General features: G+C 72.6%; 43 protein-coding genes, 1 tRNA gene and 2 pseudogenes (2 of these 46 cut by a window edge). 30 read left to right on the top strand and 16 right to left on the bottom strand.

Going from position 1 to position 57671, the window contains the following annotated elements:
* The 3 genes from KF840_19770 to KF840_19760 form a co-directional block, all read right to left on the bottom strand.
* Nucleotides 1-309: the 5' end (the start) of a class I SAM-dependent methyltransferase gene (locus KF840_19770; GenBank protein ID MBX3027144.1), read on the bottom strand. 612 nt of this gene lie to the left of the window's left edge; only the first 309 of its 921 coding nucleotides appear in the window; it begins with the start codon at nt 307-309; its stop codon lies beyond the left edge, outside the window.
* The gene (locus tag KF840_19765; protein MBX3027143.1) at nt 300-4010 is read right to left on the bottom strand and encodes a DUF2791 family P-loop domain-containing protein; all 3711 of its coding nucleotides are present in this window, start codon (nt 4008-4010) and stop codon (nt 300-302) included. Before KF840_19765 ends, KF840_19770 begins: the two co-directional genes overlap by 10 nt.
* A 290-nt stretch (nt 4011-4300) precedes the next feature.
* Nucleotides 4301-4855, bottom strand: a complete 555-nt coding sequence (locus KF840_19760; GenBank protein MBX3027142.1) for an NAD(P)H-dependent oxidoreductase — start codon at nt 4853-4855, stop codon at nt 4301-4303.
* A gap of 122 nt (nt 4856-4977) precedes the next feature.
* Between KF840_19760 and KF840_19755 the strand changes: the two genes are divergently transcribed.
* The 3 genes from KF840_19755 (at nt 4978) to KF840_19745 (ending at nt 7900) form a co-directional block, all read left to right on the top strand.
* A complete protein-coding gene (locus KF840_19755; GenBank protein ID MBX3027141.1) occupies nt 4978-7155 on the top strand; it encodes a hypothetical protein in 2178 nt (725 codons plus the stop codon).
* Nucleotides 7156-7220: 65 nt separating this feature from the next.
* Nucleotides 7221-7472 (top strand): hypothetical protein, encoded by a 252-nt coding sequence (locus tag KF840_19750; protein ID MBX3027140.1) that lies wholly within the window; start codon nt 7221-7223, stop codon nt 7470-7472.
* On the top strand, nt 7469-7900 hold the full coding sequence (locus KF840_19745; protein ID MBX3027139.1) for a PIN domain-containing protein: 432 nt from the start codon (nt 7469-7471) through the stop codon (nt 7898-7900). Before KF840_19750 ends, KF840_19745 begins: the two co-directional genes overlap by 4 nt.
* A gap of 87 nt (nt 7901-7987) precedes the next feature.
* Here KF840_19745 and KF840_19740 read toward each other — a convergent pair.
* Nucleotides 7988-9349: pseudogene (locus tag KF840_19740) on the bottom strand (alpha-L-fucosidase).
* Nucleotides 9350-9838: 489 nt separating this feature from the next.
* On the opposite strand from KF840_19740, the gene KF840_19735 reads away from it, so the two are divergent.
* Nucleotides 9839-11560 carry a neutral/alkaline non-lysosomal ceramidase N-terminal domain-containing protein gene (locus KF840_19735; GenBank protein ID MBX3027138.1) on the top strand — a complete coding sequence of 574 codons (1722 nt, stop codon included), beginning with the start codon at nt 9839-9841 and terminating at the stop codon, nt 11558-11560.
* A gap of 39 nt (nt 11561-11599) precedes the next feature.
* Here the strand turns inward: KF840_19735 and KF840_19730 are convergent, their stop codons facing one another.
* Together KF840_19730 and KF840_19725 are read right to left on the bottom strand one after the other, a co-directional pair.
* Nucleotides 11600-12610: a hypothetical protein gene (locus KF840_19730; protein ID MBX3027137.1), complete on the bottom strand. Its 1011-nt coding sequence runs from the start codon at nt 12608-12610 to the stop codon at nt 11600-11602.
* Nucleotides 12607-13557, bottom strand: coding sequence for a hypothetical protein (locus tag KF840_19725; protein ID MBX3027136.1), 951 nt, complete (start codon nt 13555-13557; stop codon nt 12607-12609). The genes KF840_19730 and KF840_19725 overlap by 4 nt, the downstream gene beginning before the upstream one ends.
* A 224-nt stretch (nt 13558-13781) precedes the next feature.
* Here KF840_19725 and KF840_19720 point away from each other — a divergent pair, with 224 nt between their 5' ends.
* Nucleotides 13782-14303: a hypothetical protein gene (locus KF840_19720; protein MBX3027135.1), complete on the top strand. Its 522-nt coding sequence runs from the start codon at nt 13782-13784 to the stop codon at nt 14301-14303.
* Nucleotides 14304-14395: 92 nt separating this feature from the next.
* Complete coding sequence (locus tag KF840_19715; GenBank protein MBX3027134.1) at nt 14396-15559, top strand: cation:proton antiporter; 1164 nt, start codon at nt 14396-14398, stop codon at nt 15557-15559.
* A gap of 51 nt (nt 15560-15610) precedes the next feature.
* Here KF840_19715 and KF840_19710 read toward each other — a convergent pair whose 3' ends face one another.
* The gene (locus tag KF840_19710; protein MBX3027133.1) at nt 15611-16030 is read right to left on the bottom strand and encodes a GFA family protein; all 420 of its coding nucleotides are present in this window, start codon (nt 16028-16030) and stop codon (nt 15611-15613) included.
* Between the two features lie 105 nt (nt 16031-16135).
* A complete protein-coding gene (locus tag KF840_19705) occupies nt 16136-17323 on the bottom strand; it encodes a cytochrome P450 (protein ID MBX3027132.1) in 1188 nt (395 codons plus the stop codon).
* A gap of 273 nt (nt 17324-17596) precedes the next feature.
* Between KF840_19705 and KF840_19700 the strand changes: the two genes are divergently transcribed.
* The 3 genes from KF840_19700 to KF840_19690 all read left to right on the top strand — a co-directional run bounded on the left by KF840_19700 (nt 17597) and on the right by KF840_19690 (nt 20152).
* Nucleotides 17597-18565, top strand: coding sequence for a WYL domain-containing protein (locus KF840_19700; GenBank protein ID MBX3027131.1), 969 nt, complete (start codon nt 17597-17599; stop codon nt 18563-18565).
* A gap of 458 nt (nt 18566-19023) precedes the next feature.
* Complete coding sequence (locus KF840_19695; protein MBX3027130.1) at nt 19024-19548, top strand: BON domain-containing protein; 525 nt, start codon at nt 19024-19026, stop codon at nt 19546-19548.
* A 346-nt stretch (nt 19549-19894) separates the two neighbouring features.
* Nucleotides 19895-20152 carry a hypothetical protein gene (locus KF840_19690; protein ID MBX3027129.1) on the top strand — a complete coding sequence of 86 codons (258 nt, stop codon included), beginning with the start codon at nt 19895-19897 and terminating at the stop codon, nt 20150-20152.
* Here the strand turns inward: KF840_19690 and KF840_19685 are convergent.
* Nucleotides 20149-21158: pseudogene (locus tag KF840_19685) on the bottom strand (IS630 family transposase). The gene KF840_19690 and the pseudogene KF840_19685 overlap by 4 nt on opposite strands.
* A 108-nt stretch (nt 21159-21266) precedes the next feature.
* Between KF840_19685 and KF840_19680 the strand changes: the two are divergent.
* Complete coding sequence (locus tag KF840_19680; protein ID MBX3027128.1) at nt 21267-21674, top strand: type II toxin-antitoxin system VapC family toxin; 408 nt, start codon at nt 21267-21269, stop codon at nt 21672-21674.
* A gap of 242 nt (nt 21675-21916) precedes the next feature.
* Here the strand turns inward: KF840_19680 and KF840_19675 are convergent.
* Nucleotides 21917-22000, bottom strand: a tRNA-Leu gene (locus tag KF840_19675).
* Nucleotides 22001-22144: 144 nt separating this feature from the next.
* Here KF840_19675 and KF840_19670 point away from each other — a divergent pair.
* Nucleotides 22145-24016, top strand: coding sequence for a right-handed parallel beta-helix repeat-containing protein (locus tag KF840_19670; GenBank protein MBX3027127.1), 1872 nt, complete (start codon nt 22145-22147; stop codon nt 24014-24016).
* A 45-nt stretch (nt 24017-24061) separates the two neighbouring features.
* Here KF840_19670 and KF840_19665 read toward each other — a convergent pair whose 3' ends face one another.
* Together KF840_19665 and KF840_19660 are read right to left on the bottom strand one after the other, a co-directional pair.
* Nucleotides 24062-24520, bottom strand: coding sequence for a hypothetical protein (locus tag KF840_19665; GenBank protein ID MBX3027126.1), 459 nt, complete (start codon nt 24518-24520; stop codon nt 24062-24064).
* 141 nt (nt 24521-24661) lie between these two features.
* Nucleotides 24662-29092, bottom strand: coding sequence for a hypothetical protein (locus tag KF840_19660; protein ID MBX3027125.1), 4431 nt, complete (start codon nt 29090-29092; stop codon nt 24662-24664).
* 157 nt (nt 29093-29249) lie between these two features.
* Between KF840_19660 and KF840_19655 the strand changes: the two genes are divergently transcribed.
* From KF840_19655 to KF840_19635, 5 genes are all read left to right on the top strand, one after another.
* Nucleotides 29250-30335 (top strand): dihydrodipicolinate reductase, encoded by a 1086-nt coding sequence (locus KF840_19655; GenBank protein ID MBX3027124.1) that lies wholly within the window; start codon nt 29250-29252, stop codon nt 30333-30335.
* Complete coding sequence (locus KF840_19650; protein MBX3027123.1) at nt 30332-31123, top strand: glucose 1-dehydrogenase; 792 nt, start codon at nt 30332-30334, stop codon at nt 31121-31123. The genes KF840_19655 and KF840_19650 overlap by 4 nt, the downstream gene beginning before the upstream one ends.
* Nucleotides 31124-31223: 100 nt before the next feature.
* On the top strand, nt 31224-33893 hold the full coding sequence (locus KF840_19645) for a valine--tRNA ligase (protein MBX3027122.1): 2670 nt from the start codon (nt 31224-31226) through the stop codon (nt 33891-33893).
* Between the two features lie 32 nt (nt 33894-33925).
* The gene (nadC, locus tag KF840_19640) at nt 33926-34768 is read left to right on the top strand and encodes a carboxylating nicotinate-nucleotide diphosphorylase (protein MBX3027121.1); all 843 of its coding nucleotides are present in this window, start codon (nt 33926-33928) and stop codon (nt 34766-34768) included.
* Nucleotides 34769-34806: 38 nt separating this feature from the next.
* Nucleotides 34807-35607 (top strand): biotin--[acetyl-CoA-carboxylase] ligase, encoded by an 801-nt coding sequence (locus KF840_19635; protein MBX3027120.1) that lies wholly within the window; start codon nt 34807-34809, stop codon nt 35605-35607.
* A gap of 43 nt (nt 35608-35650) precedes the next feature.
* On the opposite strand, the gene KF840_19630 is transcribed toward KF840_19635, so the two are convergent.
* The gene (locus tag KF840_19630; protein ID MBX3027119.1) at nt 35651-37441 is read right to left on the bottom strand and encodes a metallophosphoesterase family protein; all 1791 of its coding nucleotides are present in this window, start codon (nt 37439-37441) and stop codon (nt 35651-35653) included.
* Complete coding sequence (locus KF840_19625) at nt 37405-38277, bottom strand: tetratricopeptide repeat protein (protein ID MBX3027118.1); 873 nt, start codon at nt 38275-38277, stop codon at nt 37405-37407. Before KF840_19625 ends, KF840_19630 begins: the two co-directional genes overlap by 37 nt.
* 116 nt (nt 38278-38393) lie before the next feature.
* Here KF840_19625 and KF840_19620 point away from each other — a divergent pair, with 116 nt between their 5' ends.
* The 5 genes from KF840_19620 to KF840_19600 all read left to right on the top strand — a co-directional run bounded on the left by KF840_19620 (nt 38394) and on the right by KF840_19600 (nt 43504).
* The gene (locus KF840_19620) at nt 38394-39149 is read left to right on the top strand and encodes a type III pantothenate kinase (protein MBX3027117.1); all 756 of its coding nucleotides are present in this window, start codon (nt 38394-38396) and stop codon (nt 39147-39149) included.
* A gap of 81 nt (nt 39150-39230) precedes the next feature.
* The gene (locus KF840_19615) at nt 39231-39998 is read left to right on the top strand and encodes a type III pantothenate kinase (GenBank protein ID MBX3027116.1); all 768 of its coding nucleotides are present in this window, start codon (nt 39231-39233) and stop codon (nt 39996-39998) included.
* A gap of 97 nt (nt 39999-40095) precedes the next feature.
* Nucleotides 40096-42177 (top strand): elongation factor G, encoded by a 2082-nt coding sequence (locus KF840_19610; protein MBX3027115.1) that lies wholly within the window; start codon nt 40096-40098, stop codon nt 42175-42177.
* Between the two features lie 279 nt (nt 42178-42456).
* Nucleotides 42457-42999 carry a hypothetical protein gene (locus KF840_19605; protein ID MBX3027114.1) on the top strand — a complete coding sequence of 181 codons (543 nt, stop codon included), beginning with the start codon at nt 42457-42459 and terminating at the stop codon, nt 42997-42999.
* Nucleotides 43000-43036: 37 nt separating this feature from the next.
* Nucleotides 43037-43504 carry a hypothetical protein gene (locus KF840_19600; GenBank protein ID MBX3027113.1) on the top strand — a complete coding sequence of 156 codons (468 nt, stop codon included), beginning with the start codon at nt 43037-43039 and terminating at the stop codon, nt 43502-43504.
* 35 nt (nt 43505-43539) lie between these two features.
* Here the strand turns inward: KF840_19600 and KF840_19595 are convergent, their stop codons facing one another.
* A complete protein-coding gene (locus KF840_19595) occupies nt 43540-44049 on the bottom strand; it encodes a hypothetical protein (protein MBX3027112.1) in 510 nt (169 codons plus the stop codon).
* Between the two features lie 212 nt (nt 44050-44261).
* Between KF840_19595 and icd the strand changes: the two genes are divergently transcribed.
* From icd to KF840_19575, 4 genes are all read left to right on the top strand, one after another.
* Nucleotides 44262-45641 carry an NADP-dependent isocitrate dehydrogenase gene (icd, locus tag KF840_19590; GenBank protein ID MBX3027111.1) on the top strand — a complete coding sequence of 460 codons (1380 nt, stop codon included), beginning with the start codon at nt 44262-44264 and terminating at the stop codon, nt 45639-45641.
* 150 nt (nt 45642-45791) lie between these two features.
* A complete protein-coding gene (locus KF840_19585) occupies nt 45792-47651 on the top strand; it encodes an FAD-binding protein (protein MBX3027110.1) in 1860 nt (619 codons plus the stop codon).
* A gap of 43 nt (nt 47652-47694) precedes the next feature.
* Nucleotides 47695-49038 carry a glycosyltransferase gene (locus tag KF840_19580; protein MBX3027109.1) on the top strand — a complete coding sequence of 448 codons (1344 nt, stop codon included), beginning with the start codon at nt 47695-47697 and terminating at the stop codon, nt 49036-49038.
* Nucleotides 49035-50345: a flippase gene (locus KF840_19575; protein MBX3027108.1), complete on the top strand. Its 1311-nt coding sequence runs from the start codon at nt 49035-49037 to the stop codon at nt 50343-50345. The genes KF840_19580 and KF840_19575 overlap by 4 nt, the downstream gene beginning before the upstream one ends.
* A gap of 58 nt (nt 50346-50403) precedes the next feature.
* On the opposite strand, the gene KF840_19570 is transcribed toward KF840_19575, so the two are convergent.
* Complete coding sequence (locus KF840_19570) at nt 50404-51582, bottom strand: NnrS family protein (GenBank protein MBX3027107.1); 1179 nt, start codon at nt 51580-51582, stop codon at nt 50404-50406.
* 99 nt (nt 51583-51681) lie between these two features.
* Here KF840_19570 and KF840_19565 point away from each other — a divergent pair, with 99 nt between their 5' ends.
* The 5 genes from KF840_19565 to KF840_19545 form a co-directional block, all read left to right on the top strand.
* Nucleotides 51682-52974, top strand: coding sequence for a hypothetical protein (locus tag KF840_19565; protein MBX3027106.1), 1293 nt, complete (start codon nt 51682-51684; stop codon nt 52972-52974).
* Nucleotides 52974-54158 carry an FAD-binding protein gene (locus KF840_19560; GenBank protein MBX3027105.1) on the top strand — a complete coding sequence of 395 codons (1185 nt, stop codon included), beginning with the start codon at nt 52974-52976 and terminating at the stop codon, nt 54156-54158. The genes KF840_19565 and KF840_19560 overlap by 1 nt, the downstream gene beginning before the upstream one ends.
* A gap of 56 nt (nt 54159-54214) precedes the next feature.
* Entirely contained in the window at nt 54215-55729 is a 1515-nt protein-coding gene (locus KF840_19555; protein ID MBX3027104.1) for an argininosuccinate lyase, read from the top strand.
* A gap of 125 nt (nt 55730-55854) precedes the next feature.
* Nucleotides 55855-56619: a phosphosulfolactate synthase gene (locus tag KF840_19550; GenBank protein ID MBX3027103.1), complete on the top strand. Its 765-nt coding sequence runs from the start codon at nt 55855-55857 to the stop codon at nt 56617-56619.
* A gap of 226 nt (nt 56620-56845) precedes the next feature.
* A protein-coding gene (locus tag KF840_19545) for a hypothetical protein (protein ID MBX3027102.1) crosses the window boundary here: on the top strand, nt 56846-57671 show its 5' portion. The gene runs 278 nt beyond the window's last position; only the first 826 of its 1104 coding nucleotides appear in the window; it begins with the start codon at nt 56846-56848; its stop codon lies beyond the right edge, outside the window.

Below are 57671 nucleotides of genomic sequence, written 5' to 3'. Positions count from 1 at the left end.
CTCGAGGCGGCGCAGGTAGTTCTGGCGATCGATGGCTTCCCACTGCAACACCGGCAGGAGGAAGCGCACCGCCGGGTCGTGGAGCGCGCCGAACCAGTCGTAGGCGACGCGCATGATGCGGTCGAGACCGCGCACCTGCGCCGGATCGACCAGATGGGGCAGGCCGTCCCGGACCGGCCAGCGATGGCCGCGCGCGCACCCCAGGGCGCCGTTCCACGCCGCGCCGTCGCGCGTCTCGCCGCGGTAGCGCAGACCGCCGTGGCAGTCCGGACAGCGCAGCACCGCCAGCGCCTCCGTTCTCACGCCCATCCTCCAGTCGTGTCCGGCGGCGCGCCCGCCAGCGCCTGTCGCGTCCATTCCAGCTCGATGCGGCACTGGATGCGGGCGAAGATCTCCCGCGCCTGCTCGAGATGGGGCCGCCGCGCCGGATCGCCGACCGCCTCGCGCCGGCCGATCTCGAAGTGCGCCCGCGCCTCCTCGTAGGGCGTGCCGAGCTCGGCGGCGACGCCGAGCGTCCGCCGCCACAGACGCTGGGCGCGGCCCTGACGCCCCTGGAGGAAGGCCTCGACGCCGCTCCACAGGGCGGCGTGCGAGCGCCCGAGCGGAAAGCGGCGCGCGAACCGGCGCAGGCACAGGGTGGCCTGGCGCGCCTCGCGGAGCACGACGGCGCGGCTCTCGCCGAGCCGCGCCAGATCGCACTCGAGCGCGGTGAGGAAGACCTCCGCCGTGGCGGCGGTGCCGTGTTGCACCCAGTAGCCGAGCGGCTGCGTGGCGAGCAGGTGGGCGAGGGCGCCGCGGGCCGAGTCGAGGGCGCCGGCGGGATCGCCGCCGCGCAGCCGCGCCAGCCCGCGCATGCCCATGCCCCAGATGGTGTCGGTGGTGGTGGTGCGCTCGTCCAGCTTGGCGAGCCCTTCCTCGTAGTACGGCAGCGCCTCGAGCGGGCGGCCGAGGCGGGTCAGCATGTCGCCCATGCCGAGCAGTCCCCAGCACTCGGCCTGGCGGTTGCCGCTGCGGCGGCTGAGCGACAGCGACCGTTGCTTGGCGGCGATGCCGCGCTCGTACTCCCCGACGTAGAGATAGTGGGCGCTGAGCTGCGACTGTGTCTCCTCGAGCAGGCGGATGTCGCCGACCTGCTCGGCGAGCGTCGCCGCCTCGAGCAGCGAGGCGTGCGATTCCGGCCAGCGGCAGGTGCCGAGCGCGATCACCGCGGTGCGCGACAGCGCCAGGGCGATGTCGCGGGTCGTGCCGCTCGCCTGCGTGATGTCGAGCGCGCGCTGGCGCCAGGTCGCAGCCAGGCGCGGCAGCGGCAGCGTCTCCGCCAGAACGGCGAGCAGGATGTATGCCTGCGCCAGCGCTGGCGAGGGTCCGACGGGCTCGCAGCGGTTGACGATGCGCAGCAGCAGCCAGAGGATCGGCAGCGGGTCGAGGGCGTAGAAGTACGCCTCGGTCAGCCGGTGCTCGACCGGGGCGATGACGCTGGCGACCTCGCGGCTGGCGACGGGCGATGGGCGCCCGCGCAGCCAGGCGCGCTGTAGCGCGCGGATGAGCGCCTCGCGCAGCGCGCCGGTGATCCAGCCGATGCGGCGCGGCGGTGTCGGCTGGCCGATCCGCGCCAGGGTGCGCTCGGAGTGGGCGCGGCACAGCGCCAGGTTGCCGAGACGGAAGTGCGATTCGCTGAGCGCCGCGTCGAGACGGGCCAGGCGGAAGGCATGGCTCGTCGGGTCGACGCCGGCGTTGCGATCCCACCGCGGCCAGGGCGCGCGGCGGGGCGGCGCCGCCACCTCCGCCGGCCCCTGCAGCAGCTCGAGGGCGCGATCGAAGTAGGCGACCGCCTCCTGGCAGGCGGCGTTCTCGAGCGCCAGGAAGCCGGCGCGCTCGGAGAAGTGGGCTTCCTTCTCCTCGCTGCCGGCCTGGCGCCAGTGGTGGGCGAGCGCGGTGACGTACTCGGTGCGCCCGGCGTGGACGCTCTCGATGGCGCGCGCGACGCGGCCGTGCAGCGCCCGTCGGGTCGTCGGGTCGAGATCCTCGAGGAGCAGCTCGCGCAGCTTGTCGTGGGCGAATCGCCACGTCCCCGCGTGCGCCTCCAGCACGGCGCCCATGGCGCATTCCGTGGTCCACGTCGCGAGGTCGAGGGTCGGGTGGAGGAAGGCGAGGAGCGCGAGGTCGATCGCGCGGTCGATGACCGCCGCGGTCCGCAGTGGCTCGAGCGCGCTCGGCGGCAGCCGCGTCAGGCGGCGGCGGATGGCGCGCTGGATGCCGCCGCCGACGACCCGCCGCGGCACGCCGAAGTCGCCGATCTCGGCGAGGTGCCCGGCGCTCTCGGCGAGCGTCCGCAGGACCTCGACGATGAACAGCGGAATGCCCTCGGATTCGCGCTGCACCAGCGCGATCACCTCGCGCGTGCCGCCGCGCGGGCCGATCACCAACTCGCAGAGCGCCGCGACCTCGTCCGGCGCCAGGCGCGGCAGCGTGAGCGCGTGCGCGCCGCGCACCGCCTGCCCCAGGTGCGGCGCCTCGTCGAGGCGGTAGGTGCCGAGCAGGAGCAGCGGCAGGCCTTCGGCGGCCCGCGTCAGCCAGCTCAGCATCTGCAGACTCTCGCTGCCCGCCCAGTGCAGGTCGTCGAGGATGACGACCACCGGCACCGCGGCGGCGGTGAAGAGCTCCTCGACCGCGATCATCAGCCGCGACTGCGCCGCCGACGCGTCGACCATCGGCGCGTCGGCCACCTCGCTCCCGACCAGCGCGGCGATGGCCGGCGCGACCGGCTTCAGCACCGCCGCCTGCGCCGGCGTCACCGGCGCGTGCAGCAGCAGGTTGGTGATCACGTCGCGCCACGGGTGATACGGGCTGCCGCCCTGGCTGACCACCTGGCCGCGCAGGACGACGAAGCCGCGCGCCAGCGCCTGGATGCGGATCTCCTCGAGCAGCCGGGACTTGCCGACGCCGCTCTCGCCGCCGATCAGCCAGGTGCCGCCGTGGCCGTTGGCGGCGCTGGCCAGGGCGGTGCTCAGCGTCGTCAGCTCGTCGGCGCGGCCGACGAACGGGGCGGCCTGCAGAAAGCTCTCGCGCGTCGCCATGGTCTCGATCGGCAACGGCTGGCCGAGCGCCAGCTCGAGATCGCGGATCACCTGTTCGGCGCCGCGGTACCGGGCCGCCGGATCCTTGGCGAGCAGGCGCGCCATGACGGCGGTGAACCGCTCGTCGAGATCGTCGGTGGGGCGCGGCAGCGGCGTGTGCAGGGCATCGGCGTAGAGTGCCGCCGCCGTCGACTCGTCGAACGGATAACGGCCGGTGAACAGCTCGTAGGCGATGAGTCCGAGCGCGTAGAGATCGCTCTGCTCGGAGGCGGTGCCGCCCTGCATCACCTCCGGCGCCATGTACGCCGGCGTCCCGACCAGCATCGCGTCCTCGCTGTCGAGCAACGTGCGGTGCGCGGAGAGGCCGAAGTCGAGCAGCTTCACCTGGTCGCGCACCACGAGCAGGTTGTCGGGTTTGAGGTCGCGATGGATGATGCCGTGGCGATGCAGGTAGACCAGTGCCCGCAACGCCTGCGCGATCAGCTCGGCCTGGATCGCCGGCGGCCGCCCGCGCCCGGCGGCGATGATGCTGCGGGCGTTCTCCTCCAGATCCATGGTGAAGTAGGGATGGCCGTCGGCATCGAAGCCGTAGTCGAGAACGCTGATGATGTTGGGATGGCGGAGCGACGCCAGGAGCCGGAACTCCTGCGCCAGCGCGAGGCGGCAGTCGATGCCGAGGGTGCTCGAGGCGCGGACGTGGGTCGCCTTGAGTCGCTTGAGCGTCGCGACGCGGCCGGTGAGGCGGTCGAGGACGCGGAAGACCTCGCCCATGCCCCCGCTGCCGAGCTCGTTCAGCACCTGGTAGCGGCCGCCGATGAGAACGGCGTGCGGCGGCATGCCGCGGGTCGGCGCGGTGGCAGGCGGGACGACGCCGGGCGCCGGTCGGGCGATGTTCACGGGCATCCCCGCCGTCGGCACCCCCTCCGCAGCCATCGCACGTGTTTCACTTCTCCGGGGGTCGCGGATGCCATCTCGTGGTGCGATACGCTCGGCTCGCTCGGGCCGGCACGGCGGGCGGCGGCGGGGGGACCCCACCGCCCCCCATCGGTGCGGCGTTCGTATCGGAGGTCGCCGACGCCGTCAACGATTCCTCCACCCGGTCACGCGCTCCGGCGGAGGCGCGCGCGGCGCCGTGGCGTCGCGAAGGCGCGGCCCGCCGGCCGCCGCCGCGATCGATCGCGCCGGGCAGGGGGCAGGGCCCGGCGGGCCCGTGCCCGGCGCGCCTACGCCACGTGCCGCTTCACGAAGGCGACGTAGCGGTCCATCCAGCCCTGCAGGAACTTCCGGCTCCCCGGGCTGGCGATGCCGCCGGCGGCGTCGAAGAAGTCGTCCTTCACCTGGATGAACGCCTCGGGCTGTCCCAGCGTCGGCACGTCGAGATAGGCGAGCACGTTGCGCAGGTGCTGTTGCGCCAGCGCCGTGCCGGTCGAGCCAATGGATGCGCCGAGCACCCCCGCCGGCTTGCCGGCCCAGGCATTCTGGCCGTACGGCCGCGAGGCGTGGTCGAGGGCGTTCTTCAGCACCCCCGGCATCGACCGGTTGTACTCCGGCGTCGCGAACAGCAGGGCCTGCGCGGCCGCGATCTCGCTCTTCAGGCGCCGCACCGCCGGATGCGGGTCGGCGTCGTCGTCCTGGTTGTAGAGCGGCAGATCGTCGATCCGCAGGGGCGCGAACGCGAGCTCGGCGGGCGCGAGTTGCTGCACGGCGTTGGCGAGGCGGCGGTTGTAGGAATCGCGGCGCAGGCTGCCGACGACGACGGCGATGCGGTACTGGCTCATGCTCGACCTCCGTGGTTCCTCGCGGTCCGGTCTTGGTGCCGACACCGTACCGCCCGGCCCGGCGCCGCGCCAGCCGCTCGGCGGGGTTGGCGATAGACGGCGCGGCGCGGTATCGCGGGGACATGACCCGTACCCGCACCGCAATGGCGTTGGTCCTTCTCGGCTGGTTGCTCGGCGCCGCGCCGCCGGCGCGGGCGCAGGTGCTCTGCGCCGGCGATTGCGGCGGCGATGGCCCGGTGACCATCGACGAGCTGATGCGCATGGTCGACATCGCGCTCGGCGCGGCGCCGCTCGCCGCCTGCGCCGCCGCCGACGCCGATCACGACGGCACGGTGCGGGTGGACGAGATCCTCGCCGCGGTGCACGTCGCCCTGCTCGGATGCCCGGCGCTGGCCATCGATCAGGCCAGCGAGGCGCGCTGCGATCCGTTGCTGCCGGCGTGCATGCTGCCGCTGCCCAGCGACTACTTCACCGTCGCGGCCGCCACCCCGACCGGCCGCCGGCTGGCGCTGGCCGCCGAATCGCTCCCCGTCAACGTCGCCGGCAGCCACGTCGATCCGACCGACCAGAACCGCGGCGACGGCTGGAGCCCGGGGTCGCCGATCCTGGTGCAACTCGACGGCCTCGACGCGCAGCGCAGCCAGCTTCCCAGCCTGGTCGACGCCGCCCGCTCGCTCGCCGCCGATTCGCCGATCGTGCTGCTCGACGCCACCACCGGAGAGCGGCATCCGTTCTGGGCCGAGCTCGACGCCATCGCCGACCCGGGCGAGACGCCGCTGCTGCTGCTGCACCCGAGCGTCAACTTCGCCGACGGCCACCGCATCGTCGTCGCCCTGCGCGGGCTGGTCGACGCCGACGGCCAGGCGCTGCCGCCGCCGCCGCCGTTCGTCGCCTATCGCGACGGCATCCGCACCACCGACGCCCTGTTCGAGGCGCGCCGCCCGGCGATGGAGCGCGTCTTCGCCGCGCTCGCCGCCGCCGGCGTCGACCGCGCGCCGCTGCAACTGGCGTGGGACTTCACCGTCGCCAGCACCGAGAGCCTGACCGGCCGCCTGCTGGCGATGCGCGACGATGCCTTCGCCGCGCTCGGCGCGGACGCGCCGGCGTTCACCGTCGACAGCGTCGTCGACGATCCGAACCCCTTCGTGCGCCGGCGCATCGCCGGCACGTTCGCGCTGCCGCTGTATCTCACCAACGGCGGACAACCCGGCGGCCGCCTCGTGCTCGACGCCCGCGGACGGCCACAGCGCCAGCCCGGCACGTTCACCGCCCGCTATCTCTGCAACCTGCCGCCGGCGTCGGCGGACAGCCCGGCGCGCATGGCGCTCTACGGCCACGGCCTGCTGGGCAGCCGCAGCGAGGTCAACGGCAGCCTGACCCGCAAGATGTCGGCGAACCACAACATCGCCTACTGCGCCACCGACTGGTACGGCATGGCCGAGGAGGACGTCGTCGCCGCCGTCACCGCGCTCGGCGATCTCTCCCAGTTCCCGCCCATTCCCGACCGCCTGCAGCAGGGGCTGCTCGCCTTCCTCTACCTCGGACGGCTGATGAAGCACCCGGCCGGGTTCAGCGCCCACGACGCCTTCCGCTTCGACGGCCAGCCGGCCCTGAAGACCGATGAGCTGTACTTCGACGGCAACAGCCAGGGCGCGATCCTCGGCGGCGCGCTCACCGCGGTGGCCCAGGACTTCACCCGCGCGGTGCTCGGCGAGGCCGGCATGAACTACGCCGTGCTGCTCGACCGCAGCGTCGACTTCGACGACTACCTCAATCTCATCCTGCGCCCGAACTACCCCCGCCGCTACGATCGCGTCATCGGCATCATGGTGGCGCAGCTCCTCTGGGACCGCGGCGAGACCAACGGCTACGCCAATCACGTCACCGCCGATCCGCTGCCCGGCACGCCGGCGCACGAGGTCCTGCTGCTCGGCGCGGTCGGCGACCACCAGGTGAGCGAGTACAGCCTGCGCGTCGAGGCCGCGACCATGGGCGCCGCGGCGCACGTGCCGATCGCCAACCCCGGCCGCGTCGTCGAGAGCGATCCGGGCTGGCTGCTGACGCCGATCGACGCCTACCCGTTCTCGGGATCGGCGTACGTCCTCTGGGACACCGGCTCGCCGCCGTCGCCGCTCGGCAATACGCCGCCGCGCGAGGGGCACGACCCGCACGACGACACGCCGAACATTCCCGAGGTCCAGGAGCTGAAGAGCCAGTTCTGGCATCCGGGCGGCGCCATCGCGGACGTCTGCAACGGTCAGGCCTGCACCGCGCCGGTGCCGCCGGAGAACGCCGACTGAGGCGCCGATCCCCGCCGGCGAGCCGCCGCTCGACATCAACGCATCACGATAGTATGGGCTGATGCATGCGGACCACGCTGACCCTGGAGGAGGACGTCGCGCGCGAGATCGCCAAGCTGCAGAAGGCGCGCGACGAGTCGTTCAAGGACACGGTCAACGCGCTGCTGCGCGCCGGCCTGGCGAGCGTGCAGGCCAGGCGGACGGGCGGCGCCCGCCGCTATCGCACCGAGCCGGTGTCGCTCGGGGCGCCCCGCCTGCCCAACATCGACGACCTCTCCGAGGTGCTGGCCTTCGCCGAAGGCGACGAGCACCGATGATCCTGGTCGACGCGAACCTGCTGCTGTACGCGACGGTGTCCGACTTCGAGCAGCACGCGGCGGCGCGCGCCTGGCTCGACGATCGCCTCAACGCGCCGACCCGCGTCGGCCTGCCGTGGCCGAGCGTGCTGGCCTTTCTGCGGATCATCACCAATCCGCGCATCTTCCCGCGGCCGCTGGCGATGACCGCGGCCTGGCGACGGGTGGTCGCCTGGCTCGACCTGCCGACGGTGTGGGTGCCGGAGCCGACGGAGCGGCATCGCGAGATTCTCGATTCGCTGCTCGGCGGCGCGGCGAGCGCGTCGAAGCTGGTGGCCGACGCGCACCTGGCCGCCATCGCCGTCGGCCACGGCCTGGTGCTCTGCAGCACCGACGGCGACTTCGCCCGCTTCGCGGCGCTGCGCTGGGAGAACCCGCTCGCCGCCTGAGGCGGTGGCGCCGCGCGCGTCGCGGCGTCGGTCCGCGTTGCGTCGGCGCGCGCAGTCGCCGCGGCGGGCGTGTCCCGGGCGGCGCGGTCAGCGGCTCGCCGGCGGCGCGGCGAGCTCGATCGCCAGGGCGTGCGCGAGGCCGTCGGCCGGCAGGGCGGGGAGGGTGACGCGCAGGCCGGCGGCGGTCGACGCGAACGGGAGCGCGGCGCCGTCGGCGAGCAGGCGCACGGCGCTGGCGGCGGCGTCGAAGCCGTCGATCGTGAGATCGCCCTCGGATGGTGTGCCGAGCAGGATGGCGTAGACGATGCCGCGCGTCGGGTCGGCGGTGAAGCGCACCGCGATCCCGGCGTCGGTGGTGGCGGCGTGGCGCAGCCAGGGGCGGGTGCCGTAGATGGCGGCGCCGTTGGCGGCGAGCCAATGGCCGAGGGTCGCCAGGATGCGCTGCTGCGGCGCCGGGATCGAGCCATCGGCGCGCGGGCCGACGTTGAGCAGCAGGTTGCCGTTCTTCGCGACGACGTCGACGAGCAGGTAGACGAACTTCTCCGGCGGGCCGTAGTCGGCGTCGGTCTCGTTGCTGTTGTAGCCGAAGCCGCGGCTCATGCCGCGCACCGCCTCCCACTTGTCGGGCGAGATGGCGTCGTCGACGCTGAATTCCGCGGTGCGGACGTCGTGGTGCGCCGGCACCCCTGCGGCGGCCCAGCGGTCGTTGACGACGCCGTCCGGCACGGCGGCGTAGTAGTCGCGGAAGAGCTGCGCCGTGTCCTCGGTCGGCGGCGCGGCGATGTCGTTCCACAGGACCGCGGGCTGGTAGCGGCGGATGAGCTCGCGCCAGTGCGCGTCGACGTAACCGGCGTATGCCGGGTCCTGCGGGGTGAGGCGCAGGGCGTCGGCGATGGTGGCGAAGGGCGGCGGCGTCCAGGTCCAGTCGATGCCGCCCGAGTAGTAGAGCCCCATCTTCAGGCAGCGGCCGCGGACCGCGTCGGTGAGCTCGCCGACGACGTCGCGCGGCGCCTGCCAGCCGCCGCCGTAGACCGGGTTGGCGATCGCGCTCGGCCACAGCGTGTAGCCGTCGTGGTGCTTGGTGACGAGCACCACGTAGCGCGCGCCGGCCTCCTGGAAGAGGCGCGCCCAGGTGTTCGGCCGCCACTGCGCCAGTTGGGCCGCGAAGAGCGGCGCGAAGCCCTCGTACGGGAAGTCGGCGCCCCAGGTGTCGCGATGGTGCTGCCAGGTGGCGCTGCCCGGGATGGCGAACGAATTGCGGTACCACTCGCTGTACGGGTTGTGGGTGAGGAACGCCTCGACACCCTGCAGCGAGTAGAAATAGTTGGGGTCGGTCGGGTCGGTGAAGATCTTCTCGGGATCGAGCGTCCGCTCGGCCCACGCCGGGACCGCGAACGGTCCCCAGTGGATCATGATCCCCAGCTTGGCGTCCGCGTACCAGTCCGGCAGTGGGCGCTGCTCGAGGTCGGCGGGCACTGCGACCGGCGGCGTCGCCGGCGCGCTGGCGACGCCGCAGCCCTGCAGCGCGACCGCGACCCCGGCCACCAACTCGTCGGCGGTGACGCTGCCGTCGCCGTTCCGGTCGGCGGTGGCGCAGGCGTCGACCGGTGCCGTGCCGAGCGCCACGCTCACCGCTTTGAGCAACTCGTCGACCGTGACGCGGCCGTCGTCATCGCAGTCGGCGGTGCAGCCCGCGACGCAGTCCTGGCCGCGCGCCGGCGCGGCCAGAGGCCCGGCCAGCAGCGTGGCGAGCAGGACGACCGACCCCAAGCCGACGACGCGCATCATCACGGCAGCAGTCCAGTCGGAATCGCCGGCAAAGGCAAGGGGAAGACGGCATCTCGTTGCGCGCGGCCCGCGGGTCGTTCCCCGGCCGGTTGGCTACAGCCCGGCCGGCAAAGGCGCTAAGGGGGGCACGCAGGGGAGGGTGAGCAGCGCATGCAGCACGCAGGGTGGGGGCGCGCGGAGATCCGGGTCGAGCCGCGCGGCTACGCGATGTTCGGCTACGGCCTGTGGCGCCATCGGGCGCGCGGTCGGCAGACGCCCCTGTATGCGCGCGCCCTGTGCGTCGGCGACGGCGCGCGGCGGCTGGTCCTCTGCTGCGCCGACCTCGGCTCGATCAGCCACGCGGTGCGCAGCGGCGTCCGCGATGCGCTGCGCCAGCGCCTCGGCGCCGACTTCGACGAGGACCGCCTGGTCGTCGCCTGCACCCACACCCATTCCGGGCCCGGCGGCTGCTCGCACGAGGCGTTGTACAACGTCGCCACCCCGGGCTTCGTGACGCCGGACTACGACGCCGTGGTGCAGGCGATCACGGACGCCGTCGTCGCCGCCTGGCAGCGGGTCGCGCCGGCCGAGCTGCGGCTCTACCGCGCCGCCTTCGACCCGCGGGTGCCGGTGGCGTGGAACCGCTCGCTGCGCGCGTACAATCGCAATCCCGACGTCGTGCGGCGCGGCGAGTTGGAGCGCCACCTGGCGCTCGACCGGGCGATGACCGTGATCGCCTGCCACCGCGACGGCCGGGTGCAGGCGCTGCTCTCGCTCTTCGGCGTGCACGCCACCTGCGTCGGCAACGCGCTCGACCGCTTCGACGGCGACAACAAGGGCTATGCCGCGGCCCATGCCGAGCAGGCGCTGCGCGCCGCGGGCGCCGCGGATCCGGTCGCGATCTTCGCCCAGGCCACCGCCGGCGACGTCTCGCCGTACTACCACGGTCCCGGCGACCGGCGGCGCCGCCAGCGGATCCGCGGCGCCGCCGAGTACGCGTATGCCGAGCGCAACGGCCGGGCGCAGAGCGAGCGCGCGCTCAGCATGCTGGCCGAGCAGGCGGGCATGCCCCTGGAAGGACCCCTCGACGCCATCCTCAGCTACGTCGACTTCACCGCCGTGACCGCCGAGCCGCGCTTCGCCAACGGCCAGCCGGATGCGCAGACGAGCGAGCCGTGTCATGGCGTCAGCTTCTTCGAAGGCACGCCGGTCGACGGCCGCGGCATGCACCCGCTGCTCGGCGTGCTGGCGCGGGTGATCGCCGCCACCCTCAAGCGCCGGCGACTGGCCCGCCTCGAGCAGTTGCCGGCGGCCGATCGCGACTACTACCGCCGCCTCTATGCCGCGCAGGGCGTGAAGGCCATCGTGCTCGAAGCCGGGCGCAAGGAGATCCTCGGCCGGCCCCTCGCCAGGTTGGCGATGCCCGACGTCACCGACCCCAGCATCGCCGAGCTGAAGCGCCAGGCGCGCATCGGCGCGATCGCCGCCAGTCCGCTGGTGCCGACCGTGCTGCCGCTGCAGATCCTGCGCCTCGGTCCGCTGGCGATCGTCTGCTGCCCGGGCGAGTTCACCACCACCGCCGGGGCGCGGCTGACCGGAACGGTCGCGGAGGAGCTGCGGTCGGCCGGCGTCGCCGAGGTGCTGTTCTGCAGCTACGCCAACGACTACATGGGCTACGTCACCACCTACGAGGAGTACCAGGCGCAGTGCTACGAGGGCGGCCACACCATCTTCGGCCAGTGGACGCTGGCGGCGTTCCAGACGCGCCTGATGGCGCTCGCCCGCGAGCTGACGAAGCCGGAGGACGCGCGCCGGCACGATCGCGCGACGCGGCCGCCGCCGGTGCCCCCCGAGGAGCTGGCGAAGCGCCGCGATCTGCCGGTGCCGCGCTGACGCCCGCCGCGCGGTCGGTATCCGCTGGCTGAGCCCGGGTCACCGGCGCGCCGCGCGGCGGCGCGCCAGCAGCAGCGCGGCGCCGCAGAGCGCGAGCAGCGCGGCGCCGTTCGCGTCGCCGGCCGGGCCGACGGCGCAGCCATCACCGGAGCCCGCGCCGCCCGCGGCCGTCGGCTGCGGCGTGCGCGTCGGCGCTCCGCCCACCCCTCTCGGGGTGTTGGTCGGCGTCGGCGATGGCGACGTCGCCGCCGCCGACCAGCGGCAGAGCAGGGCGCCGGCGGCAACCGGCCCGCCGTCGTTGGTGCGGCAGGACCAGCTCGCGCAGCGCTTGTGCAGCGGGTCGCAGCCGAAGTGGGCCGGCGGCGTGCTGCCGGGGATGATCGGACAGTCGTCGGTGGTCTCGCACGTCGGGGACAGCGCCGCGCCGGCGAACCGCGCGCCGGCGTCGATCTCGCTCTTGCAGATCTGCTGCTGCACCGCGTAGCCGTAGCTCTCCGGCAGCGCGCTGCAGAGCGGGATCGGCCCCGAGTCGGTGATGGGGACGGTGGTGCCGCCGGGCGCGAAGATGACGCGGTAGACGCGGGCGTCGCTGGCGTAGGTCTGGGGATCGTTCGGCCAGGTGTAGCCGCCGGGGAACACCTCGTGCACGGTGTCGTCGCCGATGCAGGCGGTGGCATCGCCGGTCACGTCGGCGCAGTGGCCGAACGGTGGTTGGGCGCTCTTGTTCTGCGGCGTGTACGGATGGGTGCAGACGGTGGGCGGGCAGGTCTCGTTCTTGAGGTAGGCGCGGCAGGAACAGACCGAAGGGCCGCCGTCGCCGGTGTCCCAGCAGCCGCCGCTCTGCGCGCACTGGCTGTCGTCGGTGCAGGCGCCGCCGTACACGTGGTTGGGGTCGCCGGGCGGCGTGTAGCAACAGAACGCCAACCAGGCCCTGCAGCGCGCGTCGGTGGTGGGATCGCAGTGCGGGTCCGGCGTGCGCGGATATTCGTAGCGGCCGCAGTTGGTGAAGCAGCCGACCACGTCGTCCGGATTGCCCTGCCCCTGGATCATCTGGCCGACCTCGCCGCGGGTGAGGCGGAAGCTCGGCAGGCAGCGGTCGGACTCGCCAGGTCGACGCCGTGCATGGCCAGCGGCTGGTTCTGGCTGAGCCAGTTGGGTTCGGTCGGCGCGCCGGGCTTGCTGGCGCAGTGGCGGCCGAGCGCCTGCACGTCGGCGGTGATGCTGACGCCGTCGACCAGGCTGATGTCGGGATAGACGTAGCCCTGGCCGCCCTGCGAGTTGAACGTCCACTCGACGATGGTGAGCGGCGCCCGGCCGGCGCTGGCGAGCGGCGGATCGCGCAGCGCCTGCTGGCCGCAGTCGTAGGCGTCGCCGCAGCTCCCGGTCTCGCACTGCGCCAGGTTGTGCTCGATGTCGTACTTGCAGCCGGTGCGGGCGAAGAAGCGCGGGCCGTCGGCGCCGCACGCGGGGTTGGTCTGCGGGCACTGCGTGCCCTCCCAGCCGGGCGGGATGTCGATGGTGAGGACGTTGCCGAAGTTGGGCGCGCCCTTCGGCTGCATCACCCACGTCCCCTCGCGCGGCAGCACCGCGATCGGCGGCGGGATCGGCCCGCCCACGGACGCGTTCCCCCGATGCGCGGCATTGGCGCCGGCGAGCAGGGTCGCGGCGGACTCGTTCACGAGCTGCACCACGTAATTGAAGCCGGGCAGCGGGCTCGGCACCGGCAGGCTGTTCTGGTAGGGCGACGCGCCGGGCACGTCGGTCGTGCACTGCGGGCAGGGGCCCGATGCCGGCGGCTCGCCGGAGCACGGTTCCGGCGCCGGCGTGATCGACGGCGCCGCCGGTGCGTCGACCGGCGCGGGGTCGTCCTCGGCGATGGCGCCGGCGGCCGCGAGGCCCGAGGCCAGCCCGCCGAGCCCGAGCAGCAGCGCGGCGACCATGGCGGCGAGGCGCCGATCGCGCCGCGCGCTGGGGGAACGGAGGGGGTGTCGCGCCATGGGGGGAAACCTCGTGGGAGCTCGAATTTGTTCGCCCTGACGCTCATCCGCCGACGCCGCCAGGGCGCGGCCGGTGCCCGTCAGGTCGATCGGTGCGAGACCAACCACGCGGCAGCGAGAAAGGGAAGGCACGGCGGGTGGCCGGAGAGGAGCGCGCGCGCGGCGCGCGGTGCCGGTGCCCCGGGGCTGGGAAAGGCGTCGGGCAAAGTGATAGAGCGGCGCGCATGCTCCGCGCTCGCGCGCTCCCCGCCATCGCCATGGCCGTCACGCTCGCTGGGTGTGCCAGCTTCGGTCACTGGTTCGGCGGCGCGCCGGAGCCGACCGCCACGCCCGCGGCGCAGGGGGGAGAGGTCTTCTATTCCGCGGTCGCCGGCCTGACGGTCTATGCCGAGCCGTCGTCCGCGGCAGCGGTCGTCGGCCACCTGGCGCTGCACGAGCGCGTCACGCGCTCGCGCATCGAGCGCGGCTACGCCAACGTCACCGCGCCGGGGAGTGGCCTCAGCGGCTGGGTCGACAACGCGCAGCTCGTCTGGCGCCTGCCGACGGCGCGGGCGACCGCCACCGCGGCCCCGCCGCCGCCGCCGGCCGAAGCCAGTGCCGCGCCCGCAGCGACTCCGACGCCGGCGGCGGCGCCGAGCGTCGCCGCCCCGGCGGAGCCGAGCGCGGCGATGCCGTCGACGCCGGTCAGCGCGCCCACGCCGGCGAAGAAGTCCGGCGCCGAGCCGGCGATCCTCGATCCGTTCTAGCGGTGCGAGCCGTGTGCCGCGCCGGTCGCTGGCGGTCATCGCCGTCGATCCGCCTCCGACGGGGCACGCGCCCGGTCGCCAGGGAGCGCTGAGTGCAGCCGACGCACACCCACGCCCTGCTCGCCGTGCTGTTCGTCGCGGCCATCGCGCCGCTGTTCAACGAGCTGCCCATCCGCCTGCGTCTGCCGTTGGTCGTGCTGGAGCTGCTGTTCGGCGTCGCCATCGGCCCGCACGGGCTCGACCTGGTGCAGGCCGAGGGCAGCCTGAAGACGCTGTCGGCGTTGGGGCTGTCGTTCCTCTTCTTCCTCGCCGGCATGGACCTCGAGCTCGCCAAGCTGCGCGGGCAGCCGCTGCGCCTCGGGCTGCGCGGCTGGGTGCTCTCGGTGCTCGTGGCGCTGGCGCTGACCTTCGCCCTGCAGGCCGCGGGTCTGGTCTCCGGTCCGGTGCTGGTCGCCGTGGCGCTGAGCACCACCGCGATCGGCACCCTGTTGCCGATCCTGCGCGAGGCCGACGAGCTCGACAGCGAGCTCGGCCGCTTCGTGCTCGGCGCCGGCGCCGTCGCCGAGTTCGGCCCGATCGTGCTGTTCTCGCTCCTCATCACCGGCGACGAGGGCCTGGCGGTGCGCTCCGGGCTGCTGGCGACCTTCGTCTGCATCGCCGTCGCCTGCGCCGCGATGGCGCTGCGCCTGCGCCCGCCGCACGTCATCGCCCTGCTGTCGCGCACGCTGCAGAGCACCAGCCAGTTGCCGGTGCGGCTGTCCATGCTGCTGCTCGGCGGGCTGGTGGTGCTCGCCGACCTGCTCGGCCTCGACATCCTGCTCGGCGCCTTCGCCGCCGGCAGCGTGGTCGGTCTGGTCTCGCGCGGCCCCGGCGCCGAGCCCTTCCGGCAGAAGCTCGACGCGCTCGGCTTCGGCTTCCTGATCCCCATCTTCTTCGTCGTCAGCGGCGCCCAGATCGACCTGCCGGCCCTCGCCGCCAGCGCCACCAGCCTGGCGCGCATCCCGCTCTTCCTCGTCCTGCTGCTGGTCGTGCGCGGCGGTCCGGCGCTGCTGCTCTACCGCGGCGCGCTCGCCGCCCGCGAGCGCGCCGTGCTGGCGCTCTACTCGGCGACCACGCTGCCGCTGATCGTCGTCATCACCGAGATCGGCAAGGCGACCGGCCGCATGCTGCCGGAGAACGCCGCCGCCCTGGTCGGGGCGGGGATCCTCTCCGTGCTCCTCTTCCCGCTGATCGCGCTGACCGTGCGCCAGCGGTAGGGCGGCGCGCCGCGGCGGAATGGGACGCCGGGCCGCGGCGCCCCGGCGCGGTCAGGCGAATCGTCGCTGGGCGCGGAAGCGTTCGACGAACGGCGCGTAATCCGTCGGCTGGCGCTCCGCGCGCAGGCGGTCGCCGAAGGTCACCCAGGGCTGGGCGCTGCGCGTCCAGATGTCGCCGACCGGCTCGATCCAACTGGTGTCGTCGAGGGTGCCGCTGCGCACGCTGAGGACGCCGGAGGACGGCGTCTGGCCGTGGGCGATGCGGCTGCCGCAGTCGCCGCAGTACCACCCGAAGCGCCGATTGCCCGCATCCGAGAGCCACTCGTGGCGCCGCGGCTCACCGTGGGTGAAGGCGAAGCTCGCTTCCATGACCGTGATCGGGGTCGAGAACGCGCCGCCGCCGATCTTCTGACAGTTGGTGCAGTGGCAGTTGTAGATCATCAGCGGCGGCTGCGTGACCTCGTAGCGCACGGCGCCGCATTGGCATCCCCCGACCAGTGGCAGCGCGACCATCAGACGTCCCTCCGGCGCCGAGACCTACCGGCGGGTCGCGGCCATCGCAAGGCCGCGCCGGGATCAGCCGGCGCGCCACTCGACCGGCAGGCTCTCGATGCCGCAGATGAAGTTCGACGGGCGGCGCGGCGGCAGCGCCGCGCTCGCCAGCTCGAGGGTGGGCATGCGGCGCAGCAGCTCCTCGAAGAACACCCGCAGCTCGAGCCGGGCGAGGTTGGCGCCGAGGCAGAAGTGCCCGCCGATGCCGAAGGCGACGTGTTCGTTGGGCGTGCGCTCGACATCGAAGCGATGCGGATCGCGGAACACGGCCGGGTCGCGGTTGGCGGCCGGATAGAGGAGCAGCAGCTTCTGCCCGGCGGCGATGCGTTGGCCGCCCAGCTCGACGTCGCGCGTCGCGCTGCGCGCCATGTTCTGGATCGGGCTCACCCAGCGCAGCATCTCCTCCACGGCGGTCGGGATGCGCGCCGGCTCGCGGGCCAGCAGACGGAGCTGTTCGGGGTGGCGCAGGAGCTCGTACATGCCGCCGCTGAGGACGTGGCGGGTCGTCTCGTCGCCGCCGATGAGGATGAGCAGGCTCTCCATCAGCAGCTCGTCGTCGCTCAGGCGGGTGCCGTCGATCTCGGCGTGGACGAGGATGCTGACCAGATCGTCGCGCGGATGGGCGTGTCGATCGGCGATGACGTCGCGCTGGTAGGCGCAGTATTCCTCGAAGGCGCTGGCGGCGCCCAGGATGTGGTCGAGATCGGTGGCGCCGGCGCCGAGGATCATCGCCTCCGACCAGGCCAGCAGGCGGGCGTGGTCGGCGGGCTCGATGCCGAGCATGTCGCCGATCACGATCAGCGGCAGCCACGCCGCGACGTCGGCGACGAAATCGAAGCGGCCGCGCTCGCGCGCGCGTTCGATCAGCTCGACCGCGATGGCGCGCACGCGCGCCTCGCGGTCGAGGACGCGGCGCGGCGTGAAGCCCCGGCTCACCAGGCCGCGGCGCCGCCGGTGCATCGGATCGTCGAGGTCGATCATGTAGGGCATCGGCGGCTGGTCGGGGCGGATGCCGTTGCCGCTGCAGAACGTGCTCGCATCCTTCGAAACGGCGAGCACGTCGGCATGGGCGGTGATGCCCCAGACCTGGCCGGCCTCATCCCAGTAGACGGGCGCCCGGGCGCGCATCCAGTCGAAGTGGGGATGCGGATCGGCGGCGTAGAAGGCGCCGTCGGTGAGCGCGATGGCCGGATGGCGTGGATGCTCGGGCATGGGCGGTCCTCTCCCCGGCGGCGCTTTCTGGCAGGCGCGGCGGCGCCTTGCAATCGGCGCCCACGGACATGGGCGCCCACGGACTGCTGGTGCGCGCCGGCCGCGGGGCGGCACGGCCGATCGCCCCGCCCGGCGCCGCCGCCGGTTGACAGCGCGATCGGCGCGCGATTCGGTGCGCCGAGCGGAGGGGGAATGGCGGGACGAGCGAGGGCACGTCGCAAGGGAGCCGGCGGCGACAGGGCGCGGGCGCCGTCGTATGGCGACGCGATCCGCATGGCGCGGCTGCTCCTCGGGCTGCTGGAGCGGCCGCACGGCTGGAGCTTCGCCGCCATCGGCGACGCGTTGGGCATCTCGGAGCGCACGCTGCTGCGGTACATCGCCGTCTGTCGCCGCGAGTTGGTGGACGCCGAGGAGCGGCCGCTGATCGAGGCGATCTCGCGCGGCGGGAGGCGGTTGCTGCGCATCGCCGACGCGGCGCAGCGGCCCGACTCCACCGTCTTCCAGGTGCTGTCGTTCTACTTCGCGCTGGCGGTGTTCCAGTTTCTCGACGGCACGGTCATCAAGGACGGCATCGAGGACCTCTGGGAGCGCTTCGCGCGCGCCCTGCCGGGGGCGCACCGCCGGCGGCTCGCCGACTTCGAGAAGAAGTTCTTCGTCGTCCCCTACGCGGTGAAGGACTACCGCGCCTGCGACGACCAGCTCGACGCCATCGTCCAGGCTCTCGTCTACGAGCAGAAGCTGCGCATCGACTACGGCGGCCTGCTCGGGCGCGGCAAGACGCACGAATTCGAGCCGTACACGCTGCTGATGTACCGCGGCGGACTGTACCTGGTCGGTCGGAGCCACCGCGGCGAGAAGATCGTCACCCTCGCGGTCGAGCGCGTCCGCAGCGCCGAGCGCCTGCCGGAACGGTTCGCGTATCCGAAGCGCTACTCGCCGCAGCGCCACACCGAAGGCATCTTCGGCATCGTCGACGGACCGGAGACCAGGGTCGAGCTGCTGATCATGAACGCCGAGACCGCGGCCTATCTGCGGGCGCGGCGGATCCACCCGACGCAGCGCTTCCAGCGCCGGCGCGACGGCCGGACGGTGCTGTCGATGACCGTGCGCGGCACCGAAGAGCTGAAGCACTGGATCCTCGGCTTCGGCGCCTACGTCCAGGTGCTGCGCCCGCCCGAGCTGCGGGCGGAGATCGCGGCGACGGTCCGGTCGATGGCATCCCTCTATCCCGCGTCGGCGTGACGGACATCGGGCACGCTCGCGCGCCGCGGCGCCCGGCGAGCGGGCCGACGGCCGGCGCGCGCCGCGCATCGCATCCGCTGCCCTCGGCTCGTCGGGATGAACGCCACGGTGCGGGCCACGATGCACCGTTCAACCAGGGAAGGCCGGCAGCCCATGTCGAGCGAGGCGAAGTGCTCATTCACGGCACCGAGGCGGCGGCCGACGCTGAACGGATCGGTGGTGCGCTGGGACGGCGGCCAGGGTGTCGCCGGAGGTGACGGGCGGCGCCGGTTCCGCCGGACGGGGCATCGCGACCGTGCGGTTGGGTCCCGCCGCTTTCGCTGTGGCGGTGACGCGCCCCCGTGGTACACGATCGCCGACACTGGGGAGGTGATATGGGAACCCGTCGACGTCGCCGGAATGCGTGCGCCGCGCTCGCGTGTATCGCCGGGCTCTCTCTGCTCGCCGGGTGTGGCGGCATGCGCCCGTATCGCGCCATGGCCAAGGCGGCGGCGAGCGAGGAGAGCGCACCCGCGCAAGCCGCGGACGACCGACTCAAGATCGCGTTGCGCGAAGCCCTGCTGGCGGCCGCGCCCGAGGCGGTGGTCCATGTCACGCCGTACGTCTACATGGGGCACGCCTACCTGGTCGGCTTCGTGACGAGCGACGCGCAGCGGCAGGGCGTCGTCAGCGCCGCGCAGGGCGTCGCCGGCGTGCGCTCGGTCGCGACGTACCTGCCCCAGCAGCCGGCCAGCTCGTCGACCGCCACCGACCTCGCAATCGAGGGCGAGGTGAAGGCGGCGCTCGCCGCCGCCGGCGATCGGGTGACCCAGATCGACATCGACGTGCTCGCCGGCGAGGTGGTGCTGCTCGGCGTCGTGGCCGACCAGGCCGCCGTCGATGCCGCCGTTGCCGCCGCGCAGGGCGTCGGCGGCGTCTCCGGCGTCACGAACTTCCTCCTCCTGCCGGAGCCCGGATACGAGAAGCGGCTGCGCGTGCTGTGATCCCGCGATCGCCCGGCGGACCCCGGGTCGGGTTGCGAGAGGGGGTAGCGCGCCGGCGGCCGGAGAGGTGGTCGAACGCGCCTGAGCGAGCTGAATGCGAAAGAGGGACTCGAACCCGAGTCCGGGGCCAGAGAACCAGAGTGAATCTGATCTCTTAGACCGCGAGGCAGCGCCGTCAGGCGCCACGAATTGTCCCCGCAGGGGACAATTTCGAAGACGCTGATCGTTGATTCACCACGGGTCGTTCGGGATCGGGGTCCAGCTCGGCGTCGTGACGGCAGCTCTCGGCGTGGCCTCACGGGATTGCGCGGGGTATGATTTCGCGGCGGGAAGCGAGAGGTGAGTCATGCTACGAGCGGTTGTTGTTCGCGGGAAACTCAATGACCCATGCCACATCGAATTGGATGAACCGCTGTCCGAGATCCGAGGGGCGGTCGAGGTAATCGTCCGCGCTGTCGACGAGACGACGGCGGGGTCACCCCAGGCTGTCCTGCAGGCCATGCACGCTCTGCCGAATCTCAATCCGGGTGATGTCGATGAGCTGGAACGCATGATCGAGGCTGGCAAGCTATTGAGTCTCGCAGAATATAGTGACGGGATCTAGAACAGCTCCGCTTGCTGCCAGAAGGCGGTCACCAGCGTGGGGCGGCGCTGCATTCGGCGCAAGGCGCGGCGCGCCACGGTGGTGAGCTGCGAGAAGTCCTTCGGACAGAAGTTGGGCAGCTCATGCTTCTTCCAGTACCCCCAGATGTATTCCACGGGGTTCAGCTCCGGCGCGTAGGCGGGCAGGTACTCCAGGTGAATCGCGCCGCGCTGGCGAGCGATGAAGTCCTTCACCAGTCGACTGCGGTGCTGCCGCAGCCCATCCCAGATGATGAGCAGCTTGCCGGGGAGGGCCCGTTGGAGACGGCCCAAGAAGTCGACGATCTCCGGACTCTTGATCGTGCCGGGGTACAGCCGGAAGTAGAACTGCCACCACGTTACGCCCGCGATCGCCGAGAGCGTCTTCCAGTGGAAGTGATACTGGAGGACCGGGGTCTGCCCCCGCGGCGCCCATGTCCGACAGCGGTGCGGGCGCTCACTGAGTCCGCTTTCATCGATGAAGACGATGGTGCGCCGCTCGCGGCGGGCTTTTTTTTAAGGGCGGGCCAGTGCTCGCGTTTCCACCAGCGGATACGGGCTTCGTCGCGCTCCAGGGCGCGCCCGGTCGGCCGCTGGCAGCTCCACCCGAGCTGCCGGAGCAAGCGCCAGACGTGGCCGGGATGGAAGCGCTCCGCGAACTCCTGCTCGATCAGCTCCGCGACGCGCCCGGTGGTCCACAACCCGGTGGGGTATCCGAGCGCTTCCGGGCCGCGCTGCAGGGCGCGTTCGAGCTGGCGGCGTTGCGAGGCGGTCAGGCGCGGTGGGCGCCCCGCGCGCCCCGCCTTCTTCAGCCCGGCCCGCCCGTGGGTCGCCAACTGCTGCACCCAGCGACTCACCGACTGGCGATGGACGCCCACCCGCCGCGCCACCTCGGCCGGTTTCACCCCGGCCTTCAGTAACCGCGCGGCCTCCAGTCGCCGCCGTTCCAACTCATCAAAATCCCGCTTCACCCCCGCCGGATTTCCCATGGATCGTCGTGTATCACATCCGCCGCTCAATGTCACTATATTTTACGATACTCAATAGCCACGCACGCGGAAGGATTATTCGACGCCGGGAACGCGTGAGGAGCCGCCTTGCTCTTCCTGCTGGACTCCAACGCGGTTTCCGACCTCATGCGCAAGAACCCGCGTGTTGCGGCGCAGCTTGCAGTGCTCGGTCCGAACGACAAGGTGGTCATCTGCTCGATCGTTCGGGGCGAGATTCTCTACGGGCTTGCCCGCCTTCCGCAAGGTCGTCGGCGCGAGGACCTGACGAAGCAGGCGGCACCGTTCTTCGCCACCATCGCGTGCGAGCCCGTGCCCGAGTCTGCCGGCGACGCCTACGCACACATGAAGCGGACTCGCGAGCAGCAAGGGCTCGCGCTCGATGAAAACGACCTCTGGATCGCCGCCACGGCATCAGCCCTGGGTGCCACTCTGGTAACCCGTGACAGCGACTTCAGCGCCATCGAGGGGCTCACGACCGTCGATTGGACGGCCTGACAATGCGTGGGCTTTACGCCGTGAAGGACACGTACTCTCCACAGCACTCACCGCTGGCGTGAACACGATGAGGCGCCGCCGTGCGGTATGAAACGATGAAGCGTCACTGGGGAGGTGGTTGCGTCTCGAAGGCGCGAGCCAGTTCCGGAAGATCGCGCGTTCAGTGGGCGGTTTGGCCCCCCGTTTGGCCCCCCCAGCAAGACGACGATTCGCAGGATGCTGATCTTGCTGACGAAGAGAGATGCGAAAGGGGGGACTTGAACCCCCACGGGTGTTACCCCACAGGATCCTGAATCCTGCGCGTCTGCCAATTCCGCCACTTTCGCGTGGGCGCGTCGGAGGTGACGGAAATAGCGGCGGGGCTGGCGGGCGTCAAGACGAGGTCGGCGACGGCGCCGATGAGGCGCGGGTGGCGGCGGTTTGGCTCGTTACGGCTTGACTCACTCGCGCCGCCCCCCTAGCGGCAGGGGATGCGCGCGTTCTCGTTCGGGATGGGGGGGCTGGTCGCGCTGGCGCTCGTGGCGCCGGCCTGGGCGACGCCGGACCCGGGGTCGCAACTGATCGATTGCAGCCACGCGAACGAGCGGGTCGACGTCACGGTGAGCTCGCACCTCGATCCGTCCTGCACCTGGACGCGCGGGGTGCGGATCCTCGCCTCCGACGTCACCCTCGACTGCCAGGGGGCCCGCCTGTACGGCCCCGATCGGCAACGCGGCATCGAGATCTCGGCGCCGACCGACACGGCGCTGTCCAACGTCACCGTCCGCAACTGCCAGATCGAGGGCTTCCTCAACAACATCCGCATCACCCGCGACGGCTTCCGCGATCTGGCGCCGGGCGCCGAGTACGACCACGCCTTTTCCAACATCACCATCGAGGACAGCACGCTGCTGAATTCGCGCGGCGTCGGCATCTTCGTCGACGGCTACGTCACCGGCGTCACCATCCGCCGGCTGCGCGTCGAGGGCTCGGGCAGCTCGGGCATCTACCTGGAGCACGGGTCGAAGGACAACGTCGTCGAGGACAACGACATCGTGGGCAACGGCTTCGGCGAGAACGGTCCGTTCTGGCAGCCGTTCGACCAGGGGGGCGGCAGCGGCCTCTGGTACTACGGCACCGGCCGCGAGGGCCTGTCGATCGACGGCTCGCGCTTCAACACGGTGGTCGACAACCGCTTCTCCGGCAACGCCTTCGGCGCCATCTTCCTCTACAAGAACTGCGGCGAGTACGTGAACCTGCGGCCGCAGCGCTGGTTCGAGCGCCGCTACGGCGCCGACGGCAACACCATCGCGCGCAACACCTTCGGCGGCGGCACCACCGGCATCTGGGTCGCCGCGCGCATGGGCGAGAACATCGCGCCGATGGACTGCAGCGACCCGAAGTACACGCCCGGCTACGCGCTCGACTACGCCGACGCCAACGTCATCCGCGACAACGTCTTCCAGAACGTCGTCTACGGCATCCGCGTCGAGGACGACGACACCCAGATCCTCGACAACCAGTTCACCGGCGACGGCGCGCAGCAGGCGATCGTCATCGGCACGCCGGTGCGCACCGCGGCGCTCGGCCAGCCGGTCAGCGGCACGATCGTCTCCGGCAACGCCGCCACCATCCCGGCCAACCCGAACCCCTACCGCTGGGTGCACGGCCACGCCAACACGACCTTCACCGGCAACCGCAGCCTCGGCCGGCCGGCCGGGCTGTGCGAGGGCCTGGCGCCGGCGCGCGGCCCGTTCGTCATGACCCTGGCGTTCGTCGTCGCTCCCGAGGCGCCGGTCGATCCGCCGCCGCCGCTGCCCACGCCAGGGCCGCTGCCGGCGTGTCCGCTGGCGTGCACCAGCGCCACGGCGATGACCGCCGCCGCGATCCGCATCGCCGGTCTCGACACCCCCGGCGGCGACGATGCGCTGGCCTTCAACGGCCGCATGCTCCTCGCCCACCCCTTCAGCCCGCCCCTCGATCCGCCGACCTTCGGCATCGGCATCGTCCTCAGCAATGGCGCCGGCGCCAGGGTCGTCGACGCCGTGCTGCCCGGCGGCGCCTACGATCGGGCGACCAAGGTCGGCTGGCGTACCTCGGCGACCGGCAAACGCTGGCGCTACGTCGATCGGCGCAGCGCGCCGATCAGCGGCATCACTAGCGCGGTGATCAAGGATCTCTCCAGCCGCCAGCCGGGGCTGATCGACGTGCGCATCAAGGGCCGGCGCGGCGCCTACGCCGTCACGCCGCCGCTGACTCTCACCGGCACCGTCGTGCTCGATCCGCCGACGGCCGAGACCGGCCAGTGCGGCACCGCGTCTCCCACCTGCACCGCCGACGGCCGCAGCGTCCGCTGCCGCTGACCTCGCACCGCCCCGGCCGGCGCTGAGCTCGGCGCCGGCCGCGGATCACGCCGGCCGCGGCGGCCCTGCCATCCAGCCGAGGACGCCACCGTACACGAGGTGGATCGTCAGGCTGGGGACGATGGTGGCGAGGCCGAGCTGCCAGGGCGTCGGGTCGCCGAAGGCGAAAGGCAGGGCGAGCGAGTTGACGGCGACGTAGAAGGCCGCGCCGTAGGCGAGGCCGACGAGCACCCGACGCCGCCGGTCGGCGACGCCGCGCAGGATGAGCAGCAGCGGCACGGCGGCGGTCCAACTGATCACCAGGTGCTGCACGAACGTGAGGAGGTGGTGCGCCGGCGGCGGCACGTCTCCGACCAGCAGGGCGAGGGTCTTGCGGCCGTATTCGTTGACGCGCAGGTCCGCGGCCCGGAAGACGGCGGCGAACGGGATCATGGCGATCCCGGCGATCGTGCCGGCGCGGAGCGCGTCGCGCACCAGAGGCGGGGTGAGTGATCGGCCGGGCATGGCGCAGGTCCTACTACGCGCGCATCGCCGGGAACAGCAGGTTCGGGGCGGGGCGCGGCAGGCTCGGCGCCGCCCCGGGCGCCAGTCCACAGCGGTGGCCGCCAAAGAGCGCGCCGCGCCGCGGCCACCACGACGGGGCGGTCAGTCCGCCGGCGGGATGTTCGAGGTGCGGGTCGCCGTGCGCGTGGCGGTGGACGTGGCGGTTGCTGACCGGGTCGGCGTACGGGTCGGCGTCGGCGGGTTGTTCTGCGTGTTGCCGAATTCGATGTCGAGCAACTGCATGCACTCGATGCCGAACACGTGGGTTCCCGGCGGGCCGGGGAAGGTCTGGGTCCAGCCGCCCTGCGCCACTTCCGATGCGGTGTAGATCGCCGGCGCGGGCACGCCGGTGCAGGTCGTGCCCTGCGCGCCGGTGGTGATCATCACCGGGTTCGCGTTGGCGGCGACCACGGTGATCGTCCAGCCGGCGAGGCCCGGCTCGCCCGGATCGTGCAGGCCGTTGCCGTTCAGGTCGTTGAACTTCGTCACGCACAGCTCGGCGAAGCACGGAGCGGACGTCGCGGTGACGGTCGCGGTGCGGGTGGCGGTGCGCGTCGGCGTGGCGGTGGCGGTCGCGGTGCGGGTCGCCGTCGCGGGCGGCGTGTTGGTCACGGTGCGGGTCGCCGTGGCGATGGGCGTGGCGGTCGCCGTGGCGGTCGGCGTGCGGGTCGGGGTCCGACTCGGCGTCGCCGTGACGGTGGCGGTGCGGGTGGCGGTGCGGGTCGGGGAGGCGGTCGGGGTGTTCGGCGCCGTGGCGGTGGGGAGCGCCGTGTTCGTCGCCGTCCTGGTCGCGGTCGCCGTGCCGCTGGCGGTGGCGGTGGCGGTGATCGTCGGCGTGCGGGTGCGCGTCGGCAGCGGGGTCTTGCACTTGCCGCCGCTGCCGGCCTGATAGATCGCCTGCACCTCGGCGGCGGAGATGGCGCGGTCGAAGAGCTCCACCTCGTCGATCGCGCCCTGGAAGGCGATGGCGCTGACCCACTGTTGGCCGATGCGCAGGAAGAAGCCGTTGGCGGTGCTGCCGGGCCGCGTCGTCGGATCGAAGGTGTGGACCAGCGCGCCGTCGACGTAGAGGCGGCCGCCGGTCGTCGATCCGCGGTCGATCGTTGCCGCGACGTGATGCCACGCGCCGTCGCTGATGACCGGGCCGGGCGAGACGTGCCAGAGCTGCGGCTGGCCGTCGCCGAGCTCGAAGGCCAGGGTGCCGCCGAAGACGAACAGGTAGTAGCCGACCGGATTGTTGCCGGCGTTCAGGCGCTTGTCGATGATCGGCGCCTGGGCGGAATTGGTGGTCTGTATCCAGGCGTCGAGCGAGAAGTTGCCGGGGAAGTTGAGGCTCGGGCTTGCCTGGACGAAGTCGGGGATGCCGGGGATGGCGAACGCGGCTCCGACCTTGCCCTGCGTGTACGCGCCGGGCGGCTGGAAGAAGCTGCCGGTGTAGCCGTTGCCGGACAGGTCGGCGGTGGTGTTGTCGGCGGTCCACCAGGCGATCATGTCGGCCGGCGGGGAGATGCAGGGCGGCGTGCGCGTCGGCGTCGCGGTGGCGCTGCGCGTCGCCGTCTGGCTCGCGGTCACGGTGCGCGTGACCGTGGACGTGCGCGTGCCGGTCGCGGTCGGGCTCGGCGGTCGCGTCGCCGTCGCCGTGACGAGCGCGGTGGCGGTGGCGCTGGCCGTGGGGGTGCGAGTGGCCGAGGCCGAGGCGGTGGCGGTCGGGGTGCGGGTCGCCGTTCGCGACGCGGTCGGCGTCGCCGTCGGCTTGCACTTGCCGCCGTTCGCGGTGGCGATGTCCTGGATGTCCGCCGGCGACAGCACGGCGTTGAAGACCTCGATCTCGTTGAGCGTGAACTCGTCGAAGTTGGGCGCGTACGCCGTGCCGTACAGGCGGGTGCCGCCGAGCCAGAGGGGCGCGCCGTTGTCGACGCCGGCGGCGGCGGTGAAGTCGCTGCCGACGAGGTGGCTGCCGTTGACGAAGAAGCGGCCGAGGTTCTGGGCGCGATCGACGCTCACCGTGACGTGGGTCCAGCTCGGCGGCGGCGGCGTCAGCAGCGACGCCGGGGTGGGCGGTGGGAAGATCGTGCCGGCGCCGCTGTAGAACGGCGCGCTGGTGTAGACCGTCAGACCCGAGCCCGTGCCGAGCGCGAAGACGAGGCGCATCTCGGTCATGGCGGCAGCGCCGTTCGGCGGCGGCTGCTGCGGCAACGGCGGGCAGGTCGGACAGGTGCTGCGCACCTCGACGTAGAACGCGTAGCCGCTGTTGCCGGCGAGGTCGAGCTTGTCGACGACCGGGTAGACGTGCAGATCGTTGCGCGCCGCGGACCACGGCCCCGGCAGCGGCTTCACCCAGGCGTCGATGGTGAGGGTGGCATTGGCGAGGTCGAGATCGGGGCTGGGCGCCACCTCGACGTAGGTGTTCTGGGTGTAGTGGTAGAAGGCGAGGTCGGGCGGCGTGGTGAGGAGATTGCCGGCGACGCTGGACGGTCCGGGACCGCTCGGCGGGAAGGGCTGGATCGGTCCCGGCTTGGGAACGCCGTTGTTGGCCGGGGCGAGGCCGATGTCGAAGACGGTGGTGGAACCCGGCGGCTCGTCGAGCGGCCACCACGCCACCAGGTTGGCCGGCGGCGCCACGCAGGTGGGCGTCACCGGCGCGGTGGCCGTGGCGGTCGCCGTCGCGGTTGGCGGCAGGTTGGTGACCGTGGCGGTCGCCGTCGCGGTTGGCGGCACCGCGGTGGCGGTGGCGGTGCGCGTGATCGTCGGCGTCGGCACGGCGGTGTGGGTGCTCGTCGGGGCGGCGGTGGCGGTGACCGTCGCCGTCGCCGTGCGGCTGGCGGTGGCCGTCGCGGAGCGGGTGGCGGTGATCGTCGGCGTCGCGCTGCGCGTGGCGGTCGCGGTCGGGGCCAGGAGGTTGGTGAACAGGCACTGCAGGAGGGTGCCCGGGTTGAGGGTCAGGTACACCTGGTTGTCGCCGGGCTCGAAGCCGTTGGTCGGATTGACCGTGGCGCCGACGATGGTGAAGGTGCCGCCGCCGGAGCTGAACTGGCAGGCGATGTTGGTCAGCGTCGAACCGGGCTTGGCGACCTCGTACACCTCGTAGATGAGGCCGCAGCCGAGCGGCCGGGTGACGCACATGCCGTCGTCGACGACGATCCCCTGCAGACCGTTGTAGCCGGAGCTGAAGTTGAAGCCGGTCCCGCCGCCGGGGTTCGTCTGCTTGCACACGGCGATGCCGCACGTGCCGGGGGGTGGGCTGGGGGTCGGGGTGGGAGTCGCCGAGGGGGTCGGCGCCGGGGTCGGGCAGTTGCAGAGGCGGACGAGGAGATCGAGGTAGTCGATGCTCGAGTCGTCCTGCACGTACACGTCGAGGGCGCCGTTGGCCTGCAGGCCGGGCAGCAGGTTGGTGCCACCCGGCAGGTTGGCGAGGTCGAGCGCGAAGGCCACGCCGGGGGAGGGGAAGTTCGACGGCGTCCACTGCTGGCTCAGCAGCTTCACGCCGCTGTTGCCGCTGCCGAAGTAGGCGCCCCACTGGGCGCCGACGAACTGGCCGCTGGCGTTCAGGAAGCCGACGCGGATGACGTCGTTGCGCGAGCCCGGCGCGGGATTGCCCGAGACCGGTCGGGCGCGGAAGAGCAGCGTGGCGGCGCTCAGGCATTTGCCCGGCGGCAGCGTGAAGCTCTGGCCGAAGACGCGATCGATCGTGCTCTCATCGAAGAGCAGCGGCGCGTGGCCGGTGCCCTGGATGAGCGTCGCGAGGCCCGGGCTGAGGGTGGTCGGCTCGCTGCCGTTGCCGGTGGAGAAGTTGTCGTGCACGCCGCCCGGCAGCAACACGTTGGTGCAGGGAATGCGCAGCGCGTCGAAGGCTGCCGCCTCGTCGCTGGCGTTTTGCAGCAACAGGATGGCGATGCCGACTCGGCTCGGCGGATCGGTGGGCAGGCGCTCGTAGCAGAAGCAGTCGCCGCGCGGGCTCTGCACGCAGGTGCCGGTGCAGGTGGCGCGACAGACGTCGCAATCGTCCTCCTGCCGCTGCGCGAAGATCGATGTCTGGGCGAGGCGCGCGCTATCGACCCCGGCGTCGAGCAGCAGGCCCGTCAGCAGCGCCCGCAGCGCCGCCTCGTCGTCGATCGCGCCGGCCTGCTCGAGCCCCGACAGCACGGCCGCCGCCTGCCCGGTGCCGACGAGCCGCGGTGGGAAGACGAGCTGATAGGCGCTCCCGGCCAGCGCCTCATAGGCCGCCGGTTCCTGGCAGGCGAAGATGTTGCGCGCCGCGCGCTCGATCTCGTCGGCGGTGATGCGGCCGTCGCCGCTCGCGTCGCCGGCCGGGCACTCGAGACTCTCGCGCTCGCCGCCCGCGATCAGGGACAGCAACACCAGATCGGCGGCGGTGACCCGCCCGGCGCCGGCGCAATCGCCGCTGCACTCGAGCAGCGCCGCCGCCCGCAGCGGCGCGCTGATCACGACCAGCAACACCCACCGGCCGATGCGCCGCCGCACGAGTCGGCCGGGACGTCCCGGCGGTGCGGGACCGGCGCTGTCTGCTGGCATCGGGCGCTCCTGGCGATGGCGCCAAATTAGCGCGCAGCGATGGAACGTGACAAGCGTTTTCCGCTGCTTCGTGGCGCCGGCGCGCGCCGGTTTGCGCGCCGCGCGCGCACGCCGCTAGACAGTCCGCCATCCAGGTGCAGGGTGGGAGGGCTCGCGCGTGAGGTACCGCGTCATTCAATGGGCGACCGGCGGCGTCGGACGCGCCGCCATCCAGGGGATCGTCGACCATCCCGAGCTCGAGCTGGTCGGCTGCTGGGTGCACAGCCGGAACAAGGCCGGGCGCGACGCCGGCGAGCTCGCCGGCATCGCGCCGCTCGGCGTCGCGGCGACGCAGGACGTCGACGCGCTGCTGGCGCTCGACGCCGATTGCATCCTGTACAGCCCGATCCTCGCCGACCCGGCGCTGGTCGAGCGGCTGCTGCGTGCCGGCAGGAACGTGGTCACGCCGCTCGGCTGGTTCTTCCCCTGGCGCGCCGCCGACGTCGCGGCGCTGGAGGCGGCGTGCCACCTCGGCGGCAGCACGCTGCACGGCACCGGCATCCACCCCGGCGGCATCACCGAGCGCTTTCCGCTGATGGTGTCGGCGCTGTCGGGCAGCGTGACGCACGTGCGCGCCGAGGAGTTCTCCGACATCCGCACCTACGACGCGCCGGGGGTGATCGCCGACATCATGCTGTTCGGCAAGACGCCGGAGGAGGCGGCGCAGAGCCCGATGGTGTCGTTCCTCGCCAACGGGTTCTTCCAGTCGATCGACATGGTCGCCGCCGCGCTCGGCGTGGCGCTCGACGAGCGCAAGACGACGCGGCACGAGATCGCGGTCGCGACCCGGCCGATCGAGTCGCCGATCGGCCCGATTCCGCCCGGCCGGGTGGCGGCGCAGCGCTTCACCTGGGAGGGGACGGTCGGCGGCGTGCCCTTCATGACCGTGCGCACCAACTGGTTCATGGGCCAGACGCACCTCGATCCGGCGTGGACCTTCGGTCCCGAGGGCGAGCGCTTCGAGATCGAGGTGCGGGGCGATCCGCCGGTGCGGGTCAGCTTCCACGGCCTGCACCCGGACTCGATCGCCGAGGGGCTGCGGCGCAACCGCGGCATCGTCGCGACGGCGATGCACTGCGTCAACGCGATCCCCTACGTCTGCCGCGCCGCGCCCGGCATCCGCTCCTATCTCGACCTGCCGCTGGTCAGCGGCCGGGCGGCGCCCGAGGTGCTGCGCCGCGCCGCCGCGCGAGGCGCGGCATGATCCTCGATCGCTTCCGACTCACCGATCGGGTGGCGATCGTCACCGGCGCCGGCAAGGGCATCGGCCGCGGCATCGCGCTCGCCTTCGCCGAGGCCGGCGCCGACGTGGTGTGCGCGGCGCGCACCCAGGCCGACATCGACGCCGTCGCCGACGAGGTCCGCGCGCGGGGCCGCCGCGCCCTGGCGGTGCGCACCGACGTCATGGAGACCGCGCAGCTCGAGGCGCTGGTCGCCGCGACCCGCGCCGAATTCGGCCGCATCGACGTGCTGGTGAACAACGCCGGCGGCACCATGCCGCGCGCCGCGCTCGACACCAGCGAGCGCTTCTTCGAGGAGGCGCTGCGCTTCAACGTCACCAGCGCCTTCCTGCTGTCGAAGATGGCGGTGCGCGCGATGGTCGACACCGCCGGCGGCGGCGCCATCGTCAACATCTCCTCGCGCTCGAGCGACATGGTGATGCCGAGCTTCGTCGCCTACGGCGCGGCGAAGGCGGCGCTCAACATGATGACCCGCAACCTCGCCGTCGAGGTGGCACCCAAGGTGCGGGTCAACGCCATCTCGGTCGGCGGCATCGCCACCGACTCGCTGCAGGTGGTGCTGACCAACGACGCGCTGCGCGCCCAGTTCGAGGCCAACACCCCGATGGGCCGCCCCGGGACCGTCGAGGACATCGCCGCCTGCGCCCTCTATCTCGCCTCGCCGGCCGGCGGGTGGGTGACCGGCAAGGTCTTCCAGGTCGACGGCGGCACCGAGTCGCCCGCCATCACCCTCCCGGTCGTGAAGCTCTGACCCAGCGGCGGCGGCGGATGCCGCCCGCACGCGCGGGCGCGCGGTTGCACGGCGGTGGAGCCGGCTTGAAGCCGTGCGGCCGATGGGCGACAACGGCTATCTGCCCATGGCCGAGCTGGCGAAGACCTACGATCCGTCCGTCACCGAACAGCGCTGGTACGACGCCTGGCTGCGCGGCGGCTACTTCCACGCCGACGAGCACGGCAACGGGCCGCGCTTCTCGGTGGTGATCCCGCCGCCCAACGTCACCGGCGTGCTCCACATGGGGCACATTCTCAACAACACCCTGCAGGACATCCTGGCCCGCTTCCATCGCATGGACGGCCGGGCGACCCTGTGGATGCCCGGCACCGACCACGCCGGCATCGCCACCCAGAACGTCGTCGAGAAGGAGCTGGCGAAGCAGGGCATCACCCGCCACGACCTCGGCCGCGAGGAGTTCGTGCGCCGCGTCTGGGCCTGGAAGGAGGAGAAGGGCGGCGTCATCCTGCGCCAGCTCCAGCGCCTCGGCGCCTCGTGCGACTGGGCGCGCGAGCGCTTCACCATGGACGAGGGCCTGTCGCAGGCGGTGCGCGAGGTGTTCGTCCGCCTCTACGAGAAGGGCCTCGTCTACCGCGGCCAGCGCATCATCCACTGGTGCGTGCGCTGCCACACCGCGCTCGCCGACGAGGAAGCGGTGACCACCGAGGGCGGCGAGGCCGGCTCGCTGTGGCACATCCGCTACCCCGCGGCGGACGGCGGCGCGGGCCTGGTGGTGGCGACGACGCGGCCGGAGACGATGCTCGGCGACACCGGCATCGCCGTCAACCCCGACGACGAGCGCTACCGGCACCTGCTCGGGCGCGACGTCATCCTGCCGTTGATGCAGCGACCGATCCCGGTGGTCGCCGACCCGCTGGTCGACCAGACCTTCGGCAGCGGCGCCGTGAAGGTGACCCCGGCGCACGACGCCAACGACTTCGAGATGGGCCAGCGCCACGGCCTCGCGCCGCTGGTGATCATGGACTCGCAGGGGGTGATCACCGACAACGGCGGGCCGTACGCCGGGCTCGATCGCTTCGCGGCGCGCCAGCGCATCGTCGCCGATCTCGACGCCGAGGGCCTGCTGGTGAAAACCGAGCCCTACCGGGTGCCGATCCGCCGCTGCTACCGCTGCGACACCGTCGTCGAGCCCGCCCTGTCGCTGCAGTGGTTCGTGAAGATGGCGCCGCTGGCGGCGCCGGCGCTGCAGGCGATCCGCGACGGCTCGCTGCGCCTGATCCCCGACCGCTGGACCGGCGTCTACACCCACTGGCTGGAGAACATCCGCGACTGGTGCATCAGCCGCCAGCTCTGGTGGGGGCACCGCATCCCGGTCTGGTACTGCGACAACGGCCACGAGACGGCCGGGCGCACCGATCCGACCCAATGTCCGACCTGCGGATCGACCGCGCTGCGCCAGGACCCCGACGTGCTCGACACCTGGTTCAGCTCCTGGCTGTGGCCCTTCTCCACCATGGGCTGGCCGGACGACACCGCGACCCTGCGCCGGTTCTATCCCACCGACGCGCTGGTCACCGCCGCCGACATCATCTTCTTCTGGGTCGCCCGCATGGTGATGGCGGGCTACGAGCTCACCGGCCAGTGCCCGTTCCGCGATGTCTACCTCAACAGCATCGTCCGCGACGGCCAGGGCCGGAAGATGTCGAAGTCGCTCGGCAACTCGCCCGACCCGCTGGACGTCATCGACCAGTACGGCGCCGACGCGCTGCGCTTCACCGTCATCTCCATCGCGCCGGTCGGCCAGGACGTCCGCTTCGACGTCGACAAGACGGAGTTCGGGCGCAACTTCGCCAACAAGATCTGGAACGCGGCGCGCTTCGCCCTGATGAATCTCGGCGAGGGGACGGTCGACCCGTGGGGGTCCGAGGCCGCGGGCACCGCCGATGCGGCGCCCTCCCTGGCGGATCGCTGGATCCTGTCGCGCCTGCAGGGGGCGATCGACGACACGCGGACGGCGCTGACCGCGTACCGCTTCAACGACGCGGCGACGACGCTCTATCGCTTCCTCTGGGGCGAGGTCTGCGATTGGTACCTCGAGCTGTCGAAGCCGGCGCTGTACGGCGCCGACGAGGCGGCGAAGCAGGCGGTCCGGCGCACGCTGGTGACGGTGCTCGATCAGACGATGCGGCTGCTGCACCCGTTCATGCCGTTCATCACCGAAGAGATCTGGCAGGCGCTGCCGATCCGGCGGCCGGCGCCGTCGATCGTCATCGCGCCGTACCCGACCGCCGTCGACGCGCTGCGCGACGCCGAGACCGAGGCGCGCGTCGACGAGCTGATCGCCGCCGTCACCGCGGTGCGCAACATCCGCTCCGAGCTCGGCATCGCGCCGGGCACGCCGGTGACGGTGCGCATCGCCGCCGACGGCCAGGGCGAGCGGGTGCGCGCCATCGAGGGCTTCATCAAGACGCTGGCCAAGGTCAGCGACGTCGAGCTGCTGGGCAGCGAGCGGCCGAGCGGCGAGCCGTCGGCGCACGTCGCCGGCCTCGGCGAGCTGTTCGTGCCGCTGCGCGGCGCGGTCGACGCCGCGGCCGTGCGCGAGCGGCTGGAGAAGGACCTCGGCAAGGTCGCGAAGGAGCTGCAGGGCGCCGAGGCGAAGTTGTCGCGCCCGGATTTCGTCGACAAGGCGCCGGCCGATGTCGTGGAGAAGGAGCGCGTCAAGGCCGCCGGTCTGCGCGAGCGGCGCGCGACCTTGGAGAAACACCTCGCGGTGCTACGGTCGGCGTGACCACCGCAGAGGCGCCGAGACGCGGAGACGCGATGACGGTGTTCGAGCTGTCGCAGGTCGATTCGTTGCTGCGCGCCGCGTTGGCGGAGGACATCGGCCGCGGCGACGTCACGACCCGGCTCACGGTGCCGGCCGGCGTCCAGGCCACCGGCACGCTGCGGGCGAAGCAGCCGGGCGTGCTCGCCGGCCTGCCACTGGTGGCGCGCGTGTTCGGGCTGATCAGCGCCGCGGTGCGCGTCGAGGAGCGGATGAGCGATGGGGCGGCGTTCGCCGCCGGCGCCGTCCTGGCGACGGTCGCGGGACCGGCGGCCGATCTGCTGGTCGGCGAACGCCTGGCGCTGAACCTCGTGCAGCGGTTGAGCGGCGTCGCCACGCTGACGCGCCGCTACGTCGAGGCGATCGCCGGCACCAGGGCGCGGGTCATCGACACGCGCAAGACCACGCCCGGTCTCCGCGCGCTGGAGAAGCACGCGGTCCGCATGGGCGGCGGCGCGAACCACCGCAGCGGCCTCGACGACGGCATCCTGATCAAGGACAACCACATCACCGCCGCCGGCGGCGTCGCCGCCGCGTTGCAGGCGGCGCGCGCCGGGGCGCCGCACGGGCTGCGCATCGAGATCGAATGCGCCACCCTGGCGCAGGTCGATGCGGCGCTCGGCGGCGGCGCCGACGCGATCCTGCTCGACAACATGTCCGTGGCCGAGCTCGCCGCGGCGGTGCGCCACATCGGCGGCCGCGCCATCGTCGAGGCCTCCGGCGGCGTGACGCTGGAGACCATCCGCGCGATCGCGGAGACGGGCGTGGACCTCATCTCGGTCGGCGCGCTGACGCACTCCGCCGCCGCCGTGGACATCAGCATGAAGATCGCGATCTGAGGCCTCCGCGTCTGGGCGTTGCCGCGGTGGAACCTCGAATGCATCCGCTGTCCCGCGAGTCGATCCTCCCCCATCTCGGCACCGAGTGGCTCGGCCGCGAGCTGCACTGCTTCGAGGTCCTCGACTCGACCAACAGCACGGCGCGCGAGATGGCGGCGGCGGGCGCGGCGGACGGGGTGGTGGTGATCGCCGATGCGCAGCGCCGCGGCCGCGGCCGGCTGGGCCGCGAGTGGGTGTCGCCGGCGCGCAAGAACCTCTACGTCTCGATCGTCCTGCGCTGCGATCTGCCGCCGGAGCGCCTGGCGCAGATCAGCCTGCTCGCCGGCGTCGCCACCTGCGAGACGATCCGCGAGTGGTGCCCGCAGGCGGCGATCAAGTGGCCGAACGACGTCCTGCTCGGCGACCGCAAGGCCGCCGGCATCCTGGCCGAGATGGAGCAGAGCCGCGGCGAGCGGGCGGTGATCCTCGGCATCGGCGTCAACCTCAACAGCGGCGCCGGCGACTTTCCCGACGAGCTGCGCGACAAGGCGACCTCGCTCCACCTGGCCGGCGGCGTCGAGGTCGATCGCGCCCGCTTCGCCGGACGGCTGCTCACCGCCCTCGAGCGCCGCTACGACGAGTGGCGCCGCGACGGATTCGCGCCCATCGCGGCGGCCTGGCGGCAGCTCGCGCCACTGGTCGGTCGCCGCATCCACGTCGCCGAGCCGAGCGGCACGGTCGAGGGCGATGTCCTCGGCCTCGACGACGACGGCGCCCTGCGCATCCGCCGCGACGACGGCCGCGAGCACCGCGTCGTCGCCGGCGACGTGACGGTGATCGGCGGCTACCGGACGCGCTGAGCCGCCCGCCGCCGGCGCCCGGGCCGACGGCGGGCGGCGGGCCTCAGGGCGCGACCGCGATCACCTTCTTGTCGGTGTTCTTCTTCGCCGTCGCGAAGACGGACTCCCAGCAGGCGCCGCTGTCGAGGTTCACGAGCTGCGCCTTCAATGGCGCCGTGACCGGCAGGGTCGGCACGGCGGCGTTGGCGCCCTTGGCCTTGGCGAGGATCATGCCGGCCGTGAACTTGAGGGTGATCTTGTTGAGGCCGTGCAGCGCCAGGGTGTCGTCCTTGAATGCGAGGCTGGTGGGCTTGGCGGTCCAGCCGGCGGTGCCGTGCGGAATGGCGCCGCCGACCAGGGCGCCGCCGGCGTCGTAGACGCACACCGCGAGGTCGGTCTGGCCGCTCGGGTCGCCGACGGCGGCGGCATCGAGCGCGCCGCCCTTCCACTTCCACTGCCACTTGTCCTTGCTCGGGTCGGCGTTGGCGGCCAGCAGCAGCTTGCCCTTCGGCGCCGCGCCGCAGCCGGTGGCCGGCGCCGGCGGGCAGCTCAGTCCCTTGACGATGCGGAAGGTGTCGTGGATGGCGCCGGTGCTGGTGAGGAAGCGGGCGGTCAGCGTGGTGTCGTCCACGTCGAGCACCACCGAGCCGAGCTCGAGCAGGCCGCGGACCATCGCCGGATGATTGAGCGTCGTCGTGCGCACCTCGCTGCCGCTGCCGCTGACGACGTAGACCGTTCCGCTGTGTGGCGCCGGGCCGGTGTCGACCTTGCGGTAGGCGCCGTCGCCGGCCGGGTCGCCGTCGCCGGGCTCGACTTTGAAGCTGGCGTTGAAGGTGGGCGACAGTCCGTAGTGGCCGTCGAGCAGGTAGCTGCGCTCGTAGCTGTGGCTGTGGCCGGAGAAGACGACGTCGACGCCGTAGGTGTCGAGGATCGGCAGCACGTACTGGCGCATGCGGATCTCCCCCAGCTCGGTGTCGGAATCGTGCAACTGCCCCTTGCTGTACGGCGGCCGGTGCCAGGTGGCGATGATCCACGTCGGGTTCTGCAGCACCGCCGCCTGCAGGTCGGCGGTCAGCCAGGTGAGCATCGGCGTCGAGGGAGAGGTCGGCGCCTCCTCCGAGTCGAGGACGATGAAATGCGTGTTGCCGTAGTCGAAGGAGAAGTAGGCCTCGCTGCCCGAGGCGACGCCGCCGAGCTGCGCCGCGGTCGGGAAGGTGAACATGGCGAAGTAGGGCCCGGTCTGGGTGAGCGGGTTCGACGACAGGATCTCGTGGTTGCCGAACACCGACCAGACCGGGGTGGTGCGCAGCATGGCGGCGTGCTCGTCGAAGACCGCCGCCTGGTACTGCGCGTCGGTGGCGAAGAGGTAGGCGTTGTCGCCGAGCAGCAGGAAGAGGTCGGTGGCGGGACCGCCGTTGTAGGCGATGAAGGCGTCGCGCACCGCGTCGAGGTCGGGACCGGTGAAGCCGGCGTCGCCGATGGCCCACAGCCGGTACGGCTGGCTGCTGCCGGTCGGGGGCGGCGTGCGCAGGTAGTGGTCGGCGTCGCCGCCGGCCAGGGGCAGGCCGATTTCGCCCACCGCGTAGTACGCCGTCGTGCCGGCGGTGAGGCCGGTGAGGGCGATTTCGTGCTCGGTGGTGAGGGTCGGGTCGTCGACGGTCTCGAAGAGCGACGTGGGCGCGTCGCCATACGACACCCGACTGGTCGTCGGCACGTCGGTGCGCCAGCGCACCACCATGCCGGTGGGGCGCGGCATCTGCAGGTAGGGGCCGCGGGTGACGACCGCGGCCGGTGCCGCGGAGGCCGCGGCGAGCAGGATCAGCGCAGCCAGGCTGCGTCGGATTGGAGTCCACATATGTCGGTCCCCCCGGGTGGTGTGGCCGCCAGCGCGGCGGCGATCTGGTCGGCGAGCGCGTCGAAGGCGTGGATGCGGCGGTTGCCGGCGTGCGCGGCGAGCAGGGCGGCCGCGTCCTGGTAGGCGGCGCGCGCCTCGTCCGGGCGGCCGGCGCGGGTCAGGATCTCGGCCCGGCGCACCAGCCAGGCCGGGTTGCCGCCGGCGCGCGCCAGCAGCGCGTCGAGGCGCGCCAGCGCCGCGTCGCTGCGGTCGCGCCGCAGCTCGAGGTCGACGGCCGGGAGCTGCAGGGCGGCGATGAGGCCGAGGCGGGCCATGCCGGCGTCGAGCGCCGCGATGGCGTCGGCGACGCGGCCCTGCGCCAGCAGGGCGTCGCCGAGCAGCAGCACCTGCTCCGGCCGCGGCGCCGGCAGGGTGGCGACGGCGATCGCCAGCTCGCGCGCCGCGTCGGCGGTGCGGCCGAGCGCCAGGCAGGCGCGGCCGCGGTCGTAGTGGGCGGCCGGCGCCTCCGGACGGCGGGCGAGCAGGCGATCGAGCTCGGCGAGGGCGTCGGCGGGGCGGGCGGCGTCGAGCAACACGCCGGCGCGCATGGCCGCCACCTCGTCGAGGTCGGCGCCGGCGCGCTGCGCGGCGCCGAGCGCCACCAGGGCGCCGTTCCAGTCGCCGGCGATCCGCAGCGCCTGCGCCAGGTGCAGGTGCGCGACGGCATCGCCCGGATGCGCGGCGGCGGCGCTGCGCGCCGCCGCCAGCAGCTCGTCGGCGCCGACGTGCGCGCGCGCGGTCGCGGCGCACAGCAGCAGCACGGTGCCGGCCAGCGCGGCCGCGCGGGAGACCCCCATAGGCGACCGTTGCCACGGGCGGTGGCGACTTCGCAACCGGAAATGTGGTTCGCGGTCCCGGCGTCGAGCGACGCCGGTGGCGCTGCCCGGCCAACTATGGTTTCTCGGTCCTGCGGATGAGCGTCCTCGCCATCGACGTCGGCAACACCCACACGGTGCTCGGGCTCTACGAGGGCGCGCGGCTGGCCCGGCACTGGCGGATCGAGACCAACGCGGCGCGCACCGAGGACGAGCACGCGGTGCTGGTGCGCGAGTTGCTGCGCGAGACGACGATCACCGGCGCCGCCCTGTCGTGCGTCGTGCCGGCGCTCACCGGCACCTTCCGCGAGCTGTGCCGCAAGTACCTCGGGCTCGCGCTGCTGGTGGTGGCGCCGGGCATCCGCACCGGGCTGGCGATCCAGTACGAGACGCCGCACACGCTCGGCAGCGACCGTCTGGTGAACGCCGTCGCGGCCTGGGAGCGGACGCGCGGCGCGGCGATCGTGGTCGACTTCGGCACCGCCACCAAGATCGAGTACGTCACCGCCGACGGCGCCTATCCCGGCGGCATCATCTGCCCCGGCATCCGCATCGCCAGCCAGGCGCTGTTCGCCGGCGCGGCGCGCCTCACCGCGGTGGAATTGCGGCGCCCGCCACACACCGTCGGCCGCACCACCGCGCACGCGCTGCAGGCCGGCATCCTGCTCGGCCACGCCGCCACCGTCGATGGCCTGGTGCGCCGCATCCAGCGCGAGCAGGGCGTCGCGGCGCGTGTGCTCGCCACCGGCGGCCTGGCAAGCGTCATCGCCCCCGAGTGCGAGACGATCGGGGAGGTGGATGAGTTTCTGACGCTGGATGGACTGCGGCTGCTGCATGAGCGAAACCACGGATGAACACCGGTGGCCACCGCTGAACGCCGGGGTTGGCGGGTCGAACGGTGGCAGTCGGTGTCCATCTGTGTCTGAGGGTCTGGCATGGCGAAACTGTTGGTGATCGACGTCGGCAACACCCACACCGTGCTCGGCGTGTACGAGGGCGCCAGGCTGCTGCAGCACTGGCGCATCCAGACGGAGGAGGGGCGGACCGAGGACGAGTACGGGGTGCTGATCCGCAGTCTGCTCAGCGGCCCGGAGGCGGCGGACCTGGGCGGCGTCGCGGTGGCGTGCGTGGTGCCGGCGATGAACGTCACGATCAGCGCCCTCTGCCGCAAGCATCTCGGGCTCGAGCCGCTGGTGGTGGGGCCGGGCATCCGCACCGCGATGCCGATCCTCTACGACAAGCCGCAGGAGGTCGGCGCCGACCGCATCGTCAACGCCATCGCCGCCTTCGAACGCACGCGCGACACCACCATCGTCGTCGACTTCGGCACGCCGACGGTGCTCGATTACATCACCAAGCGCGGCGAGTACGCCGGCGGCGTCCTCGCGCCCGGGCTGGGGATCTCCAGCCACGCCCTGTTCTCGCGCGCCGCCAAGCTCTACGAGGTGGAGCTGGTGGCGCCGAAGCAGGTGGTCGGCCGCAACACCGTGCACGCGATGCAGTCGGGAGTGGTGCTCGGCCACGTCGCCATGGTCGACGGCCTGGTCGAGCGCATCCAGCGCGAGAACAAGGTGAAGGCGCGCGTCCTCGCCACCGGCAGTTGGGCCGCGATCGTCGCTCCCGAATCGAGCACCATCGAGGAAGTGGACGAGTTCTTGACCCTGGAAGGGCTGCGGATCATTTACGAGCGGAATCAAGAATAGGTTGTTAGGCTGCTGGGCCGTTGGCTGTTAGGGGGTCCGAGGTCCGGCCCCTGACAGCCAAACGGCCTAGCAGCCCAACAGCCTGCCCGGAGGACGAATGGCACACGAGGTGAGTCAGATCCGGAATGTCGGCATCGTCGGGCAGGGCGGCGGCGGCAAGACGTCCCTGGCCGATGCGATCCTCTTTGCCGCCGGCGCGACGACCCGGCTCGGCAGCGTCGACGACGGCACGTCGGCGTTCGACTTCGAGCCCGAGGAGACGCGCCGCAAGTTGAGCCTGACCACCGCCTTCCACCACGCGCCATGGAAGAAGCACGAGCTGACGGTGGTCGACACGCCGGGCTACATCAACTTCCTCACCGACGGCCTCAACTGCATGCGCGCCTGCACCGTGGCGGTGTTCGTCCTCGAGCCGCACGCCGGCGGCGTCAAGGTGGAGGGCGAGCGGGTGTGGAGCCGCGCCGAGCAGCTCGGCCTGCCGGTGCTCGCCTTCGTCACCAAGATGGACCGCGAGAACGCCGACTTCGACGGCGCGCTCACGGACCTCACCGACCTGCTGCAGGCGAAGCCGGTGCCCATCCAGCTTCCGCTCGGCAGCGCCGACAGCTTCAGGGGGGCGGTCGACCTGCTGAGCATGAAGGCGCTGATCTACCAGCCCAACGGCCAGGTGAAGGAGGAGGCGATCCCGACCGAGCTCGCCGACGCCGCCAGGGCGGCGCGCGAGCGGCTGATGGAGGCGGTGGCCGAGACCGACGACGCGCTGGTCGAGCAGTACCTGGAGCGCGGCGCGCTCACCGACGAGCAGCTCATCGGCGCGCTCGGCACCGCGGTGCGCGAGCGGCGCTTCGTGCCGGTGCTGTGCGGCGCCGGCGCCAGGGGCCTCGGCATCGCGCCGCTGCTCGACTTCGTGGTCGCGCACACGCCGGCGCCGTTCGGCGTCGCCGGCGGCGAGGATCCCAGGAACGGCGAGCCGATCGAGCGCGAGTGCGTGCCGTCGGCGCCGTTCTCGGCGGTGGTGCTCAAGAACATCGTCGATCCCTTCTCCGGCAAGCTGTCGGTGTTCCAGGTGGTGAGCGGGGAGGTGGCGAGCGACTCGACGGTGCTCAACGTGCAGAAGGACGGCAAGGAGCGCCTCGGCCATCTCCTGCGCCTGGAGGGCAGGAAGCAGAGCCAGGTGGACAAGCTGACCACCGGCGAGATCGGCGCCGTCGCCAAGCTCAAGGACACCGAGGCCGGCCACACGCTGGCCGACGAGAAAGCGCCGATCCGCTACCCCGGCCTGGTCCCGTTCTCCGCCGCCATCTCGTTCGCCATCGAGCCGAAGGCCAAGGGCGACGAGGACAAGGCGGTGCAGGGCCTGCACAAGCTGATGGAGGAGGACCCGACGCTGCAGATGCAGCGCGACGCGCAGACCAAGGAGATCATCCTCTCCGGCGTCGGCCAGTTGCACATCGAGGTGGCGGTCGAGAAGCTGAAGCGCAAGTTCGGCGTCGACGTCGAGCTCAAGGCGCCGAAGGTCCCGTACAAGGAGACCATCAAGGGGCACGCCAAGGCGCAGGGCCGGCTGAAGAAGCAGACCGGCGGCCGTGGCCAGTTCGGCGACTGCTGGCTCGAGGTCTCGCCCCTGCCGCGCGGCGCCGGCTTCGAGTTCGTCGACGGCATCGTCGGCGGCGTCATCCCGCGCCAGTTCATCCCGGCGGTGGAGAAGGGCGTGCGCGAGGCCATGCACGAGGGCGTTCTCGCCCACTACGAGATGGTGGACGTGCGGGTGAAGGTCTACGACGGCTCGTTCCACACCGTCGACTCCTCGGAAATGGCGTTCAAGATCGCCGCCTCGATGGGCTTCAAGACGGCGGTGCAGCAGGCCAAGCCGATCCTGCTCGAGCCGATCATGGCGATGGAGATCGCCGTGCCCGACGACTGCATGGGTGACGTCATCGGCGACCTCAACAGCCGCCGCGGCAAGGTGCTCGGCGTCGACCCCAAGGTCGGCTCGCAGGTCATCCGCGCCCTGGTGCCGATGGCCGAGGTGCTGCGCTACTCCCCCGACCTGCGCTCGATGACCAGCGGCCGCGGCGCCTTCACCATGGAGTTCGACCACTACGAGGAGCTGCCCGCGCACCTGGTCGACAAGGTGGTGAAGGAGGCGGAGGAGCGCCGGGCGGCGCAGCAGCACTGAGGAGAAGGCTGTTGGGTGTTACGCTGTTAGCAGCCCGTTGAAAAACAGGTCGGCTACTGCGGGCGGGTCTCGTGCGCCAGTTCTTCGTTGCCGAATCCTCGACAAAACCGACCGGTTTGCCTCCGGTTCGGCGCCTCGATCTGGCGCACAATCCCTCGCCCTCGCTACGCCGCCTGTTTTTCAACCGACTGCTAGGCTGTTATCGGTCGGAGGTCTGCTAGTCAGGTTGCGCTTTCCAGCCCTACCAGCGTAACCGCATGGCAGCCTGACAGCCTACTGATGAACGACCTCAACCTCGAAGCCCTCGCCGAAGACATCCAGCAGGACCGCGACACCATCGTCGTGCCGCAGGACCTGGTCGAGGAGCTGCCGCCGGAGAAGAAGATCAGCCGCAACCTGGCGGCGGAGATCCAGCAGATGACGGTCGGCGAGCGGCTCAAGCTGGCGCTCAAGGGCAACCGCGACGCGCGCATGATCCTGATCCGCGATTCCAGCCGCGTCGTGCAGCGCTTCGTGCTGCAGAACCCGCGCATCACCGAGGAGGAGGTGGTCGCCCTGGCGAAGAACCGCAGCATCGATCGCGAGCTGCTCGACCAGATCTGCCGCCGCAAGGAGTGGCTCGGCAACTACCAGATCAAGCTGGCGCTGGCGACCAATCCCAAGACGCCGCTGGCGCTCGCCGTCCGCCTCGTGCCGAGTCTGCTGCCACGCGACCTGCGCGGCCTCGCCAAGAGCAAGAACGTCCCCTCCGCCGTCAACGGCCTCGCCAAGCGCCTGGTCATCGAGCGCAGCGGCGGCGGCAGCAGCTCCTCGTCCCACTGAGTCGTGCTTCCACCCACGTGACCATTCTGGAGGTCGGATGTCCTGCGCGCTGGCGGCGGATACGAAGCTGGAGACACCGGAGGGACCGCTCACCGTCAAGACGGTCGGGGCGTCGCCGACGCCGGTGATGGTGCGCATCGACGGCCGCAACCGCTTCGCCATGTCGCGCGACGTGCGGCTGGTCGCCGCCGCGCAGCCGGTGCTGCGCATCGCGCTCGAGAACGGCCGCGCCCTGCGCCTCGGCGCCGACCAGGTGCTGCTCGGGCCCGCCGGCAGCGAGCGCCGCGCCGGCGACCTGCAGGCGGGCGACGCGCTGCTCTGCGCCTTCGCCTTCCCGGTCGGCTACGCCTATCGCACCGACGACGGCGAGGCGCGGGTGTCGGATGGCTGCGTCAGCGTCGCCAGCATCGCCGACGGTGGCAGCGCCGACCTCTACAGCCTGGCGGTCGGGTCGGGCGCGCCGCTCGTCCTCGCCTGCGGCCTCGTCGGCCGCGCCGCCGGCTGACGCCCGCGGTGCCGCCGGCGGCCGCGAGGACCCCGCTACGACGCCGGCACGGCGGTGGGAGTGCGCGTCTCGCCGCCGCCCGAGCGCCGGACGTCGATGTTGGCGGCGGTCGCCTTGTGCGCGGTGAAATCGAGGGCGACGTCGGTGAGCACCACCGTTTCGCCGCCGCCGAGGTCGCTGAAGGACGGGCCGCTCAGCACCGCGATCGGATCGCCGCCGTCGATGACCCCGTCGTTCGAGCCGTCGGCGAGGAAGGCGAAGGTCGCGACATCGACCGGCGGCATGGTGAAGGCGAAGTTGCCGTCGCCGTCCACGGTGGCCACCGACAGCGTCTCGCGCTCGGCCGGATCGCCGCCGTCGCCGGCGAGCGCGAACACCAGCAGCGGCCCCTTGGTGCCGGGCGCCGCGATGTGGCCGCTGACCGCGACCTCGTTGCTGTTCACCACCGCCGTCGCGGCGGCGCTGCCGCCGGACGATCCGGAGGGCGGGCCGCAGGCGGCGCAGGCGAGCAGGAGGGGGAGCAGGATCGAACGCGGTCGCTTCACAATGCGATACGGTAGCCGTGGCGATCGGGTCATTCAACCGAACACGCAACCGGACATGCGCGGGGCGAGGGCGGCGCGATGGGCGCCGGCGTTGGCGGCACGCGGCTCGGCTTCCCCGCGCCAGCCAATTGCGCTACGGAGAGCGGCTGTCGCGTCCGTTCGGACGCGCCAGTGATCCGGCCTCCGGCCACCATCCAGGGAGACGAACTCGCATGGCAAGCGCGATCCAGGGGCAGCCCATTCGCATGGCGGGCGGCACGCTGCAGGTGCCCGACAATCCGATCCTTCCGTTCATCGAGGGCGACGGGACCGGGCCCGACATCTGGCGCGCTTCGCAGCGCGTGTTCGACGCCGCGGTGGAGAAGGCCTACGGCGGCAAGCGCCGGATCGCCTGGCTCGAGGTGTTGGCGGGCGAGAAGGCCTTCAACACCACCAACAACTGGCTGCCGGACGAGACCGTCGATGCCTTCAAGACCTACCTGGTCGGGATCAAGGGGCCGCTGACGACGCCGATCGGCGGCGGCATCCGCTCGCTGAACGTCGCCCTGCGGCAGTTGCTGGACCTGTACGTCTGCCTGCGCCCGGTCCGCTACTTCACCGGCGTCCCCAGCCCGGTGCGGCGGCCGGAACTGGTCGACATGGTGATCTTCCGCGAGAACACCGAGGACATCTACGCCGGCATCGAGTGGGCCGCCGAGTCGGCGGAAGCGAAGCAGGTCATCGCCTTCCTCGAGAAGGAGATGAAGGTGAAGAAGATCCGCTTCCCGGCGACCAGCGGCATCGGCATCAAGCCGGTGTCGCGCGAGGGCACCGAGCGCCTGGTGCGCGCCGCCATCGACTACGCCCTGCGGCAGCGGCGCAAGAGCCTCACCCTGGTGCACAAGGGCAACATCATGAAATTCACCGAGGGCGCCTTCCGCGACTGGGGCTACGCCGTGGCGACGCGCGACTTCCGCGACCAGGTGGTCACCGAGCGCGAGAGCTGGATCCTCGGCAACCGCGAGGAGAGGCCCGACATCTCGGTCGAGGACAACGCCCGCGCCATCGACCCCGGCTACGACCTGATGACGCCGGCGCAGCAGCAGACCGTGCGGGCCGAGATCGAGGCGGCGCTGCGCCTGTGGGACACCCACGGCGGCGGCCAGTGGAAGCAGAAGCTGCTGATCCGCGACGCCATCGCCGACATCACCCTGCAGCAGGTGCTGACCCGACCGAAGGACTTCGACGTCATCGCCACCATGAACCTGAACGGCGACTACCTGTCGGACGCGCTGGCGGCGCAGGTCGGCGGCATCGGCATCGCCCCGGGCGGCAACATCAACTACCTGAGCGGGCACGCCATCTTCGAGGCCACGCACGGCACGGCGCCGAAGTACGCCAACCTCGACAAGGTCAATCCCGGCTCGGTGATCCTGTCCGGCGAGATGATGTTCCGCTACCTCGGCTGGAACGAGGTCGCCGACCGCATCATCGCGGGCATGGACGGCGCCATCGGCGCCAAGACCGTCACCTACGACTTCCACCGCCTCATGGACGGCGCGACGCTGGTGAAGTGCTCGGAGTTCGCCGAGGCGGTGGTCCGGCACATGTGATCGCGCGGGATCGCGCGAGCGGGGATCCACCGCGGATGACACGGATGTGACGGATCCGGGACGCCTCACCGATGCCCGAGGGGCGGATGGGGTCGCGCGATCCGCGTGATCCGCGGTGGGTCTCGCCCGTCCGTCCAGTCCCGACCGCCGATGCTCATCGCCGTCTGCATCAAGCAGGTTCCCGCCGTCTCCGCCCTGCAGTTCGATCCCGCGACCCGCACGATCCGGCGCGAGGGGGTGCGGAGCGAGATCAGCGCCTTCGACGTGCGGGCGCTGCTGCGCGCCGTCGCGTTGCGCGACGAGCACGGCGGCACGGTGGTGGCGATCACCATGGGGCCGCCGCAGGCGCGCGAGGCGCTGCTCGAGTGTCTGGCCCTCGGCGCCGACCGCGCCGAGCACCTCTGCGACCCGGCGTTCGCCGGCGCCGACACGCTGGCCACGGCGCGGGCCCTGGCGGCGCTGCTGGAGCGCGAGCCGTACGACCTCATCCTCTGCGGCCGCAACAGCGTCGACGCCGAGACCGGGCAGGTCGGGCCGGAGATCGCCGAGCTGCTCGACCTGCCGCAGGTGACGATGGCGCGCGCCCTCGCCGTCGATCCCGCCGCGCGCACCCTGCGCGCCGAGCGCGAGACCGACGAGGGCATCGACGTCGTCAGCGCGCCGCTGCCGGCGCTGGTCACCGCCGCCGAGGACCTGGCGCCGGAGCGCTTCACCAGCAGCAGCGAGCGCGCCGCCGCGGCGGCGAAGCCGATCGCGCTGCGCCGCGCCGCCGATCTGGGGCTCGATCTCGCGCTGGTCGGCGCCGCCGGCTCGCCGACCTGGGTGCTCGACCTCGCGCCGGTCGAGGAGCACCGGCGGCGCGAGATGATCGCCGGCGCGACGCCGGCGGCGCAGGTGGCGGCGCTGGTCGCGCGGCTGCGCGCCCACGGCCTGTTCGGCGAGTGGACGGTGGCCCGCCCGGCGCCGCCGCCGCTGCCCGCCCCCGCCGCGGTGGCGCGCGGCGGCGCGCGCGACGTGCTGGTGGTCGCCGAGACGCTGGACGGACACCTGCGGCCGGTGGTCGGCGAGCTGCTGCACAAGGCGACGCAACTGGCGCCGCAGCTCCGCGGCACGGTGAGCGCGCTGGTCGCCGGCGCCGGCGCCGCGGCGCACGCGGCGCAGTTGGCCGCCTTCGGCGCCGGCCGCGTCCTGGTGGCCGCCGACGACGGCTTCCTCGCCGGCACCGAGGCCCACGCCGCGCTGCTCGCGGCGGTGATCGAGCGCGAGCGCCCCGGGCTGGTCCTGCTGCCCGCGACCGTCGTCGGCCGCGACCTCGCGCCGCGGGTCGCCGCGCGTCTCGGCCTCGGCCTGACCGGGGAGTGCGTCGATCTCAGCGTCGACGCCGCCGGCCGCGTCCTCCAGCACAAGCCGGCGTTCGGCGGCAGCATCGTGGCGCTGATCGCCTCGCGCGCGCAGCCGGAGATGGCGACGGTGCGGCCCGGCATGCTGGCGCCCGGCGTCGCGCTCGCCGGCCAGACGGCCCAGGTGGTCGCGCTCGCCGACCGACCGATTGCCGACCGCGTCCGCCTGCTCGAACGCCGCAGCGACGCCGAAGCCGCCGCCGAGCTCGAGGAGGCGCGGGTCGTCGTCGGCGTGGGCATGGGGATCGGCGGCCCGCAGCACCTGCCGCAGGCGGAGGCGCTCGCGGCCCTGCTCAGCGGCGCGCTGTGCACCACCCGCGACGTCAGTGATGCCGGCTGGCTGCCGAAGCAGTATCAGGTCGGCATCACCGGCCGCGCCATCGCGCCCGACCTCTACATTGCGGTGGCACTGCGCGGCGCCTTCGAGCACACTGTCGGCGTGCGCCGCAGCGGCATCATCGTCGCCATCAACCGCAGCCCCAAGGCGCCGATCTTCCGCTCGTGCGACTACGGCATCGTCGGCGACTGGGCCGAGATCGTCCCCGAGCTGACGCGGCAACTGCGAGAGATTGCACCGCCCGGACGCGGCGGCGCGGAGACCTCCCGTTGAGGGTGGACGCCTCCGCGTCTCTGCGCCTCTGCGGTGAAACGTCATGGCTGCGCCGATCGCCTTTCTCTTCCCGGCCTTCCCCAACCTGCACCAGACCTTCGTGCTGTGGGAGGTGCTGGCGCTGCGCCAACGCGGCATCGAGATCGCGCTGTACTCCATCAAGCGGCCGCTGACGAAGACGCAGCAGCCGGAGGGGGCGGCGCTGCAGGCGGAGGTGACGTACCTGCCGTCGACCCTGTCGGCGGCGGTGCTGGGGGCCAACCTGGCGCTGCTGGCGCGCCATCCGGCCCGCTACCTCGGCGCCATCGCTGGCGTCGTCCGCGGCTGGTGGCAGGACCGCGCCGCCGGGCGCGCCTGGCAGGCGCAGCAGGTGAGCGCCGACGCGCCGGACAGGCAGCGCACCCTGCGCGAGACGCTCGCCGGCTGGTTCAACCGCAGCCCGCTGCTCTACCTGCTGAAGTCGCTGTGGCTGATCCCGCTCGCCGCCTGGCTCGGCGCCGACCTCGAGCGGCGCGGCATCCGCCGCCTGCACGCCCACTGGGCGAGCTATGCGACGACGGTGGCCCTGGTGGCGCACTGGCTCTACGACATCCCGTTCAGCTTCACCGCCCATGCCTACGACATCTACCTGGTGCCGCGCCTGCTCGGGGTGAAGGTGCGCGAAGCGGCGTTCGCCGTCACCTGCGCGCGCGTCAACGCCGAGTTCCTCAACCTGCTCGCCGGCACGGCGCCGGGCGAGCGGGTGGTGGTCAACTACCACGGCGTCAGTCTGCAGCGCTTCCGGCCGCTGCCGCGCCCGGCGGCGCCGGGCGCGCTCCCGTGTCTCGTCACCTGCGGGCGCCTGGAGCCCTACAAGGGGCACCACGTCCTGCTGCGCGCCGCGGCGCTGCTCGGCCGGCCGGTGCGGGTGGTGCTGATCGGCGAGGGGCCGCAGCGGCAGAAGCTCGGCCAACTGGCCGCCGAGCTCGGCATCGCCGAGCGGGTGGAATTCACCGGTCCGCTGCCGCAGGCGCGGCTGGCGGAGATCTACGCCGCCGCCGACCTGTTCGTGCTCGCCAGCGTCATCATCGAGCGCTCGGGCAAGCGCGACGTCATCCCCAACGTGCTCGCCGAGGCGATGGCGATGCGGCTGCCGGTGGTGGCGACGGCGGTGTCCGGCATCGGCGAGCTGATCCGCGACGGCATCAGCGGCCGGCTGGTGCCGCCCAACGACCCGGCGGCGCTGGCGCGGGTGCTGGCCGAGCTGCTCGATGACCCGGCGCAGCGCCAGCGGCTGGCCGCCGAGGGCGCGGCGACGGTGGCGCGCATGTTCGACCGCGAGGTGAACATCGAAGAGCTGGCGGCGTTGTTCCGCGGCGCCGCCGGCGCCGCTCGGGGCGCGGCGTGAAGATCGGACAGGCGCTCCGCGACACCCTCGGCATCCTCGGCACCCGCGTCGTCTGGTCGGCGATGGGCCTGGTGAGCGGCGTGGTGCTGGCGCGCTGGCTCGGGCCGCACGACCGCGGCATCCTCGCGCTCGTCCTGCTGCTGCCCTCGACGGTGCTGACGCTGGTCAAGCTCGGCGTCTCGCAGGCGACCGTCTTCTTCATCAATCGCAAGGAGGCGACCGTCGACCAGGTCGCCTCCAACTCGGTCATCCTCGCGCTGCTGCTCGGGCTCGCCTCGTCGGCGGTGATCTGGGCGACGCGCGACAATCTGTTGCACAAGGTGCTGCGCGACGTGCCCGACTGGGCCCTGCTGTTGGGCCTGGTGCGGGTGCCGCTGCTGCTGCTCGACAACTACCTCTACAGCATCCTGCAGGCGACCGGGCAGTTCGGCCTCTACAACCGCCGCCTCCTGCAGAGCGAGGGCCTGCGCCTCGTCCTGGTCGCCGTCCTGATCATGGGCTTCGACCTCGGCCTGCCGGCGGCGATCGCCACCTACACCTTCATCGGCCTGGTCAACATCGCCTGGCTGATGCTGAACATGCGCGAGACCATCCACTTCTCGCTGCGCTTCGACACCCGTCTGCTGCGCAAGATGCTGTCGTTCGGCGTCCGCTCCTACGTGCAGGTGGTCACGGCGCACCTGCTGCTGCGCATCGACATCTACATGGTGCAGGCGTTCCTCGGTCCGGCGCACACCGCCTTCTACGCCCTGGCGCTGCACTTCACCGAGTTGGTCCTCGAGGTGCCGCAGGCGATCGGTCTGGTGCTGTATCCGAAGCTGGCGGCGCTCGCCGAGGAACAGATGCACCGGCTCACCGCGCAGAGCTGCCGGCGCACGTTGATGGTCACCGTGCCGGCGGCCGTGGCGCTGGCGGTCGGCGGCCCGTGGGTGATCACGCTCTGGTACGGCACGGCATACGCCGAGGCGGGCGCGCCGCTGCCCTGGGCGGCGGTGGGCGTGGCGGCGATGTCGATCTTCGTCATCATCACCCGCGACTTCACCGCCCGGCAGCAGCAGCGGGTCAACACCGTCGCCGGCCTGCTGGCGCTGGCGACCAACGTGCTCCTCAACGTGGTCCTGATCCCGATCTACGGCATCGTCGGCGCCGCGTTCGCCACCGCCGTCGCCTACAGCGGCGCCTGCGTCATCCTCATCTACTTCTTCCTGCGCGAATCCGGCCTGCGCTGGGTCGACGTCCTCGTGCCGACCCGCGAGGACGTCGCCTACTTCACCGGCATCGCCCAGCGCGCCCTGGCGCGGGGGTGAGCGCGCGCGCCGCGTGTCGGCTGCCCGCCGCCCGTGGTCCGCACCCGCGGCCCGCTGCTCAGGGACCGCGGCCGTCGAGCCGCGGCCGGACCAGGATGCCGGCGTAGCTGGCGCCGAAGATCGCGAACGCGGCCAGCCACAGGCCGCCGGCGACGAGCACGGTCTGCGCGTAGAAGGTGGGCAGCGCGGCGGCGGCCAGCGCCCGCACCGCGGCGGCGGCATTGATCAGCGCGAAGGCGACGGCCATGGCCGGGGTGGCCTGCAGGGCGCGGCCGGTGTGGCCGAGCGCCACCCGCGCCATCATGCCGAGGGTGAGGACGCCGATCGCGCCGACTGTGAGGGCGTGCAACCCGACCATCGGGATCACCAGCGCCGCCGCGACGGCGGCCTTCAACGCGAAGCCGATCGCCACCCAGGCATAGCCGAGGTGCAGCACCCAGAGCAGCGGCACCCGCCAGATGCGGCGGTCGTACCAACCCGCCAGGCGCAGCGCGTGCGCCAGCGCGCCGACGGCGCACACCGGCACGGCTGCCGTCGCGGGCAGGCCGAGGGCGTCGATGACCAGGACCCCGGCGGTGCTCGCCCACACCACGGCCTCCAATGGCGGATGCCGGCGCGGCGCCGCGGCGACGGCGCGCTCGGTGAAGAACGGCAGCACGCGGCCGCCGACGACGGCGATGATCAGGACCACGACGTCCACCGCCGCGTACAGCGCCGGCCGCGCCGTCGCGCCGGTCCTGCCCAGCATCTGCAGGTGCACCAGCGCGTTGGCGGCCGCCAGCGCCAGCAGCAGGGGCAGGAAGACGAGCTGGCTCGCCCGCGGCTGCGCGAGCAGCGGGCCGGCCAGCGCCGCCGCCAGCGCCGGCAGGAAGGCGAGGTCGATGCCGGCGATCAGCCAGCCGGGCAGCAGGCCCGGCAGCAGCGGCGCGACGCGCCCGGCCAGCCACAGCGCGGCGAGCCCCGCCAGCGCCGCGCCGCGCGGCGTCGCCACGCCGGTCCAGTTGCGCACCGCGGTGAGGAGGAAGCCGGCGACCACCGCCGCGGTGTAGCCGAAGACCATCTCGTGCCCGTGCCAGGTGATGGCGTCGTAGTAGACCGGCAGGGTCAGCGCGCCGCGCAGCGCCGCCAGCCAGGCGGCGATCAGCGCCAGCGCGGCCGCCCCGGCGAGGAGGAAGAAGGGGCGGAACCCGAGCTCGAGGACGGGCGGGGTTCCCGATCGGGGTCGGTCGCTCGGCACCTCGGACGGGTAGCCGTCGAGCCGGCGGCCGCAAGGCGCCGCTCCGCCCGAATCCGCCGTTGCGAATCAACGCCGTCTGGCGATACACCTCCTCCGATCATGAGCGAGCGCCTGCGCAATCCCGCCGTCGTGCTCGATCCGGGCGCGGCCGGGATCGGCATCATCCACGCGCTCAGCCTGGCCGAGGTGCCGACGATCGCGGTGGTGCGCAACTGGCCGCCGATGATCAGCCGCCTGTCGCGCTTCCTGCGCTACTGCGAGACCTACAGCCCGGGCCGCGGCGAGACGGTGCTGGACGGCCTCGAGCGCCTGGCCCGCCGCTTCGACGGCAGGGGCGTGCTCTTCCCGGCCACCGACATCGATCTCGAGGCGATCATCATCGGCCGCGAGCGGCTCGCCGCGCGCTACTGGATCCCCGCCTCACCGGAGATCGGCCTCAAGATCGACGGCAAGAACTGGCAGTACGAGATCGCCGATCGGGTCGGCATGCCGACGCCGCGCCACGTCCTGTTCCGCGGCGGCGAGCAGCCCGACGTGCACGGCTTCCGCTTCCCGCTCATCGTCAAGCCGTCGGCGCGCGGCGCCACCGCCGGCGACTGGGTGTTCCGCCTGCAGATCCTCGACGACGCCGCCGCGTTGGCGGGCTGCCTCGAGCGCATCGCCGCCGAGTATCCCGGGCGCGAGTTCCAGGTGGCGGAGAACATCCCCGGCGAGCCGGACGAGCTGTACACCGTCGGCACCTACAGCGGCCTGAACGGCCGCGTGCTGCGCTGCTACACCGGCCGCAAGCTCACCCAGTATCCGTACCACCACGGCGTCGCCAGCCTCGCCGAGAGCGTGCCCCTGCCCGACGCCGTGGTGCGCCACGCCGAGGATCTGCTCAACGCCATGGGCTTCGTCGGCATCAGCCAGGTGGAGTGCAAGCGCGACCACCGCGACGGCGAGTACAAGCTGCTCGAGGTCAACGGCCGCTCCTGGCTGTGGATCAAGTTGGCGGCGTTCTCCGACGTCAACCTGCCGCTCATCCAATACTACGATCTCACCGGCGATCCGCGCCTCGCCCAGGCGGTGGCGCGGCCGCAGCGCAACGACCGCTTCTTCGTCCACGAGCTGCACGTCGCGCTCAACAACCACGCCGGCGAGCGCGCCCGGCTGGCGGAGCTGGCGCGCACCAAGGCGCGCGTCTCGGCGATCCCCTACCGCCGCGATCCGCTGCTGAGCGCCGCCTTCCACGCCGGCGCCATCGTCCGCCGGCTGCGCTACGCGCTCACCCCTGGCGACACGCCCGCCGGCGGCACCTGGACGCAATCGCAGGCCGGGGCGCGGGCGAGAAAGGCCGTCCGCGAGAGCGACCAGCGGGGGCCACTGGGGAGCACCGAGGACGGGCGCTGATGGAGTGCGGGGTCGCCGTCATCGGCAGTGGCGCCGCCGGGTTGATGGCGGCGATCGCCGCCGGCCCCGACAGCGTGCTGTTCACCGACGGGCCGCTCGGCCGCTCGAACTCCGGCATGGCGCAGGGCGGGCTGCAGTTGCCGCCGCCCGGGGCCGATGCGCTGGCCCGCTTCGCCGACGACATGCGGCGCGCGGCGCGCGTGCCGCTCGACCGCGACCGCCTGGCGGCGTTCGTGGCCCACGTCGAGGAGACCATCGCCTGCCTGGTGGAGTGGGGCCTCGAGCTCGACCGCGACGGGCAGGGGGAGATCGTGCGCCGCATGGCCGGCGGCCTGAGCGAGCCACGCATCGTCTCGTCGCGCGACCAGATCGGGCCGGCGATCATGAAGCTCCTGCTGGCGCGCGTGCGGGCGGCGCCGGTGCACCTGCTCGACCACGCCCGCGTCGTCGACCTGCGGCCGGCCGACCGCGGGTTGGTCCTCGAGGTCGAGCGCGCCGCCGGCGCCGTCGAGCGCTGGCGCGCCCGCGCCGTGGTCTGCTGCACCGGCGGCGTCACCTACCGCGAGGCGCGCCGCCGCGCCCTGCCGACCACCAATCCGGCGAATGAGAACCACGTGCTGTTCGACCGCCTCGCCGCCGCCGGCCTGCCGCTCGAGCATGCCGACTTCTTCCAGTTCCAACCGTACGGGCTGGCCGCCAGCGGCCACGAGGCGGTCGGCCGCTGCGTGCCGGAGAGCATCGTCAACTTCCGCGTCCGCCTGCTCGACCGCCACGGCGCCGAGGTCGGGGCCGTCGGCGAGGACCGCTACGCGCTCACCCAGCGCATGTTCGCCGCCGCCGAGGCGGGGCGGGCGGAGCGGCTCGACGACGGCTCGCCCGGCCTGTGGCTGACCCTGAGCGACGTCGATCCCGACCAACTGCGCCGCCACTTCCCGAAGCTGGCGCAGTACCTCGAACGCCACCACCGGATCGGCGCCGACGTGCTGGTGTTTCCCTTTCTGCACTATTACCTGGGCGGCTTCCGGGTGAACGCGCGCTGCGCCACCGCCTGGCCGGGGTTGTTCCTCGCCGGCGAGATGGTCGGCGGGCTGCACGGCCGCAATCGTCTGATGGGCAACGGCATCACCGACTCGCTGGTGCACGGCCGACTGGCCGGGCGCTCGGCACGGGAGTACCTGGGATGACGCGAAGGAAGGGCGGCGGCACGGGCAGGGGCGGGACTCCGCGCCTGGGCGCGAGCATGGGCAAAGACGAGGATGCGGGAGGGGCCAGGTATCTCGATGCCGGGGGACGCCTGCGGCGCGGGCCGTCGGCCGTCCTGGTCGAGACCGCCTTCCGCCGCGAGCTCGCGTACGCCGACGCGCTCTACGAGGGCATCAGCTATGCCGACCTGGCGCACGTGTTGATGCTCGCCGAGGCCGGCGTGATCCCCGAGGCGCCGGCGCGGGCGCTCCTCGCCGCGCTGGTGGAGCTGCACGACCAGGGGCTGGCGGCGCTGCGCCTCGAGGCCAAGTGGGGCGACCTCTACAACAACCGCGATGCCGAGCTGCAGCGGCGCGTGCCCGCCGCCGCCGGCTGGCTGCACGCCGGCCGCGCCCGCCGCGAGGCCCTCACCCTCGGCTGGCTGATCCACCAACGCGTCGCCCTGGCGGCGGCGCGCCGCGACACCGCCGCGCTGCTGCGCGTGCTCGCCGACCTCGGCGCGCGCCACGCCGGCGACGTGATGCCCGACTTCACCTACCTGCAGCACGCGCAGCCGACGACCCTCGGCCACTTCCTGCTCGGCTTCGCCGAGCCGCTGCGCCGCGACGCCGAGCGGCTGGCGCGCGAGGCCGACCTGCTCGACGAGTCGCCGGCCGGCGCCGCCAGCACCAACGGCGCCCGCCTGCCGCTCGACCGCGAGCGCATGCGCGCCCTGCTCGGCTTCGCGCGGGTGAACGTGCACGGCCGCGACGCCATGTGGCGCCCCGACGTCGCCATCAATCTCATGGGCGTGCTGGTCTCGCTCGCCACCGGCGCCTCCCGCCTCGCCGAGGAGCTGCAGCTCTGGACGACCGAGGAGTTCGGCTACGCGACGCTCGCCGACGAGCACTGCCGGGCCAGCGTCATCATGCCCAACAAGAAGAACCCCTACGCGCTGTCGTTCATCCGCGGCCAGGCGCGCGAGCTCGACGGGGCGCTGATGAGCGTCATCGCCACCAACCAGACGCCGTCGGGCCAGATCGACAACCGCAACACGTCGTACGAGGCGCTGCCGCGCGCCCTCGAGGTGGTGGACGGCCTCGTGCGCCTCCTCGCCGAGGTGCTGCAGCGGATGACCCTCGACCTCGGCCGCCTGCGCGAGCAGGCGCGGCACGGCCACACCTACGGCAGCGAGCTTGCCGACCTGCTGCTGCTGCGCGAGCGCGTCGATTCCCGCACCGCGCACGAGATCGTCGGCGCCACCATCAGCGCCCAGGTGGGCGCCGCGGCGACGCCGTTCGCCGCCGCCCTGGCGGCGGCGTTCCGGGCCGCGGTCGGCCGCCCCCTGGCGGTCGACGCCGACGAGCTGTGGCGCGCGGTGCAGCCCGAGCAGGTGGTCGCCAGCCGTCTGGGCATCGGCAGTTGCGCCCCCGACACGGTGCGCGCCATGGCCGCCGATCTGGGCGCCGCCGCCGCCGCCCTCGCCGCCGCCGTCGATGCCGAGGAGCGGCGGTCGCAGTTCCCCACCCTGCTGCGGACCGCGGTGGGCAGACGCCTCGGCCGTGAGTGGTAGCCGGCCACGGCTGCCGTGCGACGCCCACGTGGCAAGTCTCTCATCGGCGCCGATTTGAGTTGGTTTTCCCGGTTCGCCGGGCTAGGCACGTGAGTGTGTCCCGCTCCGACAACGGCCCGCACCCGCTGCACGAGATCTTCGCCGACCCGCTGCGCACCCGCCGCCCGCGCGAGGTCGGGATCACCCACGTGCTCGACAAGGGCATGTCCGTGGCGGACATCCACGGCCTGCTCGAGGTCGCGGCCGGCTACGTCGACATCATCAAGTTCGGCTGGGGCACCTCGGTGGTGGTCGAGAACCTCGAGGCGAAGATCGACGCCTGCCTCGGCCGCGGCGTCGACATCTACTGCGGCGGCAGCCTCTTCGAGCTGGCGCTGCAACGCGGCCGCCTCGACGACTACGTCGCCTACCTCAAGGATCGCGGCATCAGGCTGCTCGAGATCTCCGACGGGGTGATCGCCCTGCCGGCGGTCGAGAAGCTGCGCCACATCGAGCGCCTGGCGCGCGACTTCAAGGTGCTCTCCGAAGTCGGCAGCAAGGACGAGGAGGTGGTGGTCGCGCCGTCGCGCTGGGTGAAACAGATCAAGGAGGAGCTCGACGCGGGCGCCTGGAAGGTGATCACCGAGGGGCGCGAGTCGGGCACCGTCGGCCTGTACCGCGGCAGCGGCGAGATCCGCACCGGCCTGATCGACGAGATCGAGAGCCAGATCGACACCAGCCGGCTCATGTTCGAGGCGCCGCAGAAGGCGCAGCAGGTCTGGATGATCAAGCACTTCGGCACCAACGTGAACCTCGGCAACATCGCCCCCGGCGAGGTCATCGCGCTCGAGACCATGCGCCAGGGCCTGCGCGCCGACACCATGCTGCTGCCGCGCGCCGGCCGCCACTGACCGGCGACGACTGTCGCATCCCTCGCCGCTCCGCCGGGCGCCCCCGGTGGCAAGCGGGCGCGGCCGCCGATGTGGGGCAGCTCCCCCACCCGCTGCGGGAACTGCCCCACGGCCACGCCATGGCAGCGCGCGCCGACGGCCTTCGCGCCGGCCGCGGCTGCGCGGCACGCCTCCTGCTCAACCGTCTCCCGGCACCGGCGGTCGGTGCCCATCAAAGGAGGCGACGATGCAGTCATCAATCACCATCAAGAGCGCGCTGCTGGCGATCGCGGCCGTGGCGGTGTTGTGCGGCCGCGGGCCGGCCTGGGGACGCGAGCGGCTCGAGCAGACGCTCACCTCGCCCGGCGGCGCCGGCACCCTCGGCCGCGTGCGGCTGCAGATGAGGAGCGACAGCGACGGCCGTCTCGTGCTGGTGGCGCGCGGGTTGGCGCCGGACCAGACCTACGAGGTCATCGCCAACAGCGTGAAGGTTGGCACGCTGCGCGCCAGTGGCGGCGGCACGGGCGCGGTGCGCTTCCGCACCCGGCCGCGCGGGCGCGACCTGATGCTCGGTTTCGATCCGCGCGGCGCCCTGATCACCCTGCGCGCCGCCGACGGCACGGACGTGCTGCTCGGCACGCTGCCCACCGGCAGCGGCCGCTCGCCGGACAAGGTCGCGTGCTGCCTGCCGGACGACGGCGGCCAGGAGTGCGAGGATCGAACCGCCGACCAGTGCGCCGCCGCGGGCGGCGTGGTCGCCGCCGCGGCGTCGTGCCTGCCCAATCCGTGCGACGGCGCGCCGCCGGTGTCGACCGAGGTCCTCTGCTGCACGCCGGACGACAGCGGTCCCGAGTGCGAGGACCGCACGCCGGCGCAGTGCGCGGCGCGCGGCGGCACGGTGATTTCCGGCACCCGCTGCGCGCCCGACTCCTGCCAGGCGGTGCCCCCCGCCGATCCGCAGATCCAGTGCTGCGTGCCCGACGATCGCGGTGCCGAGTGCGAGGATCGCACCGCCGCGCAGTGCGCCGCCCAGGGCGGTGTCGACATGGGGCCGGGCACGTGTTCCCCCGATC

This window comes from bacterium (assembly GCA_019637795.1).
Lineage (GTDB): Bacteria > Desulfobacterota > Binatia > HRBIN30 > CADEER01 > JAHBUY01.
This window is presented reverse-complemented; position numbering and strand designations above follow the sequence as displayed.

What these genes read in the sequence shown, in the direction of transcription:
- KF840_19605 (MBX3027114.1), top strand. Translation starts at nt 42,457, where the DNA reads ATGAACGACCTCAACCTCGAAGCCCTCGCCGAAGACATCCAGCAGGAC.
- KF840_19755 (MBX3027141.1), top strand. Translation starts at nt 4,978, where the DNA reads ATGACCCGTACCCGCACCGCAATGGCGTTGGTCCTTCTCGGCTGGTTG.
- KF840_19660 (MBX3027125.1), bottom strand. Translation starts at nt 29,092, where the DNA reads ATGCCAGCAGACAGCGCCGGTCCCGCACCGCCGGGACGTCCCGGCCGA.
- KF840_19580 (MBX3027109.1), top strand. Translation starts at nt 47,695, where the DNA reads ATGGCTGCGCCGATCGCCTTTCTCTTCCCGGCCTTCCCCAACCTGCAC.
- nadC (MBX3027121.1), top strand. Translation starts at nt 33,926, where the DNA reads ATGACGGTGTTCGAGCTGTCGCAGGTCGATTCGTTGCTGCGCGCCGCG.
- KF840_19565 (MBX3027106.1), top strand. Translation starts at nt 51,682, where the DNA reads ATGAGCGAGCGCCTGCGCAATCCCGCCGTCGTGCTCGATCCGGGCGCG.
- icd (MBX3027111.1), top strand. Translation starts at nt 44,262, where the DNA reads ATGGCAAGCGCGATCCAGGGGCAGCCCATTCGCATGGCGGGCGGCACG.
- KF840_19665 (MBX3027126.1), bottom strand. Translation starts at nt 24,520, where the DNA reads ATGCCCGGCCGATCACTCACCCCGCCTCTGGTGCGCGACGCGCTCCGC.
- KF840_19760 (MBX3027142.1), bottom strand. Translation starts at nt 4,855, where the DNA reads ATGAGCCAGTACCGCATCGCCGTCGTCGTCGGCAGCCTGCGCCGCGAT.
- KF840_19720 (MBX3027135.1), top strand. Translation starts at nt 13,782, where the DNA reads ATGCTCCGCGCTCGCGCGCTCCCCGCCATCGCCATGGCCGTCACGCTC.
- KF840_19735 (MBX3027138.1), top strand. Translation starts at nt 9,839, where the DNA reads ATGCAGCACGCAGGGTGGGGGCGCGCGGAGATCCGGGTCGAGCCGCGC.
- KF840_19700 (MBX3027131.1), top strand. Translation starts at nt 17,597, where the DNA reads ATGGCGCGGCTGCTCCTCGGGCTGCTGGAGCGGCCGCACGGCTGGAGC.
- KF840_19765 (MBX3027143.1), bottom strand. Translation starts at nt 4,010, where the DNA reads ATGGCTGCGGAGGGGGTGCCGACGGCGGGGATGCCCGTGAACATCGCC.
- KF840_19705 (MBX3027132.1), bottom strand. Translation starts at nt 17,323, where the DNA reads ATGCCCGAGCATCCACGCCATCCGGCCATCGCGCTCACCGACGGCGCC.
- KF840_19695 (MBX3027130.1), top strand. Translation starts at nt 19,024, where the DNA reads ATGCGCCCGTATCGCGCCATGGCCAAGGCGGCGGCGAGCGAGGAGAGC.
- KF840_19650 (MBX3027123.1), top strand. Translation starts at nt 30,332, where the DNA reads ATGATCCTCGATCGCTTCCGACTCACCGATCGGGTGGCGATCGTCACC.
- KF840_19690 (MBX3027129.1), top strand. Translation starts at nt 19,895, where the DNA reads ATGCTACGAGCGGTTGTTGTTCGCGGGAAACTCAATGACCCATGCCAC.
- KF840_19725 (MBX3027136.1), bottom strand. Translation starts at nt 13,557, where the DNA reads ATGGCGCGACACCCCCTCCGTTCCCCCAGCGCGCGGCGCGATCGGCGC.
- KF840_19585 (MBX3027110.1), top strand. Translation starts at nt 45,792, where the DNA reads ATGCTCATCGCCGTCTGCATCAAGCAGGTTCCCGCCGTCTCCGCCCTG.
- KF840_19745 (MBX3027139.1), top strand. Translation starts at nt 7,469, where the DNA reads ATGATCCTGGTCGACGCGAACCTGCTGCTGTACGCGACGGTGTCCGAC.
- KF840_19750 (MBX3027140.1), top strand. Translation starts at nt 7,221, where the DNA reads ATGCGGACCACGCTGACCCTGGAGGAGGACGTCGCGCGCGAGATCGCC.
- KF840_19625 (MBX3027118.1), bottom strand. Translation starts at nt 38,277, where the DNA reads ATGGGGGTCTCCCGCGCGGCCGCGCTGGCCGGCACCGTGCTGCTGCTG.
- KF840_19560 (MBX3027105.1), top strand. Translation starts at nt 52,974, where the DNA reads ATGGAGTGCGGGGTCGCCGTCATCGGCAGTGGCGCCGCCGGGTTGATG.
- KF840_19620 (MBX3027117.1), top strand. Translation starts at nt 38,394, where the DNA reads ATGAGCGTCCTCGCCATCGACGTCGGCAACACCCACACGGTGCTCGGG.
- KF840_19555 (MBX3027104.1), top strand. Translation starts at nt 54,215, where the DNA reads ATGGGCAAAGACGAGGATGCGGGAGGGGCCAGGTATCTCGATGCCGGG.
- KF840_19615 (MBX3027116.1), top strand. Translation starts at nt 39,231, where the DNA reads ATGGCGAAACTGTTGGTGATCGACGTCGGCAACACCCACACCGTGCTC.
- KF840_19635 (MBX3027120.1), top strand. Translation starts at nt 34,807, where the DNA reads ATGCATCCGCTGTCCCGCGAGTCGATCCTCCCCCATCTCGGCACCGAG.
- KF840_19600 (MBX3027113.1), top strand. Translation starts at nt 43,037, where the DNA reads ATGTCCTGCGCGCTGGCGGCGGATACGAAGCTGGAGACACCGGAGGGA.
- KF840_19610 (MBX3027115.1), top strand. Translation starts at nt 40,096, where the DNA reads ATGGCACACGAGGTGAGTCAGATCCGGAATGTCGGCATCGTCGGGCAG.
- KF840_19730 (MBX3027137.1), bottom strand. Translation starts at nt 12,610, where the DNA reads ATGATCCAGGGGCAGGGCAATCCGGACGACGTGGTCGGCTGCTTCACC.
- KF840_19630 (MBX3027119.1), bottom strand. Translation starts at nt 37,441, where the DNA reads ATGTGGACTCCAATCCGACGCAGCCTGGCTGCGCTGATCCTGCTCGCC.
- KF840_19670 (MBX3027127.1), top strand. Translation starts at nt 22,145, where the DNA reads ATGCGCGCGTTCTCGTTCGGGATGGGGGGGCTGGTCGCGCTGGCGCTC.